Below are 41,634 nucleotides of genomic sequence, written 5' to 3'. Positions count from 1 at the left end.
CCCCCGCGCGCCCCCCCCCCCCCCCCCCCCCCCCCCCCCCCCCCCCCCGCCCCCGCCCCCCCCCCCCCCCCCCCCCCCCCCCCCCCCCCCCCCCCCGCGTCCAATCCAGCGATATATGTCGATGTCGTGGACGAGACTGAAGACGGCAGCACACCTCGGAACACTGTGCGTCATGGGGACGCTACGCATCCACTTCACAGCCGGGGACCTCAGCCGCACCCGGCTGGCGGTCCGGCCGGATCCCCTGTGGGAGATCGTCTGCAGCCTGCACCGTCTCCAGACCCGGGCCGGCTACGCGGGTTACGCCCGGTGGCACCGGCAGATCCGTCCGGGCCTGGAGCGGGCCGGCCTCGTCCCGGTCGTGCGCGAGCGGCTCCTGCCCGTCGTGCCGCTCAAGCGGTACTTCCCCGACTTCCTCACCCCCGGCCCGGTCACCGACCTCGACGAGGGGATCGACCGGGTACTCGGCACCCCGGCCCGGCGGATCCGCACCGAACTGGGGCGGATGGTGACGCCCGTCGACGGCGCGTGGATGAGCGACCTGGCCGCCGGCCGGCTCGCCGCCCGGCACGGCCTCGGCGACGCGCTGCGCGCCTACTTCCGGGTCGCGCTCGCACCGTACTGGGCTCAGATCACCTCTGCCGTCTCCGGCGACCGGGCCCTGCGCGGTGCCTGGATCCTCGACGACGGCGCCGGGCGGATCCTCGACGACCTGAGCCCGGAGACCTCCTGGGATCCGCCGGTGCTGTCCGTGCACGGCTACCCGGAGGACCGGGACATGCATCTCGACGGTCGGGGCATCACGCTGGTCCCGTCGTACTTCTGCTGGCACGCGCCGATCACGCTGGCCGACCCCGAACTGCCGCCGACGCTCGTCTACCCGGCACGCCGGCAGCGACCGGAACCGGCGCCGCCGGCCGGTCCGCAACGCCGGCTCGGACCGCTGCTCGGCCACACCCGGGTGGCGGTGCTGCGCGCCGCCGCGGCCGGCGCCACCACCGGCGAACTGGCCCGGCGTGCCCGCATCTCGCCGGCCACCACCAGCCACCACACCACCATCCTGCGCGAGGCCGGGCTGATCACCAGTCAGCGGCACGGCAACCTGGTGCTGCACCGGCTCACCGCGATGGGCGAGGCGCTGCTCGGCGAGACGCACGGGCCGGACCGCTGACGACCGTCCATGCCGGACGGTCGACGTCGACGGGAACCGATCCTTGACGGGCCGGGGTGAACCCACCTAGCGTGCAGACATCGGACATCTGACGTCGGATAGATCGGCCGATTCCCCCTCCCCCGTCCCGGAAGGAACCACGTGTCCCCTCGCCGCGCCATACCGCGCCGCGCAACCGTCCTCGCGGCGGCCGCCCTCACCCTGCTCTCCGTACTGCCCGCCACCGCCGCCCAGGCCGCCGCCCCCGCCGGTGTGACAGCCACCGTCGGCGCCGACTGCACCGCCGGCCGGCTGCTGCTCGACCTCGACAACCGCAGCGCCACGACGCAGACCTACACCGTCACCTGGCCCGGTCGCTCCGGCTCGCCGTGGACCCGCACGGTCGCCGCCGGTGGCAACGCCGAGCTGTACTGGACGCTGTCCCCCGGCACGCCGTACACGCTGCGCACGACGACCCCGACCGGTCTGGACGAGACCACCGGCGGCATCTTCCACTGCGGCACCGGCATGTCCGCGCTGGCCGGCTTCGACTGCACGAACGGCCGCCTCCAACTCGCGCTGGAGAACCGCACCACGACGGCCCGGGACTTCACCGTCACCTGGCCCGGACGCACCGGCTCACCGTGGACCCGCACCGTCGCCGCCGGCGGCAACCACCTGCACTACTGGACCGTCGGCGCCGGCGCCCCGTACACGCTGCGGGTCACCGCGCCGGGCTTCGACACCACGCTGCGCGGCACCACCTCCTGCGACCTCACCGCCGGCAGCCCGCAGCTCGCCACCACCACGCTGCTGACCACGCAGACCGTGATCCGCGGCCTCAACGGCGCGAACGGCCGCTACGACGGCACAGTCGCCTCGGTCCGCATCCCCGGCCTGGCCGTCACAGGCAGCGGCACTGTCATCGCCGTGGCCGACGCCCGGGTCAACGGCTCGTACGACCTCGGCGGCGGCACCAACAACATCCAGATCGTGATGATCCGCAGCACCGACGGCGGACGCAGCTTCGAGCAGCCCCGCGTCATCCACGCGCCGCCCACCACCAGCGAGGGCGTCGGCGACCCCAGCCTGCTCGTGGACCGCGCCACCGGCGTCGTCTACTGCTTCTTCACCTACTCCCCCCGGCCCGGCATCAGCTTCTGGTCCGGCGGCTCCGGCCTGAACACCGCCGACGACCCGAACAGCATGCACCTGCGCTACATCACCAGCCGGGACGACGGAGCCACCTGGAGCGCCCCGGTCGAGCTGAACCCGGCCGTCAAGGACCCCACCTGGCGGCAGGTGTTCTTCTCCTCCGGCCACGGCATCCAGACCAGCACCGGCCGCCTGATCCAGCCGATCGCCTACCGGGACTCCGCGGGCACCAGCCACGCCGCGAACATCTACAGCGACGACCACGGCGCGACCTGGCGGCGCGGCGGATCCGCCGGCGGGAACATCAACGAGAGCAAGGCGATCGAACGCGGCACCGGCGCAGTGGTGCAGAACATGCGGCACAACTCGACCCGCAGCCGCTTCTACGCCACGTCCACCGACGGCGCCACGACGTTCGGTCCGGCGACGGCGAGCGCCGTGCTGACCGACCCGCTCTGCAACGCCGACGAGATGTCCTACCTGCGCCCGGCCGAGGTCGGCGCGAACCGCGCGCCGGTACGCACCCGCACGGCGCTGTTCAGCAACAACGCGCACCCGACCGCGCGCAACGACCTCACCGTCCGGCTGTCCACCGACGACGGCGCGACCTGGCCGGCGCGGGCACTGGTCAAGCCCGGCGGCGCCGGTTACTCGACGATGGCGGTCCTGGCCGACGGCACTGTCGGCAAACTGTACGAGGTGGGCGACACCGGCGGCATCTACTTCGCCCGGTTCAGCCTCGACTGGGTGAAGGGCGCCTGAGCGCCGTGTCCCGCCCGGACAGCGGCGTCCGGGCGGGACACGGTCAGCGCTGCCAGCGGACCACGCCGCCGACCACCGTGATCGCCACGGTCAGGTCCCGCAGCCGCGCCGGTTCGACCCGGTACGGGTCGGTGGGCAGCACGATGAAGTCGGCGAGCATGCCGGGACGCAGCCGGCCCTTCAGGTGCTCCTCGTAGGAGGCGTACGCGCCGGCCTCGGTGAAGCAGCGCAACGCCGCGTCCAGGTCGAGCCGCTCGTGCGGGTCGACACCGCCGGGCGGGGTGCCGCCGGGCTGCTGCCGGGTCACCGCGGCGTGGATGCCGAAGAATGGGTCGGGGTCCTCCACCGGGGCGTCCGACCCGAACGCCACAGTCGCCCCGGCGTCGAGCAGGCTGCGCCAGGCGTACGACGCCAGGCCCCGGCCGGCGAGCATCCGGGTGGTCAGCGGGATGTCGCTGGTGCAGTGCGTGGGCTGCATCGAGGCGATCACGCCGTGCCGGGCGAGCAGCGGCACGTCGTCCGGCAGCAGGTGCTGGGTGTGCTCGATCCGGTGCCGCAGCCGTGCCACCGCGCCGGGCTCCGCCGACTCGCGCCAGCGCGCGTACGCCCGCAGCACCATCCGGTTCGCCGCGTCGCCGATGGCGTGCGCCGCCACCGCGATCCCGGCCGCGGCCGCGGTCGCCACCAGCCGCTCGAACTCCTCGGCCGGGGTGACGGCGATGCCGTGGTTGCCGGGCTCGCCGTCGTACGGCTCGGTCATCAGGCAGGTGTGTGAGCCGAGCGCGCCGTCGGTGAAGATCTTCACCGGGCCGGTGCTCAGCCAGCGGTCCCCGTCGCCGGTGGCCCAGCCGGCGTCGATCGCCTCGTCCAGGGCGGTGGCGGGGATCGTCTTGTGCACCCGCAGCGGCAGCTCGCCGCGGGCGTACAGCGTCTCGTAGGCGGCGCGGGCGTCCTGCCCGTCGAGGTCGTGGATGCCGGTCAGGCCGGCGGAGAGCAGCCGGGGCAGGTGGGCGCGCAGCTGCGCCACCAGGTCACCGGCGTGCGGGGAGCGCACCACCGCGTACGCAGCGTCGGCCGCCGCCTCGCGCAGGATGCCGGTCGGCTCGCCGTGCTCGTCCCGCGCGATCTGCCCGCCGGGCGGGTCGGAGGTGGTGGCGTCGATGCCGAGGCGGGCCAGGGCGGCGGTGTTCACCCAGATGGTGTGGCCGTCGATGCTCGGTAGCGCCGCCGGCCGGTCCGGGCAGACCCGGTCCAGGTCGGTGCGGGCCGGCTGCACGGGCCGGGTCCATCTGTTGCTGTCCCACCCGCCGCCGAGCAGCCAGGCGTCCGGCGGCAGAGTGGCGGCGTGTCCCGCGATCCGGGTCAGCGCCTCGTCGAGGCTCGCCGTGCCGCGCAGGTCCACCTGGTCCAGCCCGCGCACGTAGGACGCCGCGTGGATGTGGCTGTCGATCAGCCCGGGCAGCACGGCCATCCCGCCGAGGTCGACCCGCCGTGCGCCGCCGCCGGCCCGGTCCCGGCAGTCGGCGAGGTCACCGACGGCGACGATCCGCTCGCCGCGGACCAGCATCGCCTCGGCGTACGGGCGGTCCGGGTCGAGGGTGTGGATGCGGGCGTTCTCGTAGACCGTGCCGCTCATGGGCTCCCCTGCCTCGGCGCTCGTACGGAGTGTCAGGACGTGCGGACCGGCGACGTCTCCTCCGGCTCACCGGCCCGGTCCGCGCGGATCCGGTCGATGTGGTCCGCCAGCTCGTCGGTGATCAGCAGGTCCCGCCGGATGTCGTCGTGCGGGTACGCGGTCCGCCCCACCATGTGCGCCGCCACCGGGGCGGTCGCGAGCTGGAACAGGCCCACCAGGACCAGCGTGGTGATGTCCACCCCGGTACGCAGCCGCAGCGCGCAGCCGAACAGCACCAGCAGCAACCCGAGCACCTGGGGCTTTGCCGCCGCGTGCATCCGCGACAGCACGTCCGGGAAGCGGACCAGCGCGATGCCGGCGGCGAGGCAGAGCAGCGCGCCGGCGATCAGGCAGACGCTGGCGACGATGTCCAGGATCGCGTCGGCGGTCACTTCGTGCTTCTCCGGGACGCGAACCGGGCGACGCTCACCGATCCGACGAAACCGACGAGGGCGAGGACGACGAGGACCGGCAGCGCGGTGGCGTCCCGGCTGTAGGCCGCCTCGGTGGCGATGGCCGCGACCGCGACGGCGAGCAGCACGTCGGTGGCGACGGCCCGGTCGAGGATGGACGGCCCGCGGATGATGCGGACGAGGGTGAGTCCACCGGCCGCGACGAGCAGCGCGGTGACGATCACGGCGACGACGGTCACGTCGGTGCTCCTTCCAGTTCGACCGAACCGGCGGGTTCGGCCTCGTCGTGGCGGATCCGGTCGCGTTCCTCGGCCGAGCCGACGGCGGCGACGATGCGCGCCTCCAGCTCCAGCACGCTGCGCCGGAACCGTTCCACCTCGTCGGGGCTCCGGATCCCGATGACGTGCACGTAGAGCGTCCCGGTACTCCGGTCGGCCTCCAGGATGAGGCTGCCCGGCACCAGCGACAGCGCCTCGGCGTTGAGGGTCAGGTTGAGGTCGGTGTTCACCCGCAGGCGCACCGCGATGATCGCCGAGTGCGGGTGCCCGGAACGGAAGGCCAGCCAGGCCACCTGGGCGGACGCGACCACCAGGTCGTACAGGAAACGGATCACGAACCGCAGCAGCGGTACCGGCCGGATCCGGCCGGCGAACGTGACAGGGGGCAGCGGGAAGACCACCAGCAGCACCGCCGCGACCACGAGTCCGCTGATCACGTTGGCCCAGCTGAAGGTGCCCCACAACAGCACCCAGACGGTCACCAGGCCGGTCACCGCGATGGCCCGGTTGCGCCAGCGGTCACGGCGGGTCAGTGGCGCTTTCGGCTGACTGGTCACGGCGGTCCCTCCGGGAACACGGCCTCGACGTACGGGGCACGGCGCAACAGGTCGTCGGCGGCGTCGGTACTGATGTCGAACAGCGGTCCGGCCACCACCGTCAACGCCAGGCCGAGCACCACGAGGGCGGCGGTGGACACGGTCATCAGCCGGGGCAGCACCGCACCGGCCGGCGACGAGCCGTCGTGCGGCTGCTCGGCGCCGTCGGTGCGGGCCGCCTGCTCGGCGTCGCCGGGCTCCGGCATGTCCGGGTGCGGCGCCCGCCAGAAGGCGAGGTTCCACACCCGGGCGATGGCGTAGAGCGTGAGCAGGCTGGTGAGCAGTCCCCCGGCGACGAGCGACCAGGCCAGGAACCCGCCGTCGTCGACGCCGGCCTGGACCAGCCCGAGCTTGCCGAGGAACCCGGAGAACGGTGGTATGCCGGCCAGGTTCAGCGCGGGCACGAAGAACAGCACCGCCAGCAGTGGTGACAGCCGGGCCAGGCCGCCGAGGCGGTCCAGCGCGGTGCTGCCGCCGCGTCGTTCGACCAGGCCGGCGGCGAGGAACAGCGTGGTCTGGATGGTGATGTGGTGCACCACGTAGAAGATCGCCGCGGACAGGCCGAGCGGGGTGGTCAGGCCGACCCCGAACAGCATGTACCCGATGTGGCTGACCAGTGTGAACGACAGCAGCCGTTTGATGTCCGACTGCGCGACCGCGCCGAGGATGCCCACCACCATGGTCAGCGCCGCTATCACCATGAGCAGGTCGGCGGTGCGGCCACCGGGGAACAGCAGCGTCTCGGTACGGATGATCGCGTACACGCCGACCTTGGTGAGCAGGCCGGCGAAGACCGCCGTCACCGGCGCGGGCGCGGTGGGATAGCTGTCCGGCAGCCACGCGGACAGCGGGAACACCGCCGCCTTGATGCCGAAGGCGAGCAGCAGCATGCCCTGGAGCACCATGCGGATGTCGTCGGGCAGCGCGTCCAGGCGGTCGGCGAGCTGCGCCAGGTTCAGCGTGCCGGTGGCGGAGTAGACCAGGCCGATCGCCACCAGGAAGATCAGCGACGAGAGCAGGCTGACCACGACGTACGTGGTGCCGGCCCGGATCCGCGTCTCGGTGCTGCCCAGCGTCAGCAGCACGTAGCTCGCCACCAGGAGGATCTCGAAGCCGACGTAGAGGTTGAACAGGTCGCCGGAGAGGAAGGCGTTGCAGACGCCCGCGGTCAGCACCAGATAGGTCGGGTGGTAGACCGACAGCGGCGTCTCCTCGTTGCCGTCGGCCATGCCCTGCCCGATGGAGTAGACGAGCACGCACAGGGTGACCGAGGCGGACACCACGAGCATCAGCGCGGCCAGCTGGTCGGCGACGAGCACGATGCCCATCGGCGCCACCCAGCCGCCCACCTCCACCACGAGCGGGCCGTCCAGCGAGGAGCGGACCAGGAGCATCGCGGCCACCGCGACGGTGGCGGTGAGCACGATGATGCTGACCCACCGCTGGGCGCGGGCCCGGCGGGCGAGCAGCAGGGTGAGGGCGGCGCCGAGCAGCGGCATCACCACCGGCAGCGGGACGAGCCAGGTCATCGGACGGCCTCCGCCTCGCCGGCGGCGAGCACCCGGACCTCGGGGCCGCCGTCGGCGGCGTCGACGGTGTCCGAGTCCGAGGTGCCCGGGCCCTCGTCCCGGTCGGCCAGCTCCATGATCCGGCGGTCCTCGACGTCGTCCTGCACCTCGTCGTGCCCGTTGAGGTGCCAGCTCCGGTAGGCCAGCGCGAGCAGGAACGCGGTCATGCCGAGCGTGATCACGATCGCGGTCAGCACCATCGCCTGGGGCAGCGGGTCGGACATGTCCTCCTGGGCGGTGGTGCCGACGATCGGCGGGCCGCCGGCCCGGCCGCCGGTGAGCAGCAGCAGGTTGGCGCCGTTGCCGAGCAGGATGACCCCCATCAGGACGCGGGTGAGGCTGCGTTCCAGCAGCAGGGTGACGCCGGTGGCGAACAGGACGCCGATGACCACGACGTAGACCAGGTTGGGGATGTTCGGGCTCACACCAGCTCCTCTTCCCGTACGCCGGCCGGTTCGGTCTCCTGTTCGTCGACCTCCTCCTGGCGGTCCATCTCGGCGCCCAGGCTGCGCAGGATGTCCAGGACGAGGCCGACCACGATGAGGTAGACGCCGACGTCGAAGAAGACCGACGTCACGAAGTGCACGTGGCCCAGCAGCGGCAGGTGGAAGTCGAGCGTCGCGCTCTGCAGGAACTCGCCGCCCAGCAGCATCGCGGCCACGCCGGTGCCGACCGCGACGAACAGGCCCGCGCCGAGCACCAGGCCGGCGTCGACGGGTGCGGCGCCGTTGAGTTCGGTACGCCCGCCCGCCAGGTATCGCACGGCGAGTCCCAGCCCGGCGACCAGCCCGGCGGCGAAGCCGCCACCGGGGGCGTTGTGGCCGGAGAAGAGCAGGTAGATCGAGAACAGCAGGATGGCGTGGAAGAGCAGGCGGGTGACCACCTGGAGGATCACCGACTGCTGCCGGGAGGTCGCGCCGCTGGTCAGCCAGCGCGGGCGCGACGACTGCTGCCGGCCGGCGCCGGGGATGCCGCTGCGCAGGTCCAGCGCGCGGGAGCGGCGGAAGATCAGGCTGGCCACGCCGGTGGCGGCCACCACCAGCACGGCGATCTCGCCCATCGTGTCCCAGGCGCGGATGTCGACGAGGGTCACGTTGACGACGTTCTTGCCGCCGCCGTAGGAGACGGCCTCGTCCGGGAAGCCGACCGAGATCGGCGTGGCGGTCCGGCTGCCCGCCGCCACGTACGCCATCCCGGCGGTGACCACGCCGACGGCGACGCCGAGCGCGACCCGGAACCGCCGGGTGGCGCGGATCGGGCGGGCCGAGAACCGGCGCGGCAGGCGGCGCAGCACCAGCACGAACATCACGATCGTGACGGTCTCCACCAGGAACTGGGTGAGCGCGAGGTCGGGCGCGCCGTGCAGGATGAACATCAGCGCCGTGCCGTAGCCGGTCACGCCGACCAGGATCATCGCGGTCAGCCGGCGGCGGGCGCGCGCGGCCACCAGCGCCGCGACCACGATGACCGCGCCGGCGACGGCCTGCAACGGGGTGTCCCAGAGCTGGAACCGGCTGGCCCACGGCGCGCCGGCGAGCACCGCGCCACCGGGCAGCACGACCAGCACCAGCAGGATGACGCCGAGGTAGAACGGCAGCGAGCCGCGCTGGGTGGCGCCGGTCAACTCGACCGCCGCGCGGTCGACCGCGCCGGCCAGCCGGTCGTAGCCGGTGGCGCCGTCGAACGGCAGCCGCGGCAGGTACGGCCGGCGCCGGTGCAGCAGCAGGAATAGCCCGAGACCGGCGGTCACCGCCAGCGCCGACAGGCCCAGCGCCGGGGTCAGGCCGTGCCAGAGGGCCAGGTGGTAGCCGGGGTCGGCGGTCGGGAACTGATCGGCGTACGGGGCCAGCACCCGGTCCACCGCCGGGGCGAGCACGCCGACGGCGAGGCCGGCGAGGGCGAGCACCGCCGCCGGGCCGATGAACGCCGGCTCGATCCGGTGCGGCCGGGTCTCCGCGACGCCGGGCTTGGCGGCGAACGCGCCCCACAGGAACCGCGCGGTGTACGCGACGGTCAGCGCCGAGCCGGCCACCACGCCGGCGAGCACGACCAGTTCGGTCGTGCCGCCGTGCAGGAACGCCTCGAGCGCTGCCTCCTTGGCCACGAAGCCGATCAGCGGCGGCAGGCCCGCCATCGAGGCGGCCGCGAGTCCGGCGACCGCCGCCAGCACCGGCGCGCGCCGGCCCAGCCCGCTGAGCTCGCGCAGGTCGCGGGTGCCGGTGACGTGGTCGACGACGCCGACGACGAGGAACAGTGTGGCTTTGAACAGGGCGTGCGCCAGCAGCATCGCGGCGCCGGCCAGCGCGGTGTCCCGGGTGCCCGCGCCGAGGATCACCATGAGCAGGCCGAGCTGGCTCACCGTGCCGTACGCCAGCAGCAGCTTCAGGTCGACCTGCCGCAGCGCCGTCCAGCCGCCGAGGAACAGCGTGATCAGGCCGCCGGCCAGCAGGACGCCGCGCCACACGGTGGTCTGGCCCACGGCGGGGCCCATCAGCGCGGCCAGGAACACTCCCGCCTTGACCATCGCGGCGGCGTGCAGGTACGCGCTGACCGGCGTGGGCGCCGCCATCGCGCGCGGCAGCCAGAAGCTGAACGGGAAGATCGCCGATTTGCTGGTCACGCCGAGCAGGACGAGCACCAGCGCGACGGTGAGGTAGCCGCCCTCGGGCAGGTTCCCGGCGATCTCCGACCACCGGTACGAGCCGGCGTGCTGGCCGAGCATCACGAACCCGGCGAGCATCGCCAGGCCGCCCAGCGTGGTCACCAGCAGCGCCTGCATCGCCGCGCGGCGGCTGGCCCGCTTGGTCGGGTCGCTGCCGATCAGCAGGTACGAGAAGACGGTGGTGAGTTCCCAGAACACGTACAGCAGCAGCAGGTCGTCGGAGACGACCAGGCCGAGCATCGCGCCGGCGAACGCGACGAACACCGCGGCGAACCGGCCGAGGCCGGGATCGTCGGAGCGGAAATAGCGCGCGCTGTAGGCCAGCACGAGGGCGCCGACTCCACCCACGAGCAGCACCAGCAGCCAGGACAGCGTGCCCATGCGCAGCGCGAGTTCCAGGCCGAGCTGCGGCACCCAGGTGACGGTCTCGACGACGGGCCGGCCCGCGCGGACCGCTTCGGTGCGGGTCACCGCCCAGATCAGGGCCGCCGCCGGGACGGCCGCCAGCAGGTAGAGAGCCCGCCGACCGAGGAGGCGTACCAGCACGGGGGCGGTCACGGCTGCGAACGCATGGACCGCCACCAGAACCAGCACACACACTCCTCAAGATCGACCTGCGGTAGGTCAACCCTAACCGGCCAGGCCGCGCGACGGTATGTCGAGAGAATCACGCGAACGTGTCGTGTCGGCTCCGCTGTGTTTCGGGTAAGGAGTGAGGTTTGGTCTGCCCGGTACACCGGTCGGCGTCCGGCCGGTCCCCCGATAGGGTGGTCGGCGTGCTGCCGATGCGAGCCGCCCTGGCGGGCACCACCGGGAACGCGATGCTGATGGGCCTCGCCGAGGTCAGCACGCCACTCGGCTGGGTGCTGCTGCCGGGCCTGCTCGGCGTCTCGGCCCGCCCTCGGGTGGCGGCACTGGTGTCGGCGTGGGCGGGCGTGCTGGTCGCGCTGTCCGTCGTCGTACCGGTGATCCCCGGCCACCGCAGTGATCCGCAGGCGCTGCTCGCCTCGGCGGCCGGCCTGGCCGTGGTGCCGGTCCTGGCCTGGGCCCGCCGCCGGACGCGGACCGCTACGGTGACGCGCGCCGCCGCGCCGCCGGACGTCGCCGTGTTCACCGTGCCGGCCGGGCCGGGAAGCGCCGCGCTGGCGATCTGCGGCAGGGCCGGCGAGATCGGCGCCGCCGTACCGGTCCGCGGTGGCGGGCTGCGCGTCCTGCTCGGCACCGTCACCGGCGCCGCGCTGGACACGCCCGCCGGGCGCCGGGCGATCGAGCAGGCGTTCCGCCGGGCCGCCGCCGGACCGCAGCGCACCGTGCCGTACCTGGCCGGCGCACTCGACCGGGTGGTCCGCGACCTCGCCCCGGCGGGGCACCTGCGCGCCACGATCGTGGAGGTGGACCGCGCCGGATCGGTCCGCGCGATGCGGTGCGGATCACCGGATCTCGTCGTCACCGCCGGGGACCGCGCCGAACCCGCAGGAGTGCCGGCCGGGCCGGCGATCGGGTCCACCGTGCCGGGCGGGCACGCCGTACCCTGCCCGGTCACCGGCCGCCGGATCGCCGTCGTCGGCACCGGCTTCACCGACACGCACGGCGAGCACTGGCTGCGCGTACTCGATCAGGTGGCTGCCGCGGACGACCCGGCGCGGGCCGCGGAGCTGCTGACCCGCGGGCCCCGGGGCGGGCCGCGCACCGGCCCGGCGCTGGTGGTCGACCCGTCGTCGCGGGCGTGACACAGGCGGCGCGCGCGGGCCGGTCGCCGGACGGCCCGCCTAGGCTGATGCGATGGGCCGGCGTCCGGTGCCGGCCCCACCCGGGGGGACCGCGATGACCGACAGCGCCCGCCGTCCGGCGCCGGTCGCGGGCGGCGAGGACGAGCAGTGGCTGGCCGAGGTGGCCCGCGCGGCGGGCGCCGACGCCGGTGGCGTGCCGGTGGAGTTGCTCGGCGACTACCTGCGGCTGCTGACCGACGCGGCGGTGACCGGCCGCCGCCCGCGCCGCGCCGAACTCGACGCGGTCGGCGCGCTGGGCCGGCGCGCCGCCGAGCAGGGGATCTCCGCCGGTCGCGCGGTACGTCTCTACCTTTCCGCGGCGCGGCGCGTGTGGCGGCAGCTGCCGCACCTGGACCGGTCCGACGACAGCGAGGCGGTCCGCGCCGCCGCCGACGCCGTCCTGCACGTGGTCGACACCGCGGTGGCCACCCTCGCCGAGGGGTACGCGGTGGCCCGCCGGGAACTGGTCCGGCGGGAGGAGTCGCTGCGCCGGGAACTCGTCGACGACCTGCTGCGCGGCGACTCCGACCTGGGCGGGCTGGTGGAGCGGGCCGAGCCGTTCGGCCTGGACCTGGCCCGGGTGCACCAGGTCGCGCTGGCCGCGCCCGGCCGCCGGCTGCCGGACACCGAGGCGGCGATCAGCGCGTTGGAGCGGGTCATCTTCGACCGGCTCGGTGACCGGGACGTGCTGGTGGCCACGAAGGAGGGGCTGCTCGTGGTGATCGCCCCCGCGGATCCCGTGACCGCCGACCAGGGCCGCGGCGCCGGCGCGACCGGCAACCTCGGCGCGTTGATGCACGGTGAGCTGGACCGCCTGGTGCGGGGCCGGCCGTGGCAGGTGGCGGTGGGCCGTCCGCACCCGGGCGTCTACGGCATCGCCCGCTCGTACGAGGAGGCCCGGGAGGCGCTCACCACGGCGCGGCGCCTGCACAGCGAGGCATCCGTGATCGACGCGCACGACCTGCTGATCTACCGGGTGCTGCTGCGCGACCAGCCCGCCATGGTCGACCTGGTACGGGCGGTGCTGACGCCGCTGGCCCAGGCGCGTGGCGGCGCCGAGCCGCTGCTGGACACGCTCACCGAGTACTTCGCCTGCGGCGAGGTGTCGACCGAGGCCGCCCGCCGGCTGCACGTGTCGGTGCGCACCGTCACCTACCGGCTGGCCCGGATCCGGGCGCTGAGCGGCTACGACCCCGCCGACGCGCGGGACCGGTTCACGCTGCACGCCGCCGTGCTCGGCGCGCGGGCACTGGACTGGCCGCGCCGGCCGCTGCCGGCGTAGGGCCGACGCCGGCCCGGGCCCGCCGCCGGTGTGACAGGCGGCTCAGGCCGGTACGGCGACCAACTCCGGGAAGCCGAGCAGGTTGGCCAGGGCCGACGCCTCGTCACGGGTGAGCGTGAGCGTGACCATGCGGTCCGGGTCGTCCGGGTCGTCGTGGACGACGTCGCGCCGGCCGCCCACCTGGTAGTCGATCACCCCGATGCGACGGCCCTCCTCGGTGACCAGCGTGTGCCGGACCCCGATGCCGGGGAGGTTCGTACGTTCGATGATCACGGGGACCTCCTTCGCACGCGGCCGCCGGGGACCGGCCGGAGCCGGCCGGAGCTACGGCGACGCGGTGGACGTTCGAGCTGAGCTCGCGTTCTCCATGTGTCAACCATAGCCAGGGGGTATGGGCGGATCCGGGTTCCGGCGACCGGCAATCATTGCGCCCTTTGTTGGCCGGTGGCGCGCAGTGCCGCGCGTGACGTTCCCGGCGACGCTGGAGGTCCGAGGCGGTACCCGAGCAGCGAGGAGGTGGTGAGCATGACCCGCACGTCGATGGCTCCGCCACCGGTGTTCGCCGGTCTCCTCGCGTCCCGATCTGCGAGCGGCGACCAGAAGCGCGTCTGAGCCCCCGGCCGCCGGCGTCGTCGAGTGAATCCGACGCCCGCGGCCCCGGCCACGCCCCTCCCCGCACGTCCACCGCCCGTTGGGCACCCTGATCCGAAAGAGGTCGGTATGCCGCACCCTGTCACCGCCATTCGCCCACCGGCCCGTACCGGCATGCTGATCGGCCGCTCCCACGGCAGCCGCCCGCCGGTCACCGTCGACGCGGCGCCGATCGCCGTGGACCTCGGCAGCAGCCTGCTGCGGATCTGGCTCGGACCGGGCCGGACGCTGAGCGTCCCGCTCGGCCACGGCCTGCGCAGCCCGGTCGTGCGGCGCGGCCGGATCATCGACGGCCCGGCCTGCGTCTCCGAGCTGCGGCGGATCCTGCGCGACCACCGCACCCCGGTCCCGGTCGGGGCGCTGGTCGTGGCCTGCCGTCCGGTGCTCGCCGCGCCGGCCGAGCAGGAGGCGACCCGCCGGGTGCTCACCGCTGTGCTCGCGCCGTCCCGGCTGCTGTTCCTCGACAGCGTCCGGGCGGGTGCCATCGGCGCCGGCGCCGCCGCCGGCACCCTGCTGGTCGCCGACATCGGCGCCCAGCTCACCGAGGTGGCGCTGCTGGAGGACGGCCGGGTGGTCGCCGCCCGCCGGGCCGACGTCGGCACGCGGGACCTCAACCACGCGACGACCGCCGCCATGCTCGCCGACACCACCGCCCGGCTGGTACGCGAGCTGCGGCAGGACGCGACGCTACGGCCCCTGGTCCGCGACGCGCTGGCCCGTGGCCCGATCGTCATCGGTGACGGCGCCACCCGGCCCGACGTGACCGCCCGCCTGGTCGCCACGCTCGGCGCGACGGTGCACCGGGCCGCGTCACCCCGTACCGCCGCGCTGACCGGCGCCGGCATGGCCGCCATCTCGGCCCTGCGACACCCGCACGACACCCCGCGCCGCCCGGAAAGGAGCGCCTGATCATGACGCACGCCCTCAACCGCACCGACACGCTGCGCGAACTGCTGGACCGGCAGTTCGGCGAGTACACCGACCAGCTCACCGAGCTGACGCTGCACACGCGGCAGCCCGACTACGGCGGCCACGACCCGGACACGCTGCGCCGGCTCGTCGAGACCGCCCGGCAGGGCATCGCGGACACCGCCCAGGCGCTGAAGCGGATGTCCGAGGGCACGTACGGCGTCTGCGAGCGGTGCGGGCAGGACATCCCGACCGCCCGCCTGGAGATCCTGCCCTCGGCCCGCTTCTGCGTGCCGTGCCAGCAACGCCGCTGAGCACGTACGGGGCTGTCGGGGCAGGCGCCGGCCGGTAGCGTCACCGCCATGGATGTCGATGACGTCGCCGGCCGGCTCGGCGTGCCCGCCGAGGAGGTCGACCGGGTGCACCGGCTCGCCGGTGACCTGCCATCCGCGCCGCTGCCCGGCCGGGCGGACGCACCAGCCCTGCTGGCCCGGCTCGCGGTACGCCCCGACGACGCCGCCGAGATCCTCGCGGGCTGGCCGGAACCGGGGTCACCACTGTGGACCCCCGAGCTGCGCTGGCTGCTCGACCGCTCGACCGCCCTGGTCCGCGCCGACCTCGGCGGCCACGCCTGGCTGACCCCGGGCCCGGCGCTGCCGCGCGACCGGGGTCCGGCCTGGCGGCACCTCTACGTCTATGCGTACCTCGCACTCGTCGACGTGGTCCGGGCCTACCACCGCGACCACGGCGTCCCCGACGACGTGTCCTGGGCGACACTCGCCGACCTGGGCAACAACCTCGCCGTCGACCGGCGGATGAACGGCGACGGCTGGCCGGTCATGCAGAGCTGGCTGACGCTGCACGTGCGCGGTGGCCTCTACGAGCTGGGCCGGCTCCAGCACCAGCGCGGCGACGGCGGCGCGATCGGCCTGCACATCCCGGACTCCGGACCGCTGACCCCGGAGGCGGTCGACGCGTCGCTGGAGCGGGCCCGCGCGTTCTTCCCGCGCCACTTCCCCGGCGAGCGCTACACCGCGTTCTCCTGCGGTTCCTGGCTGCTCGACCCGCAGTTGCGCGAATACCTGCCGGAGGACTCCAACATCGTCCGGTTCCAGCGGCGGTTCACGCTGGAGCCCTACCAGGACCTGCCCGGGCTGGACGGCGACACGGAGGTGCTGCGGTTCGTGTTCCGCACCCTGGACACGCCGCTGGACCGGCTGCCGCGCCGTACCGTGCTCCAGCGCGCGGTGATCGACCACCTCCGGGCCGGTCGCCACTGGCAGTGGCGCCGGGGCCGCTTCCCGATCGCCGGGCCGGACGGGCGGTAGCCGCGCCGGGCCGGCGTGACCGGCTGTCGGCCGGGTGCGGTGGTCAGTCCGGGTGGCGGCGGGCGGCGTAGGCCCGCACCTTGGCGCGGTTGCCGCACGTGGCCATGCTGCACCAGCGGCGCCGCCCCCGGGGGTCCAGGAACAGCCAGCCGCAGTCGGCGGCCGGGCAGGCTCGCACCTCGGTGCGGGCCGCCGAGGTGAGCAGATCGGCGGCGGCCCGGGCACCCGCCAGCAACGGCAGTCGCAGCCCGGCGTCCTCGGGCAGCGTCCAGTGGGCGATCCCGTCCCGGCCCGGCTCCAGGACGGCCGCCGCAGCGGCCTCCCGTGCCGGCCCGGCGACCCGCCGGAAGGCCGCGGTGTCGTCGGGGTCGAGCAGCACGTCGTGCAGCGCGGTGCGCAGCGCCCGGGTCGCCGCCAGCACCTCGTCCCCGGCGGACGGCCGGCGGCGGCCCGCCTCCCGCAGCCGGCCTACTGTGGCCGGGGCGAGCAGCCCGACGTGACCGGCCCACACCGCGAGCCGGTCGTAGTCGCGCAGCCAATCCCGTTCCGGGCTCGGGGGCGCGGCCCAGCCCGCCCAGGTGTTGCAGAGCTCCAGCGCGGGATGGCCGCTGACCGGGATCGGCATCGGATAGCCCTCGACGTTCACCCAGTGCATGCCGACAGTGTGCCTTGACTCGGCCGCGCTAACCAGTCAGTGTAATCACACCGGTTAATCATCGTCTACTGGTTAGGTGATGCCATGCGCCCCGGAAAGACAGTCAGTCGGTTCCTACTCGGCATGCTCGTCGCGTCCGCGGCCCTCGTGGCCGCTCCACCCGCTCCGCTGCTCGCGCACGGCGACGCCTCCGCGGCCGCCCGGCCGAGCGGTCGGCCCGAGCCCTGGCGTCCGTCGATCCAGGAGGACTGGACCGGCCCGGCGGGCCGCTATTGCTCCTTCCCGCTCCAGGTCCGCGTCGTCTCCCAGGACGTCCGGGTCCGGGTGCTCGCCCGGTACGCCACCGGCGCCGTCCGGCGCGAGGAGTACGCCGGGCCGCTGACCGTCGACTTCGTCGACGCCGACACCGGACGGGCCGTGCGCCGCGACGCGGGCGGCTCCGGCCTGCTCGAGTACCGGCCTGACGGCGGGTGGCTGCGCTACACCATCGTCGGGCCGGCCGGATTCGGCTTCCGCCCCGGAGACCACTACCGACGTGGCTACTACATCCTCGACGGACTGCACGTGATCTCGGTCGATCCGGACGGCACCCGTGCGCTGACGCTCGGAATCGGGCGGCAGGACGACATCTGCGTGGCGCTCGGCGACCGGGCCGCCTGACCCGGCTGCCCGCGACGGTGGTGGGTGGGATGACCGACGTACGGCTGTCCGTGCTCGGGCCGCTGGTCGCGCGCCGCGACGGCGCGGACGTGCCGCTCGGCGGCCGGCGGCAACGCATGGTGCTCGCCACGCTGCTGGTCGCGCGGGGGCGGATGCTGCCCGCCGAGCGGCTGCGGGACCTGGTCTGGAGCGACGGCCGGCGGACGGCCGGAGCGGCGACCCTGCACGGCTACGTGGCCGCGCTGCGGCGGGCGCTCGAACCGGACCGGCCGCCGCGCTCACCGGGCCGGGTGCTGCGCCGCGAGGGCCCCGGGTACGCCCTGCGGGTGCCGCCCGGGCAGGTCGACGCGGAACGGTTCGCCGCGCTCGTCGCGCACGGCGTCACCCTGCTGGACCGGGGTCACGCCGCCGCGGCCCTGGCCGGTCTGACCGGTGCGCTCGGGTTGTGGCGCGGGCCGGCGTACGCCGATCTGGCGGAAGCCCCGTTCGCGCTGCCGGAGATCGCCCGCCTGGAGGGAATGCGGGCCGCCGCCGCCGAGTCGCGGCTGGCCGCCCTGCTTGCGCTGGGGCGGCACACCGAGATCCTCGGCGAACTGGAGGCGCTCGTGCTGTTGCAGCCGTTGCGGGAGCGCGGCTGGGAGATGCTGGCGATCGCGCTGTACCGGGCCGGCCGGCAGGGCGACGCGCTCGCAGTGGTACGCCGCGCGCGGACGCGGCTCGCCCGCGACCTCGGGGTCGACCCGGGATGCGGGCTGCTGCGCCTGGAGACGGCGATCCTCCGTCAGGACGCCTCACTCGACCTCGCGTCCGGCCCGGCCGCGCCGCCGCAGTCGCGACGTGACGGCGGTGATCCCAGTGGGATCCCAGTCGACGCCGGCACCGTCGGCGGCACGACCATCCAGAGTGAAGGGGGACGGCATGCGCGGGCTGCGACCGATGACCGAGGCGGAACCGGAGTTCGAGGTCAACGTCAAGAACAACTACGTCGACTGCGTCGATCTGCCGACCGCACGTACCCGGCAGCGGCTGCCGCTGCCCGAGGGAACCGCCGCCGCCGAGCCGGCCGGCGCGGACCGGGACCGGTCGCCGGAGTCCCGGTGACCCGAGCGGCCGGGCTCGCGCCCCGGTGGCGGGCGTGGACCGCCGAGAACCTGGCCCTCGGCGTACCGGCCGACGAGGTCCGGGAGGCGCTGCTGGCGGCCGGGTTGCCCGTGCCGGAGGTCGACGAGGAACTGGCCCGCGCGCCCGGGCACCCGTACTTCCGGGCCTGCGTACGCCTGGCCAGGGAGTACGCCTGGACGGAGTCCCTGCTCGACCTCTACGGCGATCTCCGCTCGGCGCAACTGGCCGGCGGGCTGGAGCGGCGCTCCGGCCTGTCCCCCGCCGAGTTCTTCGACAGGTACTACGTCGCCAACCGCCCGGTGATCCTGGCCGGCGCGGTCGACGACTGGCCGGCGCGGCGGGAGTGGACGACGGCCCGGCTGCGGGACCGGCTCGGCGCCGTCGAGGTCGAGGTGATGACCGGGCGGGACAGCAACCCGGAGCACGGCTGGCAGCACGACGCGCACCGGACCCGGATGACGTTCGCCGACTACCTCACGATGGTCGAGACGGGCGGGGAGACGAACGACCACTACATGGTCGCGCGCAACGACAACTGGCAGCACGGTCTCAAGCCGCTGGCCCAGGACATCAGGCCGGTGCCGGGGATCATCGATCCGGCTCTGCTGCCGGAGACGGTGACCCTGCTGCTGGGGCCGGCCGGCACTGTCACCGCCCTGCACCACGACAACATGAACATCCTGCTGTGCCAGGTGACGGGCCGCAAGCACGTCCGTCTGGTGCCGTCCTACCAGCGCGGGCGGGTCTATCCCCGGGGCGGGACGTACAGCCGGGTCGACGCCGCGCGGCCCGATCTCGACCAGCACCCGCTGTACGAGCGGGCCACCGTCCTGTCGGAGGTGCTGGAGCCGGGTGACGCACTGTTCGTGCCGGCCGGGTGGTGGCACTGGGTACGGGCCCTGGACGTCAGCGCCACGGTGAGCCTGCACCACTTCCAGGTGCCCGCGGGCAATCACTACCTGCACCCGCCGCTGGTGCGCGGCGAGCCCTGACGGCGGCGGATGCCGGGAACGCCGATACCGGCGCCCCCGGCATCCGGTCTATCCCTTGTCCCGCTCCGGTGGCGGGTCCGGGATCTCGTCCGCGGCCAGTCCGGGCGGTCCGGTCGGTGGCGGGTCGCGTACGTCGGCGCGGTACCGCACCGCCGGTGGTTCACCGGCCGACGGCACCGGGCCGATGGTGAGGGCGGTGGCGGCCAGCATCGTGCCGATCAGCAACCTCCGCATGCGTCACCTCCTCTCCTCGTCGCCGTCCGGGGTGCCACCGGGCGGCGGGCCCGGCGGCCAGCCTCCGCCCGCCCACTGGGATACGGCTGGGGACGCGGCGACGCCGGTCAGCCGCCCGGCGGACGGACCGGCGCGCGCCCGGCCAGCCAGTCGTCGAGCGCGGCCTGGTCGCCGAACAGCAGCACCGGCGGCCCGGCCGGGTCGGCCGCCCAGGCCCGCAGGCGACGGCGTGCCCGGCCGAACCCGGTCAGGTGCCACACCAGGATCGAGTCCCGGGACAGCACGCTGCGCAGCGTCTCCCGGTTGCCGTTGCAGATCAGCTCGCCGCCGGTCAGACGCCGCAGCGTGCGCCGCAGCAGCCGCCGGAACGAGACCCCGCGCGGATAGTCCAGGCCGATCACCAGGTCGGCGCGGCCGAGGACCACGTCCCGCCAGCCGTGGTACGCCCCGTCGAGGATCCAGCCGTCGCGCCGGCAGATCGCCTCGATCCGGCGACGCTGCTCGGCCACCGGCACCTCGACCCAGCCCGGCTCCCACAGCAGGTCGTCGACCGGATACCAGGGCAGGCCGAACCGCTGCGCCAGATGCGCGGCGAGCGTCGACTTGCCGGAGCCGTGGATCCCCTCGACCAGGATGCGGGCCGGGGCGCTCATGGCAGCAGCGTAGGCACCGCGTGCACCCGGCGCGATCCGGGCGGCCCGATCAGTGCGCGACGGCGACCGCCGGTGCCGCCTCCAGGCCGGCGAGCTGGGACGGCCGGACGACGACCAGCAGCACCACCAGCGCCGCCACCATTCCACCGGCCACCACCAGCGCCATCGCCACCGCGCCGGTGCCGAGCACGCCCACCAGCGGCGCGGCCACCGCGCCCACACCGAACTGCACGGCACCGAGCAGGGCCGAGGCGGTGCCGGCCGCCTCGCCGTGGCGGGACAGCGCCAGCGCCGGGGCGTTCGGCATGGCCAGGCCCGCCGCAGCCAGCACCAGCCACAGCGACACCAGCAGGGCGGGCAGCCCACCGAAGCCGGTCGCGGCGAACACCACCAGGGCCAGCCCGGCCACCGTGCCCGCCGCCAGCGAGGTCACCAGGATCCACTGCGACGGGTAGCGCCGCAGCAGCCGCACGTTGTACTGGGTGGCGCCGATCAGGCCGATCGCGCCCGCGCCGAACGCCAGGCCGAACTCCTGCTCGTCGAGCCCGTAGGTGTCCTGGAGGACGAACGACGACCCCGCGACGTACGCGAACAGCGCCGCCATGGCGAGCCCGGCGACCAGGACCAGGCCGACGAAGACCCGGTCCCGCAGCAGCCCGCCGTACGTCTTCACGGTCGCGACGACTCCGCCGCGTTGGCGACGTGCGGGTGGGAGCGTCTCGGGCAGCGCGAGCGTGGCCAGCGCGACGAGCAGCACCCCGAAGACGGCCAGGACCACGAAGACGCCGCGCCAGTCGGTCCACCGCAGCACGCCGCCGCCCAGCGTCGGGGCGAGGACCGGGGCCGCGCCCATCACCAGCAGCAGCCGGGACAGCAGGGTGGCGAACGCCGCGCCGCTGAACAGGTCACGCACCACCGCCATCGCCACCACGGCGGTCGCGGCGACGCCGAGGCCCTGCACGACGCGCAGGACGCCGAGGACGGCGACGTTCGGGGCGATCACGCACAGCGCCGACGCCACGATGTGCAGCAGGAGGCCGGCGATCAGCGGGCGGCGCCGCCCGACCGCGTCCGACAGCGGCCCGATCAGCAGCTGCCCGACGGCGAGCCCGGCGAGCGTGCCGGTGAGCGTCAACTGGACCGCCGCCGACGTGGTCGCGAAGTCGCTGACGATGGCGGGCAGCGCGGGCAGGTACATGTCGATCGTCAGCGGACCCACGGCGATCAGCGAGCCGAGGACCAGCACGAGCTTCAGCCGCTGGCCTCGGCTCATCAGGTCACCAGGGGTGGGCGTCGGGGCGGCATCGGTCGTCTGGGGCGTCCCGGCCCGGTCGTGCGACCGGGCGCGGGAGGGTGCGGCACTCACACAGTGAGTCAAATGCGCCCTCGGTGATCACATTCCCGTCTCGGCGAGAGGTAACGCAGGTCACCCGCCTACCGACCGGTGCGGCACGCCGCCGGACAGGGACCGGCCCCGCTGCCGGCGCCCGCTGAGCCGGCACCGGCAGCGGGGCGGCAGGGCTCAGTTCCAGGGAGCGGTCGGGAACCAGCCCACGCCGAAGAGGGCCGGCACCCGTACGTCCCAGTAGACGATGAGGAACACGCCGACGAGCACCAGCGCGACGCCCGACAGCACGGTGCCGCGCCGGCTCGGGGCGGTGAGCAGGCGCCCGCCGGTCAGCCTCGACGCGATCACCACGACGAGGACCATCACCAGCATGTTGCCGAGCGTCTGCAGGCCGAAGACGGCCGCGCCGTACGCCGGGTTGTCGTCGGCCACCGCGTAGAGGAAGAGCTTGTGGAAGAGCGGGAACGGGCGGCCGATCAGGAAGGCGCCGATGATGACGCCCATCGCGACCAGGCGGGCCCGCGGCCGGCCGGCGAACGGATCCGGAACCAGCTTCAACGCCGCCAGGCCGAGGTAGAGCAGGGCCAGGCCGGCCAGCCCGAAGACGACGGACGCCTGCACGAGCCGCACCGGTACGCCGCCGGCCGTGGTCGCGGTGGACAGCTGCGGCAGGCGGTCCCCGAGCAGCACGCCCACGGCGCCGTAGGTCAGCGCGACCGCCATGCTGCCGGCGGTGAGCCAGCCCAGCGGGGCGAGCAGCCCGCGCAGTCCGGACCTCGTCGTCTCCCTGGTGACCTGCGGGACCATCCCGAACGCGGCGACGTTGCAGGCGGTGAACGTGCCGGCGAGGCCGGACACGAAGGCGAAGGCGAGCCCGGCGACGGAGCCGCCGATCGCCGTCGCCTTGGCGTCGTGACCCAGGAGCGAGTTGGCGATGTTGTCGCCGATCACCGAGTCGACGAAGGTGAAGGACCAGGCGACGGCGAGCAGCACCCCGGCCACCGCGCCCGCCACGGCGAAGCCGAGGGCCGTGGCGGTGCGGCCCTGCGGTGTCGCGTCGACGGTGACTACCGGAACTGCTTCCCGGTCGGCTACGGACATGGTTCCTCCTCGATGGGTGATCGGTTACGGGAGACGCACACCCGGCACCGCGGGTGTGTGGAGCGACCGCACCGGGCCGTCCGGGCCGCAGATGTGCAGCCCGATCCGCCCGTGTACGCCGTGGCGCTGGTTGACGGCCTGGAGGAGCACGGCCAGCGACTCCAACTCCCGGGCGTGTTCGAGCCCGCCGACGTCGATCGGCGCGAAGCCGAGCCGGGACAGCAGCGCACCGGCGGCCCCCTTGGCCCCGGCGTCGTCGCCGGCCAGCGGCAGGGAGACCGGCAGCCCGCCGCAGAGCGGCTCGCCGACCATCGCCGCGGGAACGGTGTTCAGCGCCTTGACGACGTGCCAGCCGGGGGGTGCCGCCGCCGCGATCAGGTGGGCCCCCGACGAGCCGGGCGGCACCTCCTCCCCGCCGAGGACCGGATTGGTGACGTCCAGGAGCGGACGGCCCCGGCCCGGCACCGGGGTCTCGGTCAGCACCCGGCAGGCCGGACCGAGCGGAACGGCGAGCACGACGAGGGAGGCCCGTTCGAGGACGACGCGGATGTCGGCGGCGAAGGCCCCCCGCACGCCGGCGGTGGCGGCGGCCGCCGCCCCGGGTGTCCGTCCGGCGAGCAGCACGCTGCAGCGCGCGGCGGCGACCGCGCGGGTGACGGCGACGCCCATCCGCCCGCAGCCGATGACGCCGACTGTCATCGGACCCACACCCCCGCCGCGGGACGGCGGTAGACGGCGAGCGCGGCCGCCAGGTCGGCCGGCACCGGGGCGGGCTGCAACTGGCCGTCCACCCGCTCCATGACGGCCACCGTCTGCCGGCCCCGCGCGATCAGCTCGGCGGGAGCGCCGTCCGGGCGGACCCGGCGATAGTCGAAGCCCATCGTGATGCGATTGCCGTTGAGCTCGACGAGCGACATCTCGATCTCGACCGTGTCGAAGGCGTGGCTCTCGGCGTAGAAGTCGACCGACATCGACACGGTGACCAGCGCCAGCCCGTCCGACAGGGCGGCGAGCACGGAGGGCGCCTGCTCGGCGAGGAAGTGCTCCCGGCAGTGCCCCTGCCAGTGGGCGTAGTGGGCGAAGTAGACGTTTCCCACCAGGTTCGTCTCGTCGAACGTCACCCGGTGCCGGTAGCGGTAGACCGGGGCGCTCATGCCGGCGTCCCCACGCACACCGCCACCTGCCGCGCGTCCCCGGCCGTCCGCAGCAGCACGCTGCTCAGCACGTGGTCGCCGCTGCGCAGGCCGAGCGTGCCGGACGGCTCCCGGCCGGTGAACACCAACGGCGCCGAGGGCCCGAGCCCGAGCTTGCGGGTCACCTCGATCGCCGTCCACACGCGGACGGCCGCGACGGCCTCGTCCTCCCCGGACTCGGCGGCCAGCCGCACGGCGAGGGCCCGGTGCCGTTCCTCCAGCGGCGGCGGGCGGTCGTCCACACGTTCCCAGTCGACGCCGACCGGGCCCGGGGCCACCGTCACGAGCACGAGGTCGTCGAGGTGGCTGGCCGAGACGCCACCGCCGCCCGGCGCCGTGACCCGACCGTCACCGGCGTGCCGCGCGCCTGCGGGCTCGCCCAGCGCGGCGCCGTCGAGCCAGTCGGCCAACCGGACGGTGGGTCCGCCGTCGCCACGCGTCGCGGGGAGCACCGCGGCGTCGATGCCGGGATGCCGGTGCCGCAGCCGCCGGGCCACTGCCGGACCGGCGAGGAACGCCGGCATCTCGGACCAGCCGATTTCGGCCACCGCGCGCAGGACCAGCCCCGTCCACTCCTCGACCGGGCGTCCCGACTCGTCGGTCACCAGCACGTCGTAGACGAACTCGGCACCGTCCTCCGCGCGCTGCCGGGCGGTGACGGTGAGCACGCCGGACGGCCGGTGCCACACGCTGATCCGCTCGACGGAGACCGGAAGCACGCGCCGGTCCGGGACACAGCCCTGCAGCCCGTGCAGCACGGCGTCACGGGCGCCCGGGTCGCCGAGCCGCAGCGACGCGTCGAGGTACATGCCGAACCACGCGGTGCCGGGTTCGGCGCGGACCGAGAACACGCACCGGTACGCGCTCAGCGCGTGATATCCGCGCACCCGCCGGAACGCGGGCCCGTGGAAGTAGAGGCCGCCGTAGAGGCCCGTCGCCGGCAGGCCCGGCTCCCCGAGCCGCACGGCCGGCGCCGGCACCGCCGGATCGGGTGCCGGCACGGCGCCGGTGGTCACGACCGCCGCGAAGTGGTCCACCGCGAAGCCGGTGTCGTCGCTGCGCAGCGCGGTCTCCACCCGGCCGTCGTCGTGGACCAGCGCCGCGACCCGGATGTCGCGCCGGTCGGTCACCGTCACCGGCCGTTCGAGCCGTACGCCGGTGAGGCGCACCGGTGTCCCCGGCGCCCCGGTGAGCGCTGTGGCGGCCTGCGTCATCGCCTCCAGCCCCAGCACGGCGGGCAGCAGCGGGACGCCGTCGACGACGTGGTCGGACAGGTAGGGGTCGGTGCCGGCGGTCAGGGTGGCGCCGAGGACGCTCTCCACCCCCGGCGTCAGCGCCAGCACCCGCTCGGCGAACCGCCCGCCGGTGCGGTCGTCGTCGCGGTAGCGCAGGGTCGGTCCGGCGGGCAGCCGGCCGGCGGCCAGCACGCACGGCCCGGTGTCCGGCGCCGCCAGCAGGCGCAACAGCAGGTCGGTGCCGGCCGGGACGCTGATCGGCTCGAGCCCGTCGCGCACCAGCGCGTCGAGGACGCCGAGGCGGACCCCCATACCGACGCCGGACCAGGCCGACCACTGCACCGTCAGCCAACGGGTGCCGGGCCGCTCCCGCGTCAGTTCCGCGCAGCGCCGGGCGAGCCACTCGTTGGCTACGGCGTACTCCGACTGGCCGGTCAACCCGGTGCGCCCGATGACGGATCCGAAGGCGACGGCGAAGCGCAGATCGTCGCCGAGGGCCGCGACCAGGTGGTCGAAGCCGTCGGCCTTCGGTGCCAGCGTCGCGCGGAGACCCTCGACGGTCACGTCCTCGATCCGCCGCGGCGTGTTGTGGCCGGCGGCGTGCAGCAGCCCGCGTACCGGTCCGTACCGCTCCTGGACAGCGGTGACGGCGGCGGTGACGGCGGGCCCGTCGCTGACGTCGACGGCGTGGTAGCCGGCGGTGATCCCGAGCGCGGTCAGCCGGTCCAGACCGTCCCGGACCTCCGGGTCCGTGCCGGGGCTGCGCCCGAAGAGCACCGCCGTGGCGCCGGTGGCCTGGCACACCGCGGCGGCGCACTCCAGCCCGATGCCCTTCGCCCCGCCGGTGACCAGCAGCACGTCGCCCGAAGCCAACGGGATGCGCTCGTCCCGGCGGGACAGCGCGAGCGGAGCGGCGACCCGGGTGGTGCGGACACCGTCCTCGTCGTAGACGACCTCGACGTAGCCGGTCCAGTCGACGGACGCCTCGGCGACGAGCTTGAGGCAGCGGTCGTCCACCGGGGTCTCGGCGACCATCACCGCGGCGCCCGGCCGCTCCATGGCGATGCTGCGGCCGACCGCGGCACCCACGCCGCCGTGGTGCAGCACCACGAGCGGCAGCCCGTCGGCCGCGGTGGCGCGCAGCGCGGTCACGACCAGCTCCGCCGGCACCGTGAGGCCCGGTGGCAGCAGCAGCAACCGCGCGTCCGGGGTGTCGGCGAGCGGGAAGTGCTCGGCCACCCCCTTGCTCAGCGGGTGGTCCTCGGTACCGAGCACCGTCCACCCGCGCCGGGCGCCCGGCCTGGTCGTCGGGGCGGCCGACTCGACGAACCGGTCGGTGAAGGCGCGCACCCAACTGGCGATGCCGGCCGGCGGGGCGTCGACCTCCCCGGCTGCGGGCAGCGTGGCGAGCATCGCGGCGAGCTGTTCGATGGTGGCGTCGGCCAGGGCGGCCGGGACCGCGGGCGCCGACCGGCCGACCGCCGCGGCGGCGTCCACGGCGAGCTGGCTGACCCGCAGCGAGCTGAGGTGCAGGTCGGCGACGAGCCGGGTGTCCGGGCGCAGCGTGGCCGCGTCGAGTTCGACCATGGCCGCCACCCGCCGGGTGACGGCGCTCAGCAGGTCGGTGTCGTCCACGGTGACCACGGGCGGGGCGGATGTCGGCGTGGCGGGCACCGGACGGGGACGAGGCGGCTGCGGCGACCGCGCCGGCCCGCCGGTGCCCTCGCAGGGGTTGCGCAGGAAGACCGGCCGCCAGTCCGGCGTGAGCCGGCGGGACGCCCGGTGCGCGTAGTAGGCGCCCACGTCCGGCCCGGCGCCCGTCGCGAACAGCGCGGCGGTCACCGTGGCGATGCCGTGCGCGCCGGGCGCGCCCGAGTCGAGAGCCACCACGCGGGCGTCCGGCAGGCCCGCGGCCAGCCCGGCCAGTACGGCGCCGGGGCCCACCTCGATCAGCAGGTCGGTTCGCTCGGCCAGGCGCGCCAGCGCGTCGCGGAAGCGGACCGGTTCGACGAGCTGACGGGTGAGCAGGTCGGCGAGGTCGGTGCCGGTGTCGAGCCAGTCACCGGTCACCGTGGAGCAGACCGGCCGTCGGGGTGCCCGCCCGGCGAGTCCGGTGAGGTGATCGCGCAGGGCGCGGCTCGCGGGAGCCATCATCGGCGAGTGGAAGGCGTGCGAGACCGGCAGTGCGGTGGCCCGCAGGCCGGCGGACGGGGCGCCGGCGACGAACCGGGCCACCTCCGCGGCCGGGCCGGACACCGTGCACTGCTCCGCGCTGTTCTCCCCGGCGACCACGACCGGGCCCGGGCGGAGCAGCTCGCGGACCCGGTCCGCGGGCCCGGCGACGGCGGCCATCGCGCCGCGACCCGGCGCGTCGCTCATCAGCCGGCCGCGAACGCGTACCAGGTCGAGGGCTTCCTTGTCGTCCACTGCCCCCGCCCAGCACAGCGCGCCGATCTCGCCGAGGCTGTGCCCGACGGCCGCCTCGGCCTCCACGCCGAGCCGGCGCAGCCAGGTCAGACCGGCGAGCGAGGCCCGCAGGATGGCGGGCTGGGCGACTGCGGTGTCCGGAACGCCGCCCGCCGCGATCTCGACCTCCGAGTCGTACCCGCCGGCGAGCGGCCCGTCGAGCAGTTCCCCCAGCGCGCCCGCGCCCGGACGGACCGGGGATCCCTGTCCGGAGAACAGGTAACCGATCCGGGGCGCCGCGCCGGCGCCGAGGAAGACACCGGCCTCCGGGTCGAACAGCTCGGTGTCCGCGTCGGCCAGCGCGGTCACGGCGCGCCGGGCGGCGCGGACCAGGCCGTCCGGGTCGCGTACCACGGCGGCGAACCGGACGGCGCCCTCCGCGACCGGCTCCGCGGCCAGCGTGGCCGCTAGATCACCCAGTTCCGCCCGGGACAGCCGGCCGGCCAGGTCGGCCAGGTCGGTCAGCCGCGCGGTCAGGGCCGCGCGGTCGGCCGCCGCGCACACCACCACCTCGTGGGACGGCAGGGGGCGGGCGGCCCGGCGCTCGGCGTCGGTGACGACCCGGCGGGTGGTGGGCGTGATCCCGCCCAGCACCACGTGGGCGTTGATGCCGCCGAAGCCCATGGCGCTGACCGACGCGTACCGGTCCGGGCCGGGCCACGGCGTCGGTTCGTCGGTCACCACCAGCGGCGACCCGACGGCGGCCAGGGCGGGATGCGGTGACTCGCAGCCGGTGGTCGGCGGGATCACCTGGTGGTGGATCGCGAGTACAGCCTTGATCATCCCGGCGACTCCGGCCGCCGCCTTGGTGTGCCCGATGTTCGCCTTCACGCTGCCGAGCACCGCCGGGAGGCGGCGGCCGGCGTGCAGGTCGCGCAGCGCGAACAGTTCGGTCTCGTCGCCGACAGCGGTGCCGGTGCCGTGCCCCTCCACGAACGACACCTGCTCGGGAGCGAGACCAGACCGGTCGTACGCGCGCCGCAGCGCGAGCAGCTGGCCGGCGGGCTCGGGCCGGGTCAGCCCGCCGTTGCCGTCCGACGACGTGCCCCAGCCGTGCAGCCGCGCGTACGGCCGCAGGCCGTGTTCCGCGGCGAAGTCCTCACGGCACAGGACCAGGATCCCGCAGCCCTCCCCCGGCAGGAACCCGGTCGGCCGCGAGTCGTAGATCCGCATGTCGCCGGTGGCCAGCGCGCCCACGCGGGCGAAGCCGACCAGCTCCAGCGGATCGAGGCTGAGGTCCACACCGCCCGCCAGCGCGACGTCGAGATCGCCGTCGGCGAGCATCCGGGCGGCCGTGGTGACCGCCATCAGCGACGAGGCGCAGGCGGCGTCGACCGTGTAGCCGGTGCCGTGGAAGTCGAAGTGGTTGCAGATCCGGCCGGCGATGGTGTTCGACAAGGCCCCGGCGAGCGTCTCCTCGCCCGGCGGCGGGAACGGCTCCTTGAACCGGTCCTCCGCGGTGGCGAGCAGTTTCTCCCGCTCGGCGTCCGACAGGTCCAGTCCCGCCAGCGTCTCGGCGAGCAGCCGCTGCACGTAGGGCCAGCGCAGGCGAAGCCCGTTGGCGCGGCTGAACTCGCCGGTCATCGAGTTGCCGAGCAGCACGCCGACCCGGTCGTTCGGTAGGCCCGCGCCCGCCGGGCAGCCGGCGTCGGCGAGCGCGTCCGCGGCCACCTCCAGGGCCAGCCAGTGGGTCAGGTCGACCGCCCGGAAGACCTCACCGGGAACGTGGAAGCGGGACCGGTCGAACACCCAGTCGCTGAGGACGGCGGCGCGGTCGACGTACGTGTGGTCGACCTCGTCGGGTCCGGTCCGGTGGTAGTCCGCGACCGGCAGCCGTTCCGGCGGCAGAGGCCGGAAGGCACGCCGGCGCCCGAGCACCGTCTGCCAGAGCTGCCCCGGGTCCGCGGCGTCCGGGTACCGGCAGGCCATGCCCACCACGACGATCGGGGCTCTCGTGCCGGTCATGCCTGGGCTCCGACCGGGACGGCGGGCTGGGAGGCGCGTTCCGGCGCACCGGGTCCGGTGACCGGCTGCCGCCGCTCGCGGATCCGGCGGGCGGCCACGATCACCACCCAGCGGCCGACGCACACGGTGGTGAGCGCGAAGAACAGCCCGAACTCGATGTGCAGGAGCACCAGCGTGCCGTAGACCGCCGCGGTGGCCAGACCGAACACGACCTGCCGGCGCGGCGCGTGCGGGGTGGTTCCGGGGTCGGTGATCATGTAGTTGGTGAACAGGACGAACGCCACGCCGGTCATCGGCAGGAGCGCCGCCACCAGAGCGTGGTCGAAGATCACCGACCGCAGCACCGCCTGCGCGGCGAAGCCCGCGACCCAGGCGGCGACCAGCGGCCCGCGCCGGGTCAGCATGGCGTTGAGCATCGTGCCGGCGGCCAGGATCGCGCCGGGCACCACCCAGTCCCAGATCCCGTTGATGTTCGCGGTGAACTGGTACGGCGGTGCGATCCCCACCCAGGTGAAGCAGAGCAGCGTCACGACGATGCCGAAGTTGCTCGGGTTGAGGACGTGCTTCGCCGGTCCCCCGGCGGTGAAGCGCACCCGCACCACGTACTTGCTCGCTATCGCGACGGTGACGGCGAACAGGGTGGGCCACAGCCGCTCGTTGCCGTAGAGCAGCATCGCGCAGGCCAGGCCGCCGATGTGCGCGGGCAGCAGGAAGTTGAGGAGATCGACGGCGGAGCCGCGGTAGCGGACCGGGCGGCGCTCGACGCGGGCCTCGAGCGTCTCCAGGAGAAGCTCGAGGGTGTACGCGGTGAGCAGCGCGGCGATCGGCGTGAGCCACGACTGCTCGAATCCGAGGACCGTGTGCCCCAGCAGCGTGAACACGGTGATGGACAGGGCGAACCGGCGCAGCGCGACGATCCTGGGGTCCTTGTTGGCCATGGTTCTCTCCTCGATCAGGACTCGGGTCGCAGCGTGACCGTGTGCCAGCCCGAGGCGAGCGTGGTGCTCGTCTCGTGCTGTCCGGCGGCGTCGCGCCAGGTGATCCGGACCTGGGCGGACGGGCTGCCGCCGAGGCCGAAGTACAGTTCGTCGGCGTTCACGCCGGTGTGTCCGTTGGCGGGGTAGAGCTGGTCGGTCAGCGTCGTACCGTCGGCGCGGCGCACCTCGACGCGGGCGCCGATCGCCGCCCGGGTCGCGCCGTTGGTGGTGGGCACCACCAGCCGCAGCCCGAGGTGGGTCGCCGCCGGACCGGTGTTGCGGAACAGCTCCGAGGCGGCCCACTGGTTGGCGACCGCCATGTCGAGCCGCCCGTCGTGGTCGACGTCGCCGACGGCGATGGCCCGGGAGGCCTGGGTGCTCGTCATCCCCAGCCGCTTCGACACGTCGACGAACCGGCCGTTCGGCCCACGTACGAAGAAGGGGTTCCGCTCGTGCCCGGACAGGCTGTCGCCGGGCCGGAAGTTCGGCCAGGCCCACGGGTACTTCAGGAAGTTGTCGTTGGCCATCGCGAGTTCCTGGAGTTCGGCCCAGCGGTCGGTCCCGCCGTGCAGGAAGCCGACCGCCTGGGTGATCTCGCGGCGGCCGTCGGCGTCGAAGTCGGCGGCCTTGATGTCCCAGGCCCAGCCGCTGCGGGACAGCCCGAGTTCCTCGCTGCGGTCCCGGTACGGCGCGCGCCCGGAGGTGAACCGGCCGCCCGTGCTGACGAAGGCGAAGTTGCTCTCCTGCAGGGCGAACGGCGAGGTGATGTTGCTGACCAGCAGGTCCGGCCGGCCGTCGGCGTTCAGGTCGTCGAAGGCGACGCCCATGCCCTTGAACGAGTCGTGCCCGATCACCTTGGACTTGGGGGCCAGCGGGTCGCGCGTGCCGCTCACCTCGCGGAACTCGGGCCGGCCGGGACGGGACTCGTTCACCAGCAGGTTGTCGGGCCCGAAGTCGTTGGCGAAGTAGATCTCCGGCAGGCCGTCGCCGGTCAGGTCCTGCGCCCCGGTGGCCAGGGTCCAGGCCCGCGCCTGGTCGGTGGTGAAGGCGTCGGACCGGTCGGCGTACGCGGGAACGGGCGCGCCGCCGGCGGTGGGGGTGTTCCCGTCGAACATCAGGAGGCGGTTGCGGCCGCCGTTGCGGCCCAGGGACATGGAGTCCTGCATCCGCATCAACGGGTCGTCGGCGGCGGTCCGGTCGAGCACCCGGGCGCCGTCCGGGAAGTAGTTGCCGATCAGGATGTCCAGGCCGCCGTCGCCGTCGACGTCGAGGACGTTCGCGGTGGTCGAGTTCCAGATCTCGCCGGGAGCGACCACGTCGCTCGCCCGGAAGCCGGCGGCGCCGGGTGCGCCGCCGCCGGGCTGGCGCAGGTAGAGCAGCGGTACGCGGCCCCAGAAGTACACCAGGACGTCGAGTGCGCCGTCGCCGTTGAAGTCGGCGGGGAGGCACCCCATGGGCGCCGTGGTGCGGGCGTCGTACGCGACACCCGCCGGCTGGAGGGTGACGGCGGCGTACCGCTCACCGGTGCCGGGCACCGGCGCCACGGTGACCGAGTCGTCGCGGGGGTCGACCAGGCAGCGGTCGTTCGGCAGGCCGTCGCCGTCGAAGTCGCCGAGGCCGACGCCCGCGCCGACCGCGGAGATCCACGCGGCGAGATGGTCCAGTGCGGGCTGGACCTCGCGGAGCCGGCGGGTGTCCCCGGCGGCGTTCAGCGGGGCGGGCGTGAAGGCGAAGCGGGCGCTCAGGGCGTCGGCGTCGGACGCGGAGACCGACGGCAGCCGGGTGAACAGACCGGCCACGACACACAGCAGCACGGCCAGGGCGGGTACGAGCGTTCTACGAACAGCGGACGGCACAGGTTCCCCCTCGGATGGTCGCGGGCGGATCAGAGCGACGCGAGCAGCACGCGGGCCCGGATGCGCTGCCGCCACGTCTGGTACTCGACCGGGCCGGTGGCGGGCGTGCGGAGCCCGGCCTCGGCCTCGCGGGTCCAGTCCGCGGCGGTACGCGGGTCGGTGCCGGTGAGCGCGTGCACGGTGGTGGCGAGTTCGGGCGGGGTCCAGCCGCTGCGCTGCCAGGCGGCGGCGGCGAAGGCCACACCCTGGCCGAGGTCACCGGCGTGCGCTCCGGCACGCTCGCGCAGGGTGGCGAGTCCCTCCGGCGACACCCCGCCGGCGTACGCGGCGGCGAGGCCCACACCGCTCCAGGCGTCGCCGTGGTGCCACTGCGGCAGCGTGCCGACGAGGTCCGCCACCCGGGTGGGTACCGCGGTGCCCCGGAACCACAGGCTGCGGCCGACGCCCTGGTAGCGGATGGCGCAGCGCTCGGAGCACCGGCGCGGGTGGGCGGTGATGCGGCGCAGCCCACCGGCGTCGGCGAAGAAGCCCGCCGAGAAGCCCCAGCCGTCGAGCGCGAGCCAGCGCAGCAGCGGATCCAGGCCGGACAGCCGGGCCCAGAACGGCCAGCGCAGCTTGGCCATCGCCCAGCCCACGCCGACGTGGATCAGGTGGATGTGGGCCGGGCCGTGCAGGCGCAGCACGGCCGGCAGCCGACGGCTGCCCGGGACGAGAAGGTCGAGCAGTGCGGCCTGCATGGCCAGCCCTTCGACGGCGAAGCCGCGCAGGTGGTCCGGCTGGTCGTCGAATCGCGGAGGCGCGCCGGCGGGGGCGGCGAGTCCCTCGTTGAAGCCGTCGAGGAAGGTTCCCGCGGCGGTCTCCAGCCTGGCGCGCAGCTCGGGCGGGTCGGACGCGAAGCCCCGGACCGTGAAGTCGGCGAGGCGGTCCGGCTGATGCAGCAGGCGGCGCCAGCTACGGGGGCGGGTTTCGTCGAGCGTGGCGTTGTCGGTTCTCATGACGCTCCCGCGGAGTCGGTCCACAGTGTCCGTGCGGCGCCAGTCTGCACATCCGTTCTTGAGTAAAACTTGAATTACATATAGTAACGAAATCGCGTTTCTGCGGCTGATCTCACTACTCGCCCGCGCCAGATGTCCGTTGATTAAATCGACCGAGGGATTCGATGATCTCGTCGGTCGTCTTCGCCCAGGTGAACGGGCCGGGGTTCTCGTCCCGCTCCGCGACCCACGCGCTGAGGCCGGCCTCCAGGGCCTGCACGGACTGGGGGGTGCCGCGCGGGACCATCTGCTCGGCGAGGAAGCCGAACCAGCGGTCGAGCTGCGTGACCCAGGCCGAAGCGGTCGGGGTGACGTGCGCGCGGAAGCGGGGGTGCCGGTCCAGCCAGGACGTAATGGCCGGGGCGTGGTGCGCGCCGTGGTTGTCCCAGATGAGGTGGACGTCCAGCTCGGCGGGGACCGAGGCGTCGACACGGGCGAGGAACCTCTTGAGATCCGCCGCCCGGTACCGGCGGCCCGCGGTGGCGCCGTCGGCCACGGTGCGCGCGGCGAACAGGCCGGCGGCGCCGGCGCGCGGGTGCTCCGGGACAGGCCGGCCGGGCGCCGTCGGCGGTCCCGGCGGGATCCGTGCCGTCTCGTGCACCACGAGCGCGACCGCGCCGGCCGGCGGGTTCAGATACAACCCGGCCACGTCGACCACCTTCGCCATGAACACCGGGTCGGTCGACAGGTTGAACGGGGGATCCCGGTGCGGCCTGAGGTGGAATCGGCGCCAGATCCGCCCGACCGTCGACCGCGAGAGCCCGGTCCTCTCGGCCATCGACCTGCGGGACCAGTGGGTGGCACCCGGAGGTGTCTCCTCCAGCGTGGACACCAGCACCTCCTCCACCCGGTCGGCGCCGATCGACGGCGGCCGGCCGGGCCGGTCGCGGTCGGCCAGACCCTCCAGACGCCGCTGCAGGAACCGGCTGCGCCACTTCCCCACCGTCGGCCGCGACACCCCGAGGTCGGCCGCCACGGCGGCGTTCGTCGCCCCGGGTTCGGCGCACGCCAGGACGATCCGGCACCGCAGCGCCAGGGCCTGGGAGGACTTCGCCCGACGCGACCAGCGCACCAGCGTCGCGCGCTCCTCGTCGGTCAACACCAACTCGGCCTTCGGCCGCCCGGTCCTCGGCACGCAACCCAGGCTACATATAGAAAACCAATTTACGGCGCAATATTTGTGCACTTCAGGTTTCCCGAAGTAATTACTACTCTGACGTTGGTTGACGTCGATACGGGCGACCTGGGGGCAACGTGTTGCGTGCGGCAATTGTGGAGATTAAAGTCCTCGGCGCCACCCACGCAGTAATCGATTCCCGCAAGGTCGACCTCGGGCCCCGCAAACAACGGGCAATCATCGCCCTGCTGGCCCTGCGCCACGGCACCCCGGTGCCGATCGACGAGATCATCGAGGCGCTCTGGGAGAACCAGCCGCCCGGCACGCCGCAGTCGCTGGTGCACACGTACATCGCCCGGCTGCGCCAGGTGATGGAGCCGGACACACCGGCGCGGCGCCGCACCAACGTGATCGGGCACAGCGGCACCGGTTACCAGCTTCGGCTGCCACCGGACGCGGTGGATGTCAGCCGTTTCCACAGCCACGCGGACCACGGGCTGCAACTGCTGGCCTCCGGCGCCGCCGGCGAGGCGTACGGTCTGCTGCGCCGGGCACTCGGCGAGTGGCCCGCCTCGCTGACCACCGATCTCGAGTCCCTGCTGCCCGGGTGCGAGGACGTCACCCTGCTCCGGGGAAAGTGGACCACAGTGGCGATGGCGTACGTCCGGGCCGGCCTGACCAGCAAGGGCGCCGTCGCGGTCCTGCCCACCGCCGAACGTCTCGCCCAGGTTGACCCCCTCAACGAGGCCGCGCAGGCGCTCTACCTGGAGACCCAGCGGCGCGCCGGCCACGGCGCCTCGGCGCTGTCCCACTACGACCGGATCCGCACCCGGCTGCAGGCCGAACTGGGCGTCGAACCCGGCCACGAGCTGCGCCGGGTGCACCGGCAACTGGTCGCCGCCGGCGGGAGCCGAGTCCCGGGCCCTCCGGCCGGCGGCTGGCTCGGGCCGGGACCGGCGGTCGACCCGCTGATCGACCGCGAGGCCGAGCTGCGACAGCTGCGTGACCTGCTCGTCCAGCAGCGGCTGATCACGCTGAGCGGGCCCGCGGGGGTGGGCAAGAGCGCCGTCGCGCGCGCGGCGGCAGCAGCCGCCAGGGGGGACTTCCGCGACGGCGTCGCGGTGGTCGACCTGGCCACTGCCTGCGGCGCCGCGGACGCGGCCGACGCGGTACGGCGGACCCTGCACCCGATGCTCCCGCAGCGTCACGCCGCTGCGGCCCGGCCGTTCGACGATCTGGCCGGCCGGCAGCTCCTGCTCCTCCTGGACAACGCCGAGAACGTCCTGGAGTCCTGCGCCGGGCTCGTCGACGACCTGTTGCGGTTCTGTCCGCAGGCTCGCGTCCTGGTCACCTCACGGGAACTGCTCGGCCTGCCGTACGAGACGATCCTGACGATCGGCCCGCTCCGCCCGCCAGGGCCGGAGACACCGGCCGACCCGGTGACGCTGCTGAGCGTGCCCGCCGTGGCGCTGTTCGCGCGGCGCGCCACCCAGGCATGCCCGTCCTTCTCCGTGGACGAGGACAACTGCGCCCTGGTCGCCACCGTCTGCCGCCGGCTCGACGGCCTGCCGCTCGCGCTGGAACTGGCCGCCCGCGTGCTGCGCACCACCGGTCTGCCCGAGTTGGCCGAGCAGTGCCGCGATCCGCTGCGGCTGCTGGACGCGAGCCACCGGGGCACGCCCGCGCACCACCGTTCGCTGCACGCGGCGGTGGTACGCACAGTGGACCGGCTCACGCTCGCCGAGCAGCAGTGCCTCGCACTGGTCAGCGGGATGGAGGAACCGGTGAGCCCGGACATGGTCGAGAAGACGGCCCGCTCCTACTGCGAACAGGACGTCCGGATCGATCTGCGCCCGCTACTCAACCGCCTGGTCGACAAGTCGCTCCTGATGGCGCGGCACGACGAGCACGGCACGTCCTATCGAATGTTGCGGACAATCCGCCGGATCGGTCTGCAACTGCTCGACCGTTTCGGCGCGCTGCCCTCGGTGGCGAATGCGCTCTGCCGGGAAACAAACCCATGAAATCGATTGCCGGTGCCGAAAATGGCGCAGCTACCCTCCAACCGGTGCAGCACCTACCGTGGCGGACTGTTCACACATAGCTCTCATGGGCTTGCCGATTGCTATATGAATTTATAGCATCGAGTCGGACAGCGCTCCGCCGACGTCCATCCGGCCCTGCTGCTGCCGTCGTTGATCGATCTCCGCAATCCCCTCAGGAGGTCCGACGCCCCATGCCTGCCGTCCACGAAACAGGGACCACCACCGCGCCCGCCGCTTCCGTACACATCGGAGCGATCACCCAGGCGGTGACATCGATGCGGCGCCACCTCGACGAGCCACACCGGCTGCACGACATCGCCCGGGCCTCGCTGATGAGCCCGTTCCACTTCCACCGCGTGTTCCGGATGCTGACCGCCGTCACGCCGGGCCGGTTCCTCACCGCCGTGCGGATGGCCGAGGCGAAACGCCGGCTCCTCGGCAGTGACGCCAGCGCGACCGACATCAGCATGGCGGTCGGCTACTCCAGCTTCGGCACCTTCACCACCCAGTTCACCCGCCTCGTCGGTGTGTCACCCGGCCGCTTCCGTACGTACGGCCGGGCCGTCGCGGACGTGCCCCTGCGCGAACTGGTCTCCACCCCACCGGCCCCCGCACGTCAGCCGTTCGCGCTCCTCCACGTCGGGGCCCGCCCCGACGGCCACCCGGGCCTCACCGTGGTCGCCACCTTCCGGTCCGGGATACCGCAGCAACGGCCCTCGTCCTGCGCCGCGATCCTCTCGCCGGGGGTGTTCCCGCTACCGCTCGCGACGGCGGGCCGGGCGAGCGTGCTCGCGGTCAGCGCCCGCACCGACGTGACCATCGGCGAGGTCCTCACCGAGGAGTCCTCGGCCGGCATCTGTGTCGGCTCCGCCGAGATCCCCGACGAGCCGGTCGCGGCGCAGGCCACCGTCGCGGTCGGCATCCCGCTGCGCCGGCCGGCCCTGCTGGACCCGCCGTTGCTGCTCGCGTTCCCCCTGCTGATGCTCGAGTCCCAGGCCGGGCCGAGGCGGGCGCAGGTCCGCTGAGATCCCCGGCCGCGCCGGTGCCCGTGGCCGTCGGTGGAACCGGGTCCACCGACGGCCACGAGGTCAGGACCGGGCGGTGTACCGCACCGGGCACGACGCGGGCCGGGCCACACCCAGCCCCGGCGCCTGCCGCGGCTCGGCGATCCCCAGTTCCATGTCGTACGAGCGGGTCAGCATCGCCAGCACCGCCTTCATCTCCAGGTCGGCGAAGCGGGCGCCCAGGCAGGCGTGCAGGCCGCCGCCGAGGTTGAGCAGGCCGGCCGCCGCCCGGCCGTCCGTGTCGCGGTCCTTGCTGAACCGGTCGGGGTCGAACCGGTCCGGGTCCGGGAACACCTCCGGCACGCGGTGCGTCACGGGCGGGCAGAACAGCGTCTGCCAGCCGGCCCGCACGGTGAAACCGCCGACCTCGTACGCGGTGACGGTCTGCCGGGTCAGCAGCGTCGTGACCGGCCGCAGCCGCTGGGACTCCAGCAGCGCCTCGAACAGCCGTCGCTGCCGGTGCAGATCCGTGACGGTCCAGTCGCCGGCGTGCCGGGGCAGGTCGGCGATCTCCTCCTCCATCGCCGCCAGCTCCTTCGGGTGCTGCAGCAGCAGGATGAGCGACCAGGCCAGCTGGGCCGCTGTCGTCTCGTACGCCGCGTACACCAGGATCAGGATGAGCCCGATGACGGTCTCGTCGTCGAAGGCCGCGCCGCCCGCGAGCAGGTGCGGCAGGAAGCCGTACCGGCCGGTGTCCGGATCCTCCCGGACCGCCCGCAGGTGCGGCCCCATCAGCTCGAACATCTCCCGGCGCGCGCGGTCGCGCCGGCGCAGGCGCGGCGTCGGCAGGTTGGCCGGCAGGAAGAACTCCATCCCGGCCGCGATGTCGAGGAAGAGCGACCGGAACCGGTCGCCGTGCCGGGCGCGGAAGCCGGACCCCAGGAACAGGCGTACGGCGATGTCCATGCTCAGCCGCTCCAGGTCGGCGCGCGCGTCGAACTCGCCGCGCGGGCCGAGCCGGTCCATCCAGTCGCTCGTCTCACCGATGATGGCGGCCAGGTAGTCCGCGTGGTTGCGGCTGTGGAAGGCGGGCAGCAACGCGGCCCGCTGACGCAGGTAGTCCGGGTGGTCGGCGGCCTGCATGACCGCGCCGAACATGGGCTTCAGCCACTGGTACACCGGCTGGACGGCGAGGATCGTCTCGGGCAGCGCGATCGCGTGCCGGCTCTCCGCGACGCCGGCCACGACGACCGAGCGCCGCGGCCCCATCCGCAGCGCGAACACGGGACCGTGCTCGGCGTAGCCGGCGCGGGCCAGCGCGACCGGGTCACGCATGAAGGCGAAGGCGTTGCCGAACAGCGGCAGGCCCTGCAACGTCGGCGGGCTGGTTGCGGCCATGACGGATCCCCCTTCGGGACGGGCTCGGAGTCAGCCGGCGGTGGCGTACGAGTACCAGACGTTCCAGTGCACGACCAGGCGTCCGCGGTCGGCGGCGACCTCCTCCATCCGGGCCTCGGCGGCCGCCCGTGCCGCACCGAGCCGCTCCGCGGGCACCCGCTCGAGCACCATCCGGCCGGCCGTCTGCCACAGCCAGGCCCACCACTGCCGCGGGTCGGTGAACTCCAGGTCGAGCGTCTCGTCCTCGATCCGCGTGTCGGCGAAGCCGGCGTCGCGCAGCAGGCGGTGGATCCCCTCCTTCGAGCGCAACGGGTTGTCGGTGCGGCCGGGTACCGGGGGCATGCCACCGTCCACGTACGGCACGACGGCGTCGGTGACGTGGAAGAACGCGGGGTCGTCGGCGCCGAACGTGGTCATCGCGAAGCGCCCGCCCGGGCGCAGCAGCCGGCGGTAGCGGGCCGCGGCGTCCGCCGGGTCGGGCAGCATGAACATCACCAGGCCCGCGACGACAGCGTCGAAACGGGCCGGAGCGAAGCCGGGTGTGGCCGCGTCACCGACCCGTACCTCCGCGTTCGTCAGTCCCTCGTCGGCGAGTTCCGCGCGGGCGCCCTCCACCATGGCCGGTGCCACGTCGATCCCGATCACGGAGCCGCTCGGCGCCACGGCGCGGGCGGCGGGAACGGTGCAGGCGCCCTGCCCGCAGCCGACGTCGAGCACGTCCTCACCCGGGCGCAGATCGAGCCCCGCCACCAGGCGAGCGCCGATCGGGCCGAAGAAGCGGACGCCGGTGCGGTCGTAGCGTGGCGCCGCCCGGTCGAACACCTCCGCCAGCTCCGGAGTCGACACCGCATCCGTCGTCGCGTCGCCGGGCATCGGGCACCACCCTTTCCGCAGGTTCGCCGCGCTCTCCGCGATCATTCTTCGCGCCCGTCCGCGGCCCGGCTTCTCGCCGCTTGCCTATCCCGGCCGGTCGTACCGGCGGGCAACACAGGAGAAGTCCCGGCCCCCGCGACGCCCCTAGGGTCGAGGGAGAGCTCGATCACCATTGAGGGAGGAAGCTGTGGGTGTACTGGGTCTACACAATGAGTGCCCCCCGACCAACTACGCCGCCGGGGACGCCGCCGAGATCGTCACCGGTCTGGTGTCCGACGCGGTCGCGACCGGCGCGACGCTGCGTGCGGTTCGCGACTGCCTCGATTCGCTGGCCTGCCTGGACGACACGGTGCGGTACGTCGTCGAAGCCTCCGCCGGAGCCGTGTCACCGGACGGCTCGTTCGACGCCGCGAACGTGGCCGAGCAGATGGCGGGCGTCCTGAAGACCTACTCGCAGACCTTCCGCGCCCTGGACGGGACCGTGGAGCAGATCGACACGGCCGTCCGGGAGTACGGGGAGCTGCAGCGGTACAGCGCGCTCGCGCTGGCGAAGGGCCGGGACGAGTGTTTCGAGAACCGGCTGGTTCAGGCCGGCGAGGGCGGCTTCGCCGGCATGGCCCAGGCGCGCATCGCCTACCTGCGCAAGCTGCGGGTGCGGGTGCAGCTGCTCCAGCGCATGGAGCCGATCGGCGAGGAGATCCTGAACGGGTACGACTTCAACGCGTTCTTCCTGCTGTTCATGCAGCCCATGCGCGACCTCGGCGTGGCCGCGCAGGATCTCTACAACGAGACGGTACGCGGGGCGCTCGTCGCCTACGACACGCTCGTCCGGGTGTGTGAAATGCGTACCGGAAACGCGGCCGACACCCTGCGCCGGGAAATGGTGAAATCGAACTGATCTCGCCATCGCACTCGTCCGGCGCGACCATGACAATCCGCGCCGGACATGCGCGTCTCAGGCATGCACAACGGGGACCGGTTCGGTAGGATGATCGCACTGTTCGCCCATATGCCGTGAGATGGGAAATTCCATGGGAATCAGCCACATCACATTGATCACCATCCCGGTCACCGACCAGGACAAGGCGAAGGACTTCTACGCCCGCCTCGGATTCGAGGTGATCAATGACCACGAGATGACCCCGGACGAGATGCCGCCGGAGCCGGGCCTGCGCTGGCTGCAGCTGGGCACTCCGGGAGGCGAGACCACAGTGGTGCTCGCCACCTGGGGCGTGGGCGGCCTCCGCCCCGGAGCGCAGCACATCTCCGTGGCGTGCAAGGACGTCAAGGGCCTGCACAACGAGCTGGCCTCGGCGGGCGTGGAGGCGTCGCCGGTCTTCGACGCCCCGTTCGGCGCGTTCTTCTCGGTGGAGGACCCGGACGGCAACGGCGTGATGATCGTCGAGGAGTCCGGCGACTGACGGACACGACAGTGGGGGGGGGGGGGGGGGGGGGGGTCCCGCCCCCCCCGCCGCGTCGCGCCGGTTTTGGCGGCGCGGGGGGCGCCG

Annotated in this window: 35 protein-coding genes; 13 read left to right on the top strand and 22 right to left on the bottom strand. The window is 74.1% G+C overall.

What is annotated here, in order from left to right; genetic code table 11:
- Positions 1–172 precede the first annotated feature (172 nt).
- A complete protein-coding gene (locus AC2CHG_RS11630) occupies positions 173–1,171 on the top strand; it encodes an ArsR/SmtB family transcription factor (protein ID WP_484524723.1) in 999 nt (332 codons plus the stop codon).
- A gap of 141 nt (positions 1,172–1,312) precedes the next feature.
- Complete coding sequence (locus AC2CHG_RS11625) at positions 1,313–3,067, top strand: exo-alpha-sialidase (protein WP_484524722.1); 1,755 nt, start codon at positions 1,313–1,315, stop codon at positions 3,065–3,067.
- Between the two features lie 43 nt (positions 3,068–3,110).
- Here AC2CHG_RS11625 and AC2CHG_RS11620 read toward each other — a convergent pair whose 3' ends face one another.
- Genes AC2CHG_RS11620 through AC2CHG_RS11590 form a run of 7 tightly spaced genes read right to left on the bottom strand, consistent with a single transcriptional unit; the run spans position 3,111 to position 10,853 of the window.
- Positions 3,111–4,703, bottom strand: coding sequence for an amidohydrolase (locus AC2CHG_RS11620; RefSeq protein WP_484524721.1), 1,593 nt, complete (start codon positions 4,701–4,703; stop codon positions 3,111–3,113).
- A 32-nt stretch (positions 4,704–4,735) separates the two neighbouring features.
- Entirely contained in the window at positions 4,736–5,134 is a 399-nt protein-coding gene (gene mnhG / locus AC2CHG_RS11615) for a monovalent cation/H(+) antiporter subunit G (protein WP_262014538.1), read from the bottom strand.
- Positions 5,131–5,394, bottom strand: coding sequence for a monovalent cation/H+ antiporter complex subunit F (locus AC2CHG_RS11610; protein ID WP_135239653.1), 264 nt, complete (start codon positions 5,392–5,394; stop codon positions 5,131–5,133). Before AC2CHG_RS11610 ends, mnhG begins: the two co-directional genes overlap by 4 nt.
- Positions 5,391–5,990, bottom strand: a complete 600-nt coding sequence (locus AC2CHG_RS11605; protein ID WP_262014539.1) for a Na+/H+ antiporter subunit E — start codon at positions 5,988–5,990, stop codon at positions 5,391–5,393. Before AC2CHG_RS11605 ends, AC2CHG_RS11610 begins: the two co-directional genes overlap by 4 nt.
- Complete coding sequence (locus AC2CHG_RS11600) at positions 5,987–7,558, bottom strand: Na+/H+ antiporter subunit D (RefSeq protein ID WP_484524720.1); 1,572 nt, start codon at positions 7,556–7,558, stop codon at positions 5,987–5,989. The genes AC2CHG_RS11605 and AC2CHG_RS11600 overlap by 4 nt, the downstream gene beginning before the upstream one ends.
- Entirely contained in the window at positions 7,555–8,022 is a 468-nt protein-coding gene (locus tag AC2CHG_RS11595; RefSeq protein WP_463840626.1) for a Na(+)/H(+) antiporter subunit C, read from the bottom strand. The genes AC2CHG_RS11600 and AC2CHG_RS11595 overlap by 4 nt, the downstream gene beginning before the upstream one ends.
- On the bottom strand, positions 8,019–10,853 hold the full coding sequence (locus AC2CHG_RS11590) for a Na+/H+ antiporter subunit A (RefSeq protein WP_484524719.1): 2,835 nt from the start codon (positions 10,851–10,853) through the stop codon (positions 8,019–8,021). Before AC2CHG_RS11590 ends, AC2CHG_RS11595 begins: the two co-directional genes overlap by 4 nt.
- A gap of 191 nt (positions 10,854–11,044) precedes the next feature.
- Here AC2CHG_RS11590 and AC2CHG_RS11585 point away from each other — a divergent pair, with 191 nt between their 5' ends.
- Together AC2CHG_RS11585 and AC2CHG_RS11580 are read left to right on the top strand one after the other, a co-directional pair.
- Positions 11,045–11,989, top strand: coding sequence for a hypothetical protein (locus AC2CHG_RS11585; protein WP_484524724.1), 945 nt, complete (start codon positions 11,045–11,047; stop codon positions 11,987–11,989).
- A gap of 94 nt (positions 11,990–12,083) precedes the next feature.
- Positions 12,084–13,310 carry a PucR family transcriptional regulator gene (locus AC2CHG_RS11580; protein ID WP_262014543.1) on the top strand — a complete coding sequence of 409 codons (1,227 nt, stop codon included), beginning with the start codon at positions 12,084–12,086 and terminating at the stop codon, positions 13,308–13,310.
- Positions 13,311–13,352: 42 nt separating this feature from the next.
- On the opposite strand, the gene AC2CHG_RS11575 is transcribed toward AC2CHG_RS11580, so the two are convergent.
- Positions 13,353–13,583 carry a cation:proton antiporter regulatory subunit gene (locus AC2CHG_RS11575; protein WP_135239647.1) on the bottom strand — a complete coding sequence of 77 codons (231 nt, stop codon included), beginning with the start codon at positions 13,581–13,583 and terminating at the stop codon, positions 13,353–13,355.
- Between the two features lie 447 nt (positions 13,584–14,030).
- Between AC2CHG_RS11575 and AC2CHG_RS11570 the strand changes: the two genes are divergently transcribed.
- From AC2CHG_RS11570 to AC2CHG_RS11560, 3 genes are read left to right on the top strand one after another with little or no spacing between them, the layout of a single operon-like run.
- Complete coding sequence (locus AC2CHG_RS11570; protein WP_262014544.1) at positions 14,031–14,870, top strand: rod shape-determining protein; 840 nt, start codon at positions 14,031–14,033, stop codon at positions 14,868–14,870.
- Between the two features lie 2 nt (positions 14,871–14,872).
- Positions 14,873–15,184: a TraR/DksA family transcriptional regulator gene (locus AC2CHG_RS11565; RefSeq protein WP_135239645.1), complete on the top strand. Its 312-nt coding sequence runs from the start codon at positions 14,873–14,875 to the stop codon at positions 15,182–15,184.
- 48 nt (positions 15,185–15,232) lie between these two features.
- Positions 15,233–16,198, top strand: a complete 966-nt coding sequence (locus AC2CHG_RS11560; protein ID WP_484524718.1) for an acyltransferase domain-containing protein — start codon at positions 15,233–15,235, stop codon at positions 16,196–16,198.
- 43 nt (positions 16,199–16,241) lie between these two features.
- On the opposite strand, the gene AC2CHG_RS11555 is transcribed toward AC2CHG_RS11560, so the two are convergent.
- Entirely contained in the window at positions 16,242–16,853 is a 612-nt protein-coding gene (locus AC2CHG_RS11555) for a CGNR zinc finger domain-containing protein (protein WP_402811180.1), read from the bottom strand.
- Positions 16,854–16,976: 123 nt separating this feature from the next.
- Here AC2CHG_RS11555 and AC2CHG_RS11550 point away from each other — a divergent pair, with 123 nt between their 5' ends.
- Together AC2CHG_RS11550 and AC2CHG_RS11545 are read left to right on the top strand one after the other, a co-directional pair.
- Positions 16,977–17,513 (top strand): hypothetical protein, encoded by a 537-nt coding sequence (locus AC2CHG_RS11550; RefSeq protein WP_262014547.1) that lies wholly within the window; start codon positions 16,977–16,979, stop codon positions 17,511–17,513.
- 29 nt (positions 17,514–17,542) lie between these two features.
- The gene (locus AC2CHG_RS11545; protein WP_484524717.1) at positions 17,543–19,627 is read left to right on the top strand and encodes a cupin-like domain-containing protein; all 2,085 of its coding nucleotides are present in this window, start codon (positions 17,543–17,545) and stop codon (positions 19,625–19,627) included.
- Between the two features lie 48 nt (positions 19,628–19,675).
- Here AC2CHG_RS11545 and AC2CHG_RS11540 read toward each other — a convergent pair whose 3' ends face one another.
- The 11 genes from AC2CHG_RS11540 to AC2CHG_RS11490 form a co-directional block, all read right to left on the bottom strand.
- A complete protein-coding gene (locus AC2CHG_RS11540; protein WP_484524716.1) occupies positions 19,676–19,861 on the bottom strand; it encodes a hypothetical protein in 186 nt (61 codons plus the stop codon).
- 107 nt (positions 19,862–19,968) lie between these two features.
- Positions 19,969–20,514: a P-loop NTPase family protein gene (locus AC2CHG_RS11535; protein ID WP_484524715.1), complete on the bottom strand. Its 546-nt coding sequence runs from the start codon at positions 20,512–20,514 to the stop codon at positions 19,969–19,971.
- Between the two features lie 49 nt (positions 20,515–20,563).
- A complete protein-coding gene (locus AC2CHG_RS11530) occupies positions 20,564–21,787 on the bottom strand; it encodes a multidrug effflux MFS transporter (protein WP_484524714.1) in 1,224 nt (407 codons plus the stop codon).
- Positions 21,788–22,036: 249 nt separating this feature from the next.
- The gene (locus AC2CHG_RS11525) at positions 22,037–22,963 is read right to left on the bottom strand and encodes a hypothetical protein (RefSeq protein WP_262014551.1); all 927 of its coding nucleotides are present in this window, start codon (positions 22,961–22,963) and stop codon (positions 22,037–22,039) included.
- Positions 22,964–22,987: 24 nt separating this feature from the next.
- Positions 22,988–23,662: an NAD(P)-binding domain-containing protein gene (locus AC2CHG_RS11520; protein WP_484524713.1), complete on the bottom strand. Its 675-nt coding sequence runs from the start codon at positions 23,660–23,662 to the stop codon at positions 22,988–22,990.
- On the bottom strand, positions 23,659–24,117 hold the full coding sequence (locus AC2CHG_RS11515) for an acyl-CoA thioesterase (RefSeq protein ID WP_262014553.1): 459 nt from the start codon (positions 24,115–24,117) through the stop codon (positions 23,659–23,661). Before AC2CHG_RS11515 ends, AC2CHG_RS11520 begins: the two co-directional genes overlap by 4 nt.
- Positions 24,114–29,822, bottom strand: a complete 5,709-nt coding sequence (locus AC2CHG_RS11510; protein ID WP_484524712.1) for a type I polyketide synthase — start codon at positions 29,820–29,822, stop codon at positions 24,114–24,116. The genes AC2CHG_RS11515 and AC2CHG_RS11510 overlap by 4 nt, the downstream gene beginning before the upstream one ends.
- Positions 29,819–30,760 carry an enediyne biosynthesis protein UnbU gene (locus tag AC2CHG_RS11505; RefSeq protein WP_366624943.1) on the bottom strand — a complete coding sequence of 314 codons (942 nt, stop codon included), beginning with the start codon at positions 30,758–30,760 and terminating at the stop codon, positions 29,819–29,821. The genes AC2CHG_RS11510 and AC2CHG_RS11505 overlap by 4 nt, the downstream gene beginning before the upstream one ends.
- Before the next feature lie 14 nt (positions 30,761–30,774).
- Complete coding sequence (locus tag AC2CHG_RS11500; RefSeq protein WP_484524711.1) at positions 30,775–32,613, bottom strand: CRTAC1 family protein; 1,839 nt, start codon at positions 32,611–32,613, stop codon at positions 30,775–30,777.
- Positions 32,614–32,684: 71 nt separating this feature from the next.
- Complete coding sequence (locus tag AC2CHG_RS11495) at positions 32,685–33,650, bottom strand: DUF1702 family protein (RefSeq protein WP_262014557.1); 966 nt, start codon at positions 33,648–33,650, stop codon at positions 32,685–32,687.
- A gap of 115 nt (positions 33,651–33,765) precedes the next feature.
- A complete protein-coding gene (locus AC2CHG_RS11490) occupies positions 33,766–34,824 on the bottom strand; it encodes an IS630 family transposase (RefSeq protein WP_262014558.1) in 1,059 nt (352 codons plus the stop codon).
- A gap of 122 nt (positions 34,825–34,946) precedes the next feature.
- On the opposite strand from AC2CHG_RS11490, the gene AC2CHG_RS11485 reads away from it, so the two are divergent.
- The gene (locus tag AC2CHG_RS11485; RefSeq protein WP_484524710.1) at positions 34,947–36,830 is read left to right on the top strand and encodes an AfsR/SARP family transcriptional regulator; all 1,884 of its coding nucleotides are present in this window, start codon (positions 34,947–34,949) and stop codon (positions 36,828–36,830) included.
- 296 nt (positions 36,831–37,126) lie between these two features.
- Positions 37,127–37,876 carry a helix-turn-helix domain-containing protein gene (locus AC2CHG_RS11480; RefSeq protein WP_484524709.1) on the top strand — a complete coding sequence of 250 codons (750 nt, stop codon included), beginning with the start codon at positions 37,127–37,129 and terminating at the stop codon, positions 37,874–37,876.
- A 63-nt stretch (positions 37,877–37,939) separates the two neighbouring features.
- Here AC2CHG_RS11480 and AC2CHG_RS11475 read toward each other — a convergent pair whose 3' ends face one another.
- Both AC2CHG_RS11475 and AC2CHG_RS11470 read right to left on the bottom strand, forming a co-directional pair.
- Positions 37,940–39,253 (bottom strand): cytochrome P450, encoded by a 1,314-nt coding sequence (locus AC2CHG_RS11475; RefSeq protein ID WP_484524708.1) that lies wholly within the window; start codon positions 39,251–39,253, stop codon positions 37,940–37,942.
- 30 nt (positions 39,254–39,283) lie between these two features.
- Positions 39,284–40,126 carry a class I SAM-dependent methyltransferase gene (locus AC2CHG_RS11470; protein WP_484524707.1) on the bottom strand — a complete coding sequence of 281 codons (843 nt, stop codon included), beginning with the start codon at positions 40,124–40,126 and terminating at the stop codon, positions 39,284–39,286.
- Between the two features lie 187 nt (positions 40,127–40,313).
- On the opposite strand from AC2CHG_RS11470, the gene AC2CHG_RS11465 reads away from it, so the two are divergent.
- Positions 40,314–41,024: a hypothetical protein gene (locus tag AC2CHG_RS11465; protein WP_262014563.1), complete on the top strand. Its 711-nt coding sequence runs from the start codon at positions 40,314–40,316 to the stop codon at positions 41,022–41,024.
- A gap of 133 nt (positions 41,025–41,157) precedes the next feature.
- Positions 41,158–41,547 carry a VOC family protein gene (locus tag AC2CHG_RS11460; protein ID WP_167796872.1) on the top strand — a complete coding sequence of 130 codons (390 nt, stop codon included), beginning with the start codon at positions 41,158–41,160 and terminating at the stop codon, positions 41,545–41,547.
- Positions 41,548–41,634 lie beyond the last annotated feature (87 nt).

The organism is Micromonospora sp. ATLC20 (genome assembly GCF_057196585.1).
The sequence above is the reverse complement of the archived record's forward strand: the minus strand, read 5'-3'. Positions and strand labels throughout refer to the sequence as shown.

Excerpts from the sequence above, each read along its gene's own strand:
- AC2CHG_RS11585 (WP_484524724.1), top strand. The coding sequence starts at position 11,045 with ATGCGAGCCGCCCTGGCGGGCACCACCGGGAACGCGATGCTGATGGGC.
- AC2CHG_RS11530 (WP_484524714.1), bottom strand. The coding sequence starts at position 21,787 with ATGAGCCGAGGCCAGCGGCTGAAGCTCGTGCTGGTCCTCGGCTCGCTG.
- AC2CHG_RS11550 (WP_262014547.1), top strand. The coding sequence starts at position 16,977 with ATGCTCGTCGCGTCCGCGGCCCTCGTGGCCGCTCCACCCGCTCCGCTG.
- AC2CHG_RS11540 (WP_484524716.1), bottom strand. The coding sequence starts at position 19,861 with ATGCGGAGGTTGCTGATCGGCACGATGCTGGCCGCCACCGCCCTCACC.
- AC2CHG_RS11555 (WP_402811180.1), bottom strand. The coding sequence starts at position 16,853 with ATGCACTGGGTGAACGTCGAGGGCTATCCGATGCCGATCCCGGTCAGC.
- AC2CHG_RS11535 (WP_484524715.1), bottom strand. The coding sequence starts at position 20,514 with ATGAGCGCCCCGGCCCGCATCCTGGTCGAGGGGATCCACGGCTCCGGC.
- AC2CHG_RS11545 (WP_484524717.1), top strand. The coding sequence starts at position 17,543 with ATGACCGACGTACGGCTGTCCGTGCTCGGGCCGCTGGTCGCGCGCCGC.
- AC2CHG_RS11470 (WP_484524707.1), bottom strand. The coding sequence starts at position 40,126 with ATGCCCGGCGACGCGACGACGGATGCGGTGTCGACTCCGGAGCTGGCG.
- AC2CHG_RS11495 (WP_262014557.1), bottom strand. The coding sequence starts at position 33,650 with ATGAGAACCGACAACGCCACGCTCGACGAAACCCGCCCCCGTAGCTGG.
- AC2CHG_RS11480 (WP_484524709.1), top strand. The coding sequence starts at position 37,127 with ATGCGGCGCCACCTCGACGAGCCACACCGGCTGCACGACATCGCCCGG.
- AC2CHG_RS11570 (WP_262014544.1), top strand. The coding sequence starts at position 14,031 with ATGCCGCACCCTGTCACCGCCATTCGCCCACCGGCCCGTACCGGCATG.
- AC2CHG_RS11475 (WP_484524708.1), bottom strand. The coding sequence starts at position 39,253 with ATGGCCGCAACCAGCCCGCCGACGTTGCAGGGCCTGCCGCTGTTCGGC.
- AC2CHG_RS11525 (WP_262014551.1), bottom strand. The coding sequence starts at position 22,963 with ATGTCCGTAGCCGACCGGGAAGCAGTTCCGGTAGTCACCGTCGACGCG.
- AC2CHG_RS11515 (WP_262014553.1), bottom strand. The coding sequence starts at position 24,117 with ATGAGCGCCCCGGTCTACCGCTACCGGCACCGGGTGACGTTCGACGAG.
- AC2CHG_RS11520 (WP_484524713.1), bottom strand. The coding sequence starts at position 23,662 with ATGACAGTCGGCGTCATCGGCTGCGGGCGGATGGGCGTCGCCGTCACC.
- AC2CHG_RS11505 (WP_366624943.1), bottom strand. The coding sequence starts at position 30,760 with ATGGCCAACAAGGACCCCAGGATCGTCGCGCTGCGCCGGTTCGCCCTG.
- AC2CHG_RS11620 (WP_484524721.1), bottom strand. The coding sequence starts at position 4,703 with ATGAGCGGCACGGTCTACGAGAACGCCCGCATCCACACCCTCGACCCG.
- AC2CHG_RS11565 (WP_135239645.1), top strand. The coding sequence starts at position 14,873 with ATGACGCACGCCCTCAACCGCACCGACACGCTGCGCGAACTGCTGGAC.
- AC2CHG_RS11560 (WP_484524718.1), top strand. The coding sequence starts at position 15,233 with ATGGATGTCGATGACGTCGCCGGCCGGCTCGGCGTGCCCGCCGAGGAG.
- AC2CHG_RS11630 (WP_484524723.1), top strand. The coding sequence starts at position 173 with ATGGGGACGCTACGCATCCACTTCACAGCCGGGGACCTCAGCCGCACC.
- AC2CHG_RS11600 (WP_484524720.1), bottom strand. The coding sequence starts at position 7,558 with ATGACCTGGCTCGTCCCGCTGCCGGTGGTGATGCCGCTGCTCGGCGCC.
- AC2CHG_RS11460 (WP_167796872.1), top strand. The coding sequence starts at position 41,158 with ATGGGAATCAGCCACATCACATTGATCACCATCCCGGTCACCGACCAG.
- AC2CHG_RS11580 (WP_262014543.1), top strand. The coding sequence starts at position 12,084 with ATGACCGACAGCGCCCGCCGTCCGGCGCCGGTCGCGGGCGGCGAGGAC.
- AC2CHG_RS11510 (WP_484524712.1), bottom strand. The coding sequence starts at position 29,822 with ATGACCGGCACGAGAGCCCCGATCGTCGTGGTGGGCATGGCCTGCCGG.